The organism is Pedobacter aquatilis, assembly GCF_032678425.1.
Classification (GTDB): Bacteria; Bacteroidota; Bacteroidia; order Sphingobacteriales; family Sphingobacteriaceae; genus Pedobacter; species Pedobacter aquatilis_B.
Genome location: NZ_JAVTSG010000003.1, coordinates 692057 through 749727, shown reverse-complemented (window position 1 = coordinate 749727; position 57671 = coordinate 692057). Strand labels below are relative to the sequence as shown.

General features: G+C 34.5%; 57 protein-coding genes. 32 read left to right on the top strand and 25 right to left on the bottom strand.

Annotation, left to right across the window (positions count from 1 at the left end; genetic code table 11):
• Positions 1 to 42: 42 nt before the first annotated feature.
• Positions 43 to 432 (top strand): large-conductance mechanosensitive channel protein MscL, encoded by a 390-nt coding sequence (gene mscL, locus R2Q16_RS13290; RefSeq protein WP_316737647.1) that lies wholly within the window; start codon positions 43 to 45, stop codon positions 430 to 432.
• 39 nt (positions 433 to 471) lie between these two features.
• Here the strand turns inward: mscL and R2Q16_RS13285 are convergent, their stop codons facing one another.
• A complete protein-coding gene (locus tag R2Q16_RS13285; RefSeq protein WP_316737646.1) occupies positions 472 to 1344 on the bottom strand; it encodes a ChaN family lipoprotein in 873 nt (290 codons plus the stop codon).
• A gap of 130 nt (positions 1345 to 1474) precedes the next feature.
• Here R2Q16_RS13285 and R2Q16_RS13280 point away from each other — a divergent pair, with 130 nt between their 5' ends.
• The 7 genes from R2Q16_RS13280 (at position 1475) to tsaB (ending at position 6354) form a co-directional block, all read left to right on the top strand.
• Positions 1475 to 2221, top strand: a complete 747-nt coding sequence (locus tag R2Q16_RS13280) for a LiaF transmembrane domain-containing protein (RefSeq protein WP_316737645.1) — start codon at positions 1475 to 1477, stop codon at positions 2219 to 2221.
• Positions 2222 to 2307: 86 nt separating this feature from the next.
• Positions 2308 to 3369 (top strand): sensor histidine kinase, encoded by a 1062-nt coding sequence (locus tag R2Q16_RS13275; protein WP_316737644.1) that lies wholly within the window; start codon positions 2308 to 2310, stop codon positions 3367 to 3369.
• Positions 3347 to 4081 (top strand): LytR/AlgR family response regulator transcription factor, encoded by a 735-nt coding sequence (locus R2Q16_RS13270; protein ID WP_316737643.1) that lies wholly within the window; start codon positions 3347 to 3349, stop codon positions 4079 to 4081. Before R2Q16_RS13275 ends, R2Q16_RS13270 begins: the two co-directional genes overlap by 23 nt.
• Before the next feature lie 673 nt (positions 4082 to 4754).
• Entirely contained in the window at positions 4755 to 4913 is a 159-nt protein-coding gene (gene rpmH / locus R2Q16_RS13265; RefSeq protein ID WP_090883778.1) for a 50S ribosomal protein L34, read from the top strand.
• A gap of 64 nt (positions 4914 to 4977) precedes the next feature.
• Positions 4978 to 5376, top strand: coding sequence for a ribonuclease P protein component (locus R2Q16_RS13260; RefSeq protein ID WP_316737641.1), 399 nt, complete (start codon positions 4978 to 4980; stop codon positions 5374 to 5376).
• Complete coding sequence (gene yidD, locus R2Q16_RS13255) at positions 5360 to 5590, top strand: membrane protein insertion efficiency factor YidD (RefSeq protein WP_316737640.1); 231 nt, start codon at positions 5360 to 5362, stop codon at positions 5588 to 5590. The genes R2Q16_RS13260 and yidD overlap by 17 nt, the downstream gene beginning before the upstream one ends.
• A 77-nt stretch (positions 5591 to 5667) precedes the next feature.
• Positions 5668 to 6354: a tRNA (adenosine(37)-N6)-threonylcarbamoyltransferase complex dimerization subunit type 1 TsaB gene (gene tsaB, locus R2Q16_RS13250; RefSeq protein WP_316737638.1), complete on the top strand. Its 687-nt coding sequence runs from the start codon at positions 5668 to 5670 to the stop codon at positions 6352 to 6354.
• A gap of 5 nt (positions 6355 to 6359) precedes the next feature.
• Here tsaB and R2Q16_RS13245 read toward each other — a convergent pair whose 3' ends face one another.
• A complete protein-coding gene (locus R2Q16_RS13245) occupies positions 6360 to 7766 on the bottom strand; it encodes a DUF5723 family protein (protein WP_316737637.1) in 1407 nt (468 codons plus the stop codon).
• Positions 7767 to 7792: 26 nt separating this feature from the next.
• Entirely contained in the window at positions 7793 to 9361 is a 1569-nt protein-coding gene (locus R2Q16_RS13240) for a DUF3352 domain-containing protein (RefSeq protein WP_316737635.1), read from the bottom strand.
• Positions 9362 to 9454: 93 nt separating this feature from the next.
• Between R2Q16_RS13240 and R2Q16_RS13235 the strand changes: the two genes are divergently transcribed.
• Together R2Q16_RS13235 and priA are read left to right on the top strand one after the other, a co-directional pair.
• The gene (locus tag R2Q16_RS13235; protein WP_316737634.1) at positions 9455 to 9841 is read left to right on the top strand and encodes a DUF423 domain-containing protein; all 387 of its coding nucleotides are present in this window, start codon (positions 9455 to 9457) and stop codon (positions 9839 to 9841) included.
• On the top strand, positions 9841 to 12321 hold the full coding sequence (gene priA, locus R2Q16_RS13230; protein ID WP_316737633.1) for a primosomal protein N': 2481 nt from the start codon (positions 9841 to 9843) through the stop codon (positions 12319 to 12321). Before R2Q16_RS13235 ends, priA begins: the two co-directional genes overlap by 1 nt.
• Here the strand turns inward: priA and R2Q16_RS13225 are convergent.
• Positions 12318 to 12998, bottom strand: coding sequence for a hypothetical protein (locus R2Q16_RS13225; protein WP_316737631.1), 681 nt, complete (start codon positions 12996 to 12998; stop codon positions 12318 to 12320). The genes priA and R2Q16_RS13225 overlap by 4 nt on opposite strands.
• Before the next feature lie 213 nt (positions 12999 to 13211).
• On the opposite strand from R2Q16_RS13225, the gene R2Q16_RS13220 reads away from it, so the two are divergent.
• A complete protein-coding gene (locus R2Q16_RS13220) occupies positions 13212 to 13868 on the top strand; it encodes a protein-L-isoaspartate(D-aspartate) O-methyltransferase (protein ID WP_316737630.1) in 657 nt (218 codons plus the stop codon).
• 101 nt (positions 13869 to 13969) lie between these two features.
• On the opposite strand, the gene smpB is transcribed toward R2Q16_RS13220, so the two are convergent.
• A complete protein-coding gene (smpB, locus tag R2Q16_RS13215) occupies positions 13970 to 14419 on the bottom strand; it encodes an SsrA-binding protein (protein WP_316737629.1) in 450 nt (149 codons plus the stop codon).
• Positions 14420 to 14600: 181 nt separating this feature from the next.
• Between smpB and R2Q16_RS13210 the strand changes: the two genes are divergently transcribed.
• Positions 14601 to 15077, top strand: a complete 477-nt coding sequence (locus tag R2Q16_RS13210) for a TlpA family protein disulfide reductase (protein WP_316737628.1) — start codon at positions 14601 to 14603, stop codon at positions 15075 to 15077.
• Here R2Q16_RS13210 and R2Q16_RS13205 read toward each other — a convergent pair.
• Both R2Q16_RS13205 and R2Q16_RS13200 read right to left on the bottom strand, forming a co-directional pair.
• The gene (locus tag R2Q16_RS13205; protein WP_316737627.1) at positions 15067 to 16929 is read right to left on the bottom strand and encodes an Nramp family divalent metal transporter; all 1863 of its coding nucleotides are present in this window, start codon (positions 16927 to 16929) and stop codon (positions 15067 to 15069) included. The genes R2Q16_RS13210 and R2Q16_RS13205 overlap by 11 nt on opposite strands.
• Positions 16916 to 17578, bottom strand: a complete 663-nt coding sequence (locus tag R2Q16_RS13200; RefSeq protein WP_316737626.1) for a metal-dependent transcriptional regulator — start codon at positions 17576 to 17578, stop codon at positions 16916 to 16918. Before R2Q16_RS13200 ends, R2Q16_RS13205 begins: the two co-directional genes overlap by 14 nt.
• A 124-nt stretch (positions 17579 to 17702) precedes the next feature.
• Here R2Q16_RS13200 and R2Q16_RS13195 point away from each other — a divergent pair, with 124 nt between their 5' ends.
• Positions 17703 to 18173: an Lrp/AsnC family transcriptional regulator gene (locus R2Q16_RS13195; protein ID WP_090883791.1), complete on the top strand. Its 471-nt coding sequence runs from the start codon at positions 17703 to 17705 to the stop codon at positions 18171 to 18173.
• Between the two features lie 72 nt (positions 18174 to 18245).
• Here the strand turns inward: R2Q16_RS13195 and R2Q16_RS13190 are convergent, their stop codons facing one another.
• From R2Q16_RS13190 to R2Q16_RS13180, 3 genes are read right to left on the bottom strand one after another with little or no spacing between them, the layout of a single operon-like run.
• A complete protein-coding gene (locus R2Q16_RS13190; protein ID WP_316737624.1) occupies positions 18246 to 18923 on the bottom strand; it encodes an alpha/beta hydrolase in 678 nt (225 codons plus the stop codon).
• Positions 18905 to 19585 carry a uracil-DNA glycosylase gene (gene ung, locus R2Q16_RS13185; RefSeq protein WP_316737623.1) on the bottom strand — a complete coding sequence of 227 codons (681 nt, stop codon included), beginning with the start codon at positions 19583 to 19585 and terminating at the stop codon, positions 18905 to 18907. Before ung ends, R2Q16_RS13190 begins: the two co-directional genes overlap by 19 nt.
• Before the next feature lie 22 nt (positions 19586 to 19607).
• Entirely contained in the window at positions 19608 to 20126 is a 519-nt protein-coding gene (locus tag R2Q16_RS13180; RefSeq protein ID WP_316737622.1) for a thioredoxin family protein, read from the bottom strand.
• A gap of 115 nt (positions 20127 to 20241) precedes the next feature.
• Here R2Q16_RS13180 and R2Q16_RS13175 point away from each other — a divergent pair, with 115 nt between their 5' ends.
• Both R2Q16_RS13175 and R2Q16_RS13170 read left to right on the top strand, forming a co-directional pair.
• Positions 20242 to 20781: a DUF2892 domain-containing protein gene (locus tag R2Q16_RS13175; RefSeq protein ID WP_316737621.1), complete on the top strand. Its 540-nt coding sequence runs from the start codon at positions 20242 to 20244 to the stop codon at positions 20779 to 20781.
• Between the two features lie 325 nt (positions 20782 to 21106).
• Positions 21107 to 21661, top strand: a complete 555-nt coding sequence (locus R2Q16_RS13170; RefSeq protein WP_316737620.1) for a pyridoxamine 5'-phosphate oxidase family protein — start codon at positions 21107 to 21109, stop codon at positions 21659 to 21661.
• 38 nt (positions 21662 to 21699) lie between these two features.
• Here the strand turns inward: R2Q16_RS13170 and R2Q16_RS13165 are convergent, their stop codons facing one another.
• The 6 genes from R2Q16_RS13165 to R2Q16_RS13140 all read right to left on the bottom strand — a co-directional run bounded on the left by R2Q16_RS13165 (position 21700) and on the right by R2Q16_RS13140 (position 28237).
• The gene (locus R2Q16_RS13165) at positions 21700 to 21912 is read right to left on the bottom strand and encodes a hypothetical protein (RefSeq protein WP_290244378.1); all 213 of its coding nucleotides are present in this window, start codon (positions 21910 to 21912) and stop codon (positions 21700 to 21702) included.
• Between the two features lie 110 nt (positions 21913 to 22022).
• A complete protein-coding gene (gene lysS / locus R2Q16_RS13160) occupies positions 22023 to 23732 on the bottom strand; it encodes a lysine--tRNA ligase (protein WP_316737619.1) in 1710 nt (569 codons plus the stop codon).
• Positions 23733 to 23850: 118 nt separating this feature from the next.
• A complete protein-coding gene (locus tag R2Q16_RS13155) occupies positions 23851 to 25767 on the bottom strand; it encodes a long-chain fatty acid--CoA ligase (protein ID WP_316737618.1) in 1917 nt (638 codons plus the stop codon).
• Positions 25768 to 26063: 296 nt separating this feature from the next.
• Positions 26064 to 26390, bottom strand: coding sequence for an iron-sulfur cluster assembly accessory protein (locus R2Q16_RS13150; RefSeq protein WP_316737617.1), 327 nt, complete (start codon positions 26388 to 26390; stop codon positions 26064 to 26066).
• A 100-nt stretch (positions 26391 to 26490) separates the two neighbouring features.
• The gene (gene iscU / locus R2Q16_RS13145) at positions 26491 to 26904 is read right to left on the bottom strand and encodes a Fe-S cluster assembly scaffold IscU (RefSeq protein WP_010602054.1); all 414 of its coding nucleotides are present in this window, start codon (positions 26902 to 26904) and stop codon (positions 26491 to 26493) included.
• A gap of 121 nt (positions 26905 to 27025) precedes the next feature.
• Positions 27026 to 28237, bottom strand: a complete 1212-nt coding sequence (locus R2Q16_RS13140) for an IscS subfamily cysteine desulfurase (RefSeq protein ID WP_316737616.1) — start codon at positions 28235 to 28237, stop codon at positions 27026 to 27028.
• A 119-nt stretch (positions 28238 to 28356) separates the two neighbouring features.
• On the opposite strand from R2Q16_RS13140, the gene mce reads away from it, so the two are divergent.
• Complete coding sequence (gene mce / locus R2Q16_RS13135) at positions 28357 to 28764, top strand: methylmalonyl-CoA epimerase (RefSeq protein ID WP_316737615.1); 408 nt, start codon at positions 28357 to 28359, stop codon at positions 28762 to 28764.
• Positions 28765 to 29008: 244 nt separating this feature from the next.
• Positions 29009 to 29287: a hypothetical protein gene (locus tag R2Q16_RS13130; RefSeq protein WP_316737613.1), complete on the top strand. Its 279-nt coding sequence runs from the start codon at positions 29009 to 29011 to the stop codon at positions 29285 to 29287.
• 294 nt (positions 29288 to 29581) lie between these two features.
• Here R2Q16_RS13130 and R2Q16_RS13125 read toward each other — a convergent pair whose 3' ends face one another.
• On the bottom strand, positions 29582 to 31213 hold the full coding sequence (locus R2Q16_RS13125; protein ID WP_316737612.1) for an ABC-F family ATP-binding cassette domain-containing protein: 1632 nt from the start codon (positions 31211 to 31213) through the stop codon (positions 29582 to 29584).
• A gap of 139 nt (positions 31214 to 31352) precedes the next feature.
• On the opposite strand from R2Q16_RS13125, the gene R2Q16_RS13120 reads away from it, so the two are divergent.
• The 9 genes from R2Q16_RS13120 to R2Q16_RS13080 all read left to right on the top strand — a co-directional run bounded on the left by R2Q16_RS13120 (position 31353) and on the right by R2Q16_RS13080 (position 39759).
• The gene (locus R2Q16_RS13120; RefSeq protein ID WP_316737610.1) at positions 31353 to 33107 is read left to right on the top strand and encodes a histidine kinase; all 1755 of its coding nucleotides are present in this window, start codon (positions 31353 to 31355) and stop codon (positions 33105 to 33107) included.
• Between the two features lie 52 nt (positions 33108 to 33159).
• A complete protein-coding gene (locus tag R2Q16_RS13115) occupies positions 33160 to 33807 on the top strand; it encodes a response regulator transcription factor (protein ID WP_316737608.1) in 648 nt (215 codons plus the stop codon).
• Between the two features lie 182 nt (positions 33808 to 33989).
• Positions 33990 to 34691: a hypothetical protein gene (locus R2Q16_RS13110; RefSeq protein WP_316737607.1), complete on the top strand. Its 702-nt coding sequence runs from the start codon at positions 33990 to 33992 to the stop codon at positions 34689 to 34691.
• A 176-nt stretch (positions 34692 to 34867) separates the two neighbouring features.
• Positions 34868 to 35116: a type B 50S ribosomal protein L31 gene (locus R2Q16_RS13105; RefSeq protein ID WP_025142617.1), complete on the top strand. Its 249-nt coding sequence runs from the start codon at positions 34868 to 34870 to the stop codon at positions 35114 to 35116.
• A gap of 72 nt (positions 35117 to 35188) precedes the next feature.
• Positions 35189 to 36361: a putative sugar nucleotidyl transferase gene (locus R2Q16_RS13100; RefSeq protein ID WP_316737601.1), complete on the top strand. Its 1173-nt coding sequence runs from the start codon at positions 35189 to 35191 to the stop codon at positions 36359 to 36361.
• A gap of 33 nt (positions 36362 to 36394) precedes the next feature.
• Positions 36395 to 37156, top strand: coding sequence for a triose-phosphate isomerase (gene tpiA / locus R2Q16_RS13095; RefSeq protein WP_316737600.1), 762 nt, complete (start codon positions 36395 to 36397; stop codon positions 37154 to 37156).
• Positions 37157 to 37996, top strand: a complete 840-nt coding sequence (prmA, locus tag R2Q16_RS13090; RefSeq protein WP_316737599.1) for a 50S ribosomal protein L11 methyltransferase — start codon at positions 37157 to 37159, stop codon at positions 37994 to 37996.
• A gap of 90 nt (positions 37997 to 38086) precedes the next feature.
• Complete coding sequence (locus R2Q16_RS13085; protein ID WP_316737597.1) at positions 38087 to 39439, top strand: UDP-N-acetylmuramate--L-alanine ligase; 1353 nt, start codon at positions 38087 to 38089, stop codon at positions 39437 to 39439.
• On the top strand, positions 39439 to 39759 hold the full coding sequence (locus R2Q16_RS13080) for a helix-turn-helix transcriptional regulator (RefSeq protein WP_316737595.1): 321 nt from the start codon (positions 39439 to 39441) through the stop codon (positions 39757 to 39759). Before R2Q16_RS13085 ends, R2Q16_RS13080 begins: the two co-directional genes overlap by 1 nt.
• A gap of 73 nt (positions 39760 to 39832) precedes the next feature.
• Here the strand turns inward: R2Q16_RS13080 and R2Q16_RS13075 are convergent, their stop codons facing one another.
• The 5 genes from R2Q16_RS13075 to R2Q16_RS13055 form a co-directional block, all read right to left on the bottom strand.
• Complete coding sequence (locus tag R2Q16_RS13075; RefSeq protein ID WP_316737594.1) at positions 39833 to 40951, bottom strand: GNAT family N-acetyltransferase; 1119 nt, start codon at positions 40949 to 40951, stop codon at positions 39833 to 39835.
• 73 nt (positions 40952 to 41024) lie between these two features.
• Entirely contained in the window at positions 41025 to 41216 is a 192-nt protein-coding gene (locus tag R2Q16_RS13070) for a hypothetical protein (protein ID WP_316737593.1), read from the bottom strand.
• Positions 41217 to 41304: 88 nt separating this feature from the next.
• The gene (scpB, locus tag R2Q16_RS13065) at positions 41305 to 41871 is read right to left on the bottom strand and encodes an SMC-Scp complex subunit ScpB (RefSeq protein WP_316737592.1); all 567 of its coding nucleotides are present in this window, start codon (positions 41869 to 41871) and stop codon (positions 41305 to 41307) included.
• A 250-nt stretch (positions 41872 to 42121) separates the two neighbouring features.
• A complete protein-coding gene (locus R2Q16_RS13060; protein ID WP_316737591.1) occupies positions 42122 to 45100 on the bottom strand; it encodes a two-component regulator propeller domain-containing protein in 2979 nt (992 codons plus the stop codon).
• Entirely contained in the window at positions 45087 to 45872 is a 786-nt protein-coding gene (locus R2Q16_RS13055) for a LytTR family DNA-binding domain-containing protein (RefSeq protein WP_316737589.1), read from the bottom strand. The genes R2Q16_RS13060 and R2Q16_RS13055 overlap by 14 nt, the downstream gene beginning before the upstream one ends.
• Positions 45873 to 45998: 126 nt before the next feature.
• On the opposite strand from R2Q16_RS13055, the gene R2Q16_RS13050 reads away from it, so the two are divergent.
• Together R2Q16_RS13050 and R2Q16_RS13045 are read left to right on the top strand one after the other, a co-directional pair.
• On the top strand, positions 45999 to 46715 hold the full coding sequence (locus R2Q16_RS13050) for a ferritin-like domain-containing protein (RefSeq protein WP_316737588.1): 717 nt from the start codon (positions 45999 to 46001) through the stop codon (positions 46713 to 46715).
• An 18-nt stretch (positions 46716 to 46733) separates the two neighbouring features.
• Entirely contained in the window at positions 46734 to 47591 is an 858-nt protein-coding gene (locus R2Q16_RS13045; protein WP_316737587.1) for a ferritin-like domain-containing protein, read from the top strand.
• 93 nt (positions 47592 to 47684) lie between these two features.
• Here the strand turns inward: R2Q16_RS13045 and R2Q16_RS13040 are convergent, their stop codons facing one another.
• Complete coding sequence (locus tag R2Q16_RS13040; RefSeq protein WP_316737586.1) at positions 47685 to 48191, bottom strand: hypothetical protein; 507 nt, start codon at positions 48189 to 48191, stop codon at positions 47685 to 47687.
• A gap of 1 nt (position 48192) precedes the next feature.
• The gene (locus tag R2Q16_RS13035; protein ID WP_316737585.1) at positions 48193 to 49317 is read right to left on the bottom strand and encodes a CofH family radical SAM protein; all 1125 of its coding nucleotides are present in this window, start codon (positions 49315 to 49317) and stop codon (positions 48193 to 48195) included.
• 183 nt (positions 49318 to 49500) lie between these two features.
• Here R2Q16_RS13035 and R2Q16_RS13030 point away from each other — a divergent pair, with 183 nt between their 5' ends.
• Positions 49501 to 50745: a pitrilysin family protein gene (locus R2Q16_RS13030; protein ID WP_316737584.1), complete on the top strand. Its 1245-nt coding sequence runs from the start codon at positions 49501 to 49503 to the stop codon at positions 50743 to 50745.
• Positions 50738 to 52009 carry a pitrilysin family protein gene (locus tag R2Q16_RS13025; RefSeq protein ID WP_316737583.1) on the top strand — a complete coding sequence of 424 codons (1272 nt, stop codon included), beginning with the start codon at positions 50738 to 50740 and terminating at the stop codon, positions 52007 to 52009. The genes R2Q16_RS13030 and R2Q16_RS13025 overlap by 8 nt, the downstream gene beginning before the upstream one ends.
• Positions 52010 to 52096: 87 nt before the next feature.
• Here the strand turns inward: R2Q16_RS13025 and R2Q16_RS13020 are convergent, their stop codons facing one another.
• A complete protein-coding gene (locus R2Q16_RS13020; RefSeq protein ID WP_316737582.1) occupies positions 52097 to 52378 on the bottom strand; it encodes a pyrimidine/purine nucleoside phosphorylase in 282 nt (93 codons plus the stop codon).
• A gap of 174 nt (positions 52379 to 52552) precedes the next feature.
• On the opposite strand from R2Q16_RS13020, the gene guaB reads away from it, so the two are divergent.
• Together guaB and R2Q16_RS13010 are read left to right on the top strand one after the other, a co-directional pair.
• On the top strand, positions 52553 to 54022 hold the full coding sequence (gene guaB, locus R2Q16_RS13015; RefSeq protein ID WP_316737581.1) for an IMP dehydrogenase: 1470 nt from the start codon (positions 52553 to 52555) through the stop codon (positions 54020 to 54022).
• A gap of 785 nt (positions 54023 to 54807) precedes the next feature.
• Entirely contained in the window at positions 54808 to 57384 is a 2577-nt protein-coding gene (locus R2Q16_RS13010) for a TonB-dependent receptor (RefSeq protein WP_316737580.1), read from the top strand.
• The last annotated feature ends 287 nt before the right edge of the window (positions 57385 to 57671 follow it).

Here is a 57671-nt window from a genome sequence, read left to right as displayed (position 1 = left end):
TAATTGTTACTTTCGTTTAAAAAACAAACTAAAACTAAAATTATGGGAATTGTTAAAGAATTCAAGGATTTTGCAGTTAAGGGAAATGTTCTTGATTTAGCTGTCGGTGTGATTATCGGAGCAGCATTTGGGAAAATCGTAAGCTCACTTGTTGAAGATATTATTACACCAGCTGTTTTAGGTCCAGCTTTAAAAGCAGCCGGATTAGAAGATTTAAGTAAACTAGTAATTCCTGGTACTGCTATTAAGTATGGTAATTTCTTATCGCAAGTTATTGCATTTATAATTGTAGCTTTTGTTTTATTCTTAATTATTAAAGCAGCCAATAACCTTAAAAAGAAAGAAGTTGCTGCTCCAGCTGCTCCGCCGGCACCAACAAAAGAAGAAATTCTTTTAACTGAAATCAGAGACGTTTTAAAAGCAAAAGCATAAAATAGAAAAGGTTCGCAAATTATTGCGAACCTTTTTGCTTTAATAGCTTCTTTTAACCTTTGGATTAGTGATGATTATATAATCACCTAAATTTTTATGCTTGTCCCAATTCGGGTTATCAAAACTTTCATCAGAGAAAGCCGAGATGTTAAGTATTTGAAGTTTTGGCGTATAAGCTTGTAGTTTTGCCAATGTTCCGAGTTTTTCATCACTGTGAAAACGACCATTCAGCTGCAGTACTTTAAAACCTTTGTGTGTTTTTAAATATTTGGAGATAGACCATGCCATAGTTGCATCCCAAAGGTTTTGAGTTTGATAGATCTTCATTGGCCCCATGCTGTGTCCGCCAAGTGTTTCGGTAAACTTATCATTATATCTGCCAGTCGCGGTATCAATGGGCAATGGTGGTAGAAAATCAATGGATGTTTTTGGGAAATTTTTCAGAACATCAAGACCGCCTTTTGTAACGGCATTACTGTATCTTGTTGCTGCATTTCCGGCTACAACATCAATTTTGTTAATTTTGGCATATTCTATTAAAGGTTTGTAGTCCTTATAATTATTCCAGGCTCTTCCTTCTTTGATGAAGTTTTTTTCGGTAATTAAATCAGCAAGGTATTCATTAACGATAGGTTGTACATCAGTATGGAACATTTCTAAACTTAAAGCTGACTTTTTAGGGTACTTTTCGCTTAACTTTTTAAAGATTGTAGCTTCTAAGTAATGCCCGATAGAATCATTATGTTCTTCCCCAAAAAATAAAACATCGGCTTTATCCATATCGCTGATAATATCATCAACAGAAATTATCTTTTGCTTTTTAACATCGTAGATTTTATAATTTGATTCAATTTGCTGGCTGTAGCATGCAAATGAGCACAGTATTGAGAAAGTAATCAGTTGAAATTTCATGCCGTCAAAATACTAAAATATTTTTCACCGATAAAATCAGGTTATTTACCGCCATTTCTTAGTTTTTTACGGCAATGGGTTAGCGGAGTTAATAACTTCTAAATACATTTGGTTATTAATAATTACACAAATGGAAAATTCAAATAACATAAATAATAATTATTCGGGCAGAATGCTAAGCGGCTTAATCATCATTTTGGTTGGTTTAGGCTTTTTAGTTAGAACAATGGATTTGGATATCCCAAGATGGATATTTAGCGGCTCGAACCTTTTAATTCTTTTAGGCGTATTTATCGGCCTTCGAAATAATTTTAAGGGAATAGGCTGGTTAGTGCTAGTTTTGATTGGCGCTTATAGCACTATTGATAATATGCATCTTGGTTTTGATGCTTCTAAATATGCTTTGGGGGTTGGTTTGGTTATCGTTGGTTCCTATCTAATCTTTAAGCCTAAAAATGGCAAAACAACATTTGGTTTCGGAAATCGTCAAATTGAAAGTTTAGAACCAAGAGATAAATCTTACGACAAAAAAATGGATAACGATTTTATTGAGGCCACTGCGGTATTTGGAGGAAGTCATCAAACCGTATTTTCGAAAAACTTTAAAGGTGGAGATGTTAGCGCAGTTTTTGGCGGGGCAGATATAAACCTTACCCAAGCCGATTTTAATGAAACTGTAAAACTAGATGTAACAGCAGTTTTTGGTGGGATTAAGCTTATCGTGCCTCAAAACTGGGCAGTTCGTTCAAACGTAACTGCACTTTTTGGTAGCGTAGAAGATAAAAGAGGAAGTTTAATGCCCAATTCGGAAATACAGAAAACTTTAATATTAGACGGAACGGCAATGTTTGGAGGGATTGAAATTAAGAGTTTTTAAACTTTGCAAATGTGTGGCGAAAGATACATTCGCCATGCATTTATAAAAAAAAACATTACATCTAACTAAAATAAACCTAAACCATTTTGACAACTAGACCGCTTTCAGTTCCACAAATACAGAAAATAGCCTTGGGTATTGCACTTTGCTGGACTATTTTGTGTGCCATTGGGATACATTACGTTGTAAACTTTTCATGGATAATTGCAATAACCGATAGTGTTATCAATAATTTTTTGCTTGCTATTGCCTGCATCAGCATCAGTAATATGTTAGGTTATTATCAGCCAAAAAATGAAAGGATAATGTACGTGCTTATTATAACACTTGCCCTAACTTTCGTAATTATTTACCTGGCAAAATATTCACTCTTTTATATTTATACCGACTTTAAGGATTACAAAGATTTCTATAATTTTTCTTTTGCTTTTAGAGGTTTGATTTCCTTTATGTGTTTAGGTTGGTGCGCATTGGCTAACATTTTATGGTACAGGTTGGAAGAGCAATCTGAAACACAATCCCGATTATTGGCTGCTCAAAATTTAGCAAAGGAGGCGGAACTGAATAAGTTAAGGCATCAATTACAGCCGCACTTTTTATTTAATAGTTTAAACTCTGTTTTTGCCTTAACGATGGTTAACCCAAAAGAGGCAGGTGTTATGATTACCAAACTCGCATCTTTCTTGCGTGGCACACTCAAACGAGATGATGAGTTATGGGTTTCTGTAGAAGAAGAAATGGAGTATATTCAGCTTTATCTTGATATTGAAAAAGTGAGATTTAGCCATCGTTTAAATATTGAAGTTAATGTTGATGAAAATACGCATAGGCTATGTTTGCCTGGAACATTGCTGCAGCCAATTGTAGAAAACGCGATTAAATTCGGTCTTTATAATACCTCAACTGCCATAACTATTAAGGTTGATGTTACTGTTAGCGATAATATTTTACAACTTCGTGTACAAAATCCATTTGACCCTGAAATGAAGGCAACAGGCGGAACCGGATTTGGTTTAACTGCAATCAAGCGAAGATTATACTTACTGTTTGCAAATCCTGAACTTTTAAGAACCGAAATTGAGGCAAATAATTTATATATTACCACCTTAAAAATTCCTCAAAAAAATGATCAGGACCATATTAATTGATGATGAGCCTTTAGCCAGAGATATTGTAAAATTCTACCTTTCGGAACATAAAGAAATTGAGATAGTTGCAGAATGCTGCGATGGTTTTGAAGGCTTGAAGGCAATTACACAGCATAAACCCGATTTGATTTTCTTAGACATTCAAATGCCGAAAATTAGCGGTTTTGAAATGTTAGAACTTGTGGAGGATAAACCAGCAGTAATTTTTACAACTGCTTTTGATGAATATGCGATTAAGGCTTTTGAGGTTAATGCTGTAGATTATTTACTAAAACCGATTGATAAAGCAAGGTTTGATGCGGCGATTAAAAAACTGCCATCAAGATTAAGTCAACCAGGAAATACTGAGGCTGTTTTGGATGCTGCAGCACTTAGTCCGAACCAAAATAATAGGGTAGTAGTTAAGAAGGATGGAGTAATTAAAATTATTCCGGTTGCTGAAATTAATTACCTCGAAGCTGATGATGATTATGTTAAACTAAGTACATCTGAAGGTTCGTTTTACAAGAACAAAACGATGGCATATTTTGAAAAAACACTCGATGCCGAAGTATTTATCCGTATCCACCGTTCGTACATTATAAATTTAGCTCAGGTTACTAAAATAGAATTAAAAGAAAAAGATAGCTATGTGGTTTTGCTTAAATCGGATATCTGGTTGCCGGTAAGCAAAACCGGTTACGTAAAACTGAAAGCCGCTTTGGGTTTGTAATAGCATGGATTTTCTGATTTTTAAAAAGTTTAAGGCCGAAGAACTAATTTTTCTGTCAATTGTTTTTTCTACCCTTTTTGTTAAAAATGAATCTTATGTACCAATACTAATATCATCTTGGCTCATGGCGATTTATTATTTAATATTTGGATGGTATATGATTCCTGTTGGACAGGAGAGATATTTGTTTTTCTCTATTTTTTCTGGAATCATTTATTCTGTTTGCTTTATAAGTATTGGTATATGCGCAACTAAAAATTGGGATGGTCATCTATTTTATTCTTTACAGCTAATAGTTCTTACTCCGATGTCACTATTCCTTTATTTTAAATCTAACTGGTATACCTACAAAGTATTACACTATTTGAGGATTTTATTCATTATTTTGATTAATACTTTTTGTCTGGCTATTTAAGATTAAAAGCCGCTTTGGGTTTGTAGGCATTATACAACTTTAAATAGGAGCAGAGACCATTTTAATTTAAACCCGACTCTAGCGAGAAAGCCCCGATTTTCTCGGGCTTGAAGCGTAGGCGGGACTAAATTTTAAAAAGAATTACTACATTTGCTTTTCAAATAGAAAAATAATAATTAAACAGACTTGCAATTGTAGAGAAATCGCTTTATATTTGCACCTCTTAATTTTTAAAATTACAACAGATAAAATACAGTCATGAAAAGAACATTCCAACCTTCGCAAAGAAAGAGAAGAAACAAACACGGCTTCCGCGAAAGAATGGCTACAGCTAACGGCAGACGAGTATTAGCATCACGTCGTGCTAAAGGAAGAAAAAGATTAACAGTTTCAGACGAGCGTAAGCATAAAGCATAATTTTTGATTGCTTTTCTGTAATGCAGAGGAGGCAGATCAAATCTGCAAATTCAATCAAAAAAATATGTACACATTCAGAAAAGAAGAACGGTTATGCAGCAGGAAACATTTAGAACTGCTGTTTAAAAACGGTTCTTCTTTTTTATTATACCCATTTCGGGTTTCTTATATCTTTATTGAGGATAAAATTGATGTTCCCGTTCAGGTGGTTATCAATGTTCCGAAAAAGAGATATAAAAGGGCAGTAGACCGCAATCTTCTAAAACGCCGCATTCGCGAAGCTTATCGATTAAATAAATTAGAAAAGTTTTATGTTCTTTTACCAGAGGATAAAGGTTTGCTATTATTTTCTATTCAATTTGTTGGTAAGGATAAGTATGAATTTGCTTTTATTGAGAAAAAATTAATTTCGACATTTAAGCGGTTTCAAAATTTAATTAATCCGGATGAAGCTGGTAAATAAAATATTTGGCTGGTTTTTTTTAGGTTTGATAAGGGTTTATCAATATGCGATTTCGCCCATGCTTGGTGCAAATTGTAGGTTTACACCAACTTGCTCTCAATATGGAATAGAAGCCATAAAAAAACATGGGCCTTTTAAAGGTGGCTGGCTTGCTTTAAAACGTATCGGTCGATGCCATCCCTGGGGTGCTCATGGTCATGATCCGGTTCCTTAAGACATTTAACAATCTATTTGTTGTTGTATTAACCATTTTTCATCTCACATTTTCCATTTCTTTAATACCTTTGCGCAATGGCTACAATACTTCAAATCGAAACGGCTACCTCAGTTTGCTCTGTTGCATTATCAGTTAATGGTATAACCACTTTTACAAAAGAAGAAATTGGTCAAAACTTACATGCAAGTAAATTGACGTTGTTTATTGAGGAGGTTATCAAATTAGCAGGATTAAGTTATAAGGATTTAGATGCCATCGCGATTAGTAAAGGGCCAGGTTCTTATACAGGTTTAAGAATCGGGGTTTCTACTGCTAAAGGCTTGTGCTATGCTTTAGGAAAGCCACTTATAGCTGTTGAAACGCTCAAAATGATGGCTGCCGGTTTTATAGCTCAAAACCCTGAATATGTTGGTCTAATTTGTCCAATGATTGATGCCAGAAGGATGGAAGTTTACACCTCTGTTTTCGATACTAACTTAAATGTGCTTGAGGAAACTTGGGCTAAAATTATTGATGAAAATAGTTTTGGTGACTTTTTAGCAAACCAAACCCTAACATTTATTGGCGATGGTTCTGCTAAATGTGCTGAAGTTTTAAATCAACAAACTGCAAAATTTAATAACAATAATTTTAACTCATCCGCGAATATTTCGGAATTGGCTCACAATAGTTTCCAAGCTGGCAATTTTGAAGATGTTGCTTACTTTGAGCCATTTTATCTTAAAGATTTTGTTTTAACTCAACCCAAGAAAAAAGTTTAAATCAATTATTTCTTCTTGAAAATAGAAAACAGATTTCTGAAGAAACTACCGTCTTCATCATCATTTATTCCGGGCATAACATCGCTAAATTGCGGGTGATTAACTACGTTGCCAAATTTTATGCCTAATCCCATATAGAACGACGCACCGTTTGAGCCGCTTCCAATTGTTCCATCGCGTTTAATTAAACCCGAAGCCGTACTTGCCGTTGATAATAAGTTATCAGTACCCATAAAGAATTCAAAGTTTGGGGTTTGATATTTGCCTTGAATCCCCATCATGAAAACATTATTCAAATTATATAGCGGAATAACACTTCCTGATAAGTTATTATAATTAAAGGTGTTTATGAAAGCGATATCGCCACCACGATAAAAAAGGTTTTTAGAAACCGCGATTCCGGGTTTGTAGAAACCATAAGATTTAGTAAGATAAACATCGGCTTTGGCGTTTGTTAATGCTGCAAATTTATCCGGTTGTTCGTTAAGCTGGAAAATATCTCTAATCTCTTCATTTGTATTACTTTGACCTTCTTCTATATTAATATCTTTTCTTGTACTTACAGTTGTTTTATGGGTATTATGTCGCCACCAAATAAAACCTAAATCTTTAATGTTAGCCATCAAAAATAAGCCTTTTTTTGTTGTGTAATTTGTACTAAAACCTACTGAAACACCAGGATTTTTAAAGGTTGGAATAAAAGTGTTTTTATTGATTTTATGCTCGTCATTAAAATTAGCAGAATATGTTCCTCCAAGACCAAGTACTAAATTTTCTGTTTCTGGATTAATAAGCAGTGAGGATTGAAAGATATCTAGATCATTATAGATAATACCGCTTAATAAACTGGCTTTAACACCAAAGGCTAATCTTTTGTTGTAGTTTTCGCGATAGGTGAAACTGAACTGGTGGTACGATTGCTGATAACCGTTTGTGTTAAAAATATCGTTTAGCAATTGTAGCTGAGGGAATCTTCGGTATGAATCGAAAATTGCCAAAGTTTCATTGGTGTAATTTATTTGGGCATCATTACGGATTTGCCATGCAAAACCCATTTCCTTCTGGTATTTGTATGATTGAAATATACGAAGCGTAAGCACATACATATTCGCATTGGTGTAGAAACGATTAATTTCACCCGTTCCAAGTGGTAAGGATCTTGTATCGTTTATACCTTCATTAATTAATCTTCTAACAACTGTTTCTGAACTTCCAGTATTTGCACCATTAATACCAAAATAAGGCAAGAAAAAGTTTGATGAGAATCTTCTGGATGAATCTAAAACAAAAGATTTTTGAGATGGATTTTCAAAGGCATCGAACATAGTTTTAGTTCCAAATAATCCATATTGCTGACCAAACCCCATTTGATAAAATGAGATAAATATTAGGGCAAGTAAAAGTTTCTTCATGTAAATATTTCTTATCTGTGCAAGTATTAACGGTTGCTGGTTGTATCTGGTATTTCTGGTTTTAAATATTTGTTTAATAGCATGTTAGTGATAAATTTATTTCCATCGGCACTCATTTGGTAATAAAATGTATCAAAGCTTTTTAAGCCGCTGTCTGCCCTTAAATGTTTGTAGTACGGCGCAAGAATATTTGAGCGAAATATATCTTTTGAATTGTCGGTATTAATATAGAAACTCACATTTGAAGTGGTGGAAAGTAAATTCAACGCTTCAAAATACGATGGTTGGTTGATAAGTAGTCTATCGTTTCTGTAGCTGTTTAAAAAAGATTCAACTGTGCTTGCATTGTTGGCGAAAACCAAATAGTTATCAACTATAGTGTAATACGGCCTGCCAAATTTTTTGAAAGGCTCGCCGAAGAATGCATATAAAATGTCCGATTGCTTAAATATTCGGATATCTTCGTTGTAATCTGCACTTACATCAAGCAGCAATTGCTTGCTTTTTTCTCCGTTCGATAAAGATATTGCGCCTAATTTCTCAGTGGTGCTTAATTGAAAGCAAATAAATTGATTTTGCGTGTAAGTATTGAAAATCGAATTCAAATCAACTCTGTATTCATTTTTAACAGTATTAATGGCAGTTTCAATTTTTTTATTGTCGCTTACAGCTGTTTGCCAAACCTTTAATTTTTTTCGCCAGTTTTCGTAATTGTCGAAAGCATACAAACTGTAATTAGCAGTATTATTAGGAAGTATATTGGTTATTGAAATACTTTGATTAGGTGTTTGTTCAAATAATTTTAAATAATTATCTGCCGATTTAAGCTCTGTAGTGCCATTAAATAAAATTTTCTCTTTACTAAAATTGTAATTTAATGATGCATAACTATTCTGTTTATCAAATATTGAGATTTCTCCATTTAATTTGCCAGCAATTATATTTTGCAACAATAATGGCGATTGATTAAAGTTGATATAGATTTGGGCTAAAACGTTTTTATTTTGAGTATTATTCTGTTTGATGTAATCTGTAAAAGGATTTTCGGCTAAACGAACAGCAGCATCAGAAATCAATTTTTTTGAGGTTGATGCTGTGATAACCTGATTCTTTGTTCCGATGAAGATGGCTAGACTATCTTTTAGTTTAACCTTGTAGATATCGTTTCCGTCATTATTAATTGAATACTTTGTTTTTAAAAGATTGTAGAACTTTTGAAAAGTTTTATCAGCCTGAAGCTGAACTGTAATTAAGAAATTAAGTTCTTTTTTTTCGTCTGGAAGTATACTTAGATAAATTTCCTGATCTGAAATGGAGTTATTGAGCAGGGCATCCTGTATAAAATATGATTTTAGTTTTTTGAGTAAATTATTTTTCTCCTCACCTAAAGCCTGCTGAATCAGGTTTTGACCTTCGATTATTTGATAGAAGCTTTTGTCATTTTGAAAGGCAAATATCAGCGCTGCATTGTTCGTAGCTGATTGAAGTGCAAGGTCTTTAGCATTATTGTCATTGTCTAATTTTGAAAAATACAGGTAAGTCATAACTATAACTCCTGTAATTAATACAATTAAAATAACTAAAATTTTTTTCATGTGTTTGTGCAACAAATTTAAATTATTACATCCAATTGTGCTAAGTTCTTACTCATTTTATTAATTTAGCATTTGCTTTAAGCAAAATTCTATATGAACAAACGTATCATCCTTACTGCATCTTTTTTTGGCGCAATTGCTGTTTTACTTGGTGCTTTTGGCGCCCATGGTTTAAAAGCTACAATTGATACATCATCTTTAGATATCTGGCAAAAAGGTGTAGAATATCAATTTTACCACACGTTTGCACTTTTGTATTTATCAACCTTTGCAAGATATAGAAACAAGCTTATTAATATCGCATATTTTTGTTTCACTTTTGGAATAATCCTTTTTTCCGGCTCATTATATTTACTTGCAACGAGAACACTATTAAATATTCCATTTGTTGATGTTATCGGACCGATTACACCAATAGGAGGTTTGCTTTTTGTGTTGGGCTGGATAATGTTATTCTTCGCCGCTTTAAAAGATAAATAATGACTGCTTTTGAACCTGATATTTTTGCAGAAAGGGAAACGCTTTTTGTAGAGGTAATCTTGCCTTTATCTTTAGCGAAAAATTATACTTATCGTATTCCTTTCGATTTGAATAATCAGGTTGAAATTGGTAAGAGAGTTGTTGTTCAGTTCGGCAAACACAGAATTTACACAGCTTTAATCAGTAATATTACAACTACTCCTCCAACGGTTTACGAAGCAAAATATATAATTGATATTGTTGATGCCGATCCTGTTGTTACACCTTTCCAGCTGAAATTTTGGAAGTGGATGACCGATTATTACATGTGTAATGAAGGCGATGTAATGGCAGCAGCATTACCTGCAAGTTTAAAATTGGCAAGTGAAACCATTTTAATCTTGCGTGATGATTATGACGAAGCCACATCCATTACTGATAAAGAATATATCATCATTTCAGCTTTAAAAAAGCAACAGAAATTAACGGTTAACGATGTTTCTAAATTACTCGGACAAAAAAGCATTTATCCGATAATTAACCAGCTTTTAGCGAAAGAGCTAATTCTTGTTGCTGAAGAAGTTATCCAAAAGTATAAGCCATTACTTAAATCATTTATTATTCTTAATCATTTTTATGATGAAGAAGAAAATCTAAAGCAGCTTTTCACTTTGCTTGAAAGAGCTCCAAAACAATTAGATGCTTTATTAGCCTACATAAAACTAAATAAAGCTGGCTTACCAATATCAAAAGAGCAATTAATAGAGGAAAGTAATTGCGGTCCTGCTGCTTTAAAAGCACTTACGGATAAAGAGGTTTTTACGGTTTTAAAACGACCTGTAAGTCGGTTAAGTTCAAATGATGATGATTTTAGCATTAATTTTAACTTAAATGAGAGCCAGGAAACTGCTTTAAATAAAATCAACGAATTCTTTATAGAAAAAGATGTTTTGCTTTTACATGGTGTTACGGCATCAGGAAAAACCCAGGTTTACATTAAACTAATCGAAAGTATAATAAATAATAATGATGAACAGGTTTTATTTCTTTTGCCTGAAATTGCCTTAACCACGCAAATTGTCGAGCGGATTAAGCAATATTTTGGTAATTCGATTGGTGTTTATCATTCTAAATTTAACAATAACGAAAGGGTTGAAATTTGGAATAAAGTTAAGCAAGGTGCTTATAAAGTTGTTCTAGGTGCACGTTCAGCAGTATTTTTGCCCTTTCAAAACTTAAAGCTTATTGTTGTTGATGAAGAACACGAACCATCATACAAACAGTACGATCCTGCGCCCCGTTATCAAGCCAGAGATTCGGCAATATATTTAGCGCACTTACATAAAGCCAAGGTTGTATTGGGTTCTGCAACACCATCATTAGAAAGTTATTATAACGCTTTAAATGGCAAGTATGGTTTGGTAGAAATGAATGAGCGTTTTGGTGGTGTTAAACTTCCAAATCAGCAAGTGGTTAGCATCTCTGAAGAAACCAAACGAAAAACGATGGTTTCTTACTTCTCAAGTGTGCTTATCAAGGATATTGATTTAGCATTGAGTAAGAAAGAGCAGATTGTGCTTTTTCAAAACAGAAGGGGCTATGCTACGATTTTAATTTGTGCAACCTGCGGTTACACACCTAAATGTGTTAACTGCGATGTAAGTTTAACTTACCATAAAAGTAGTGGCAAGTTGCATTGCCATTATTGCGGTTATCAACAAAGTAGCGTAAATATTTGTCCGGCTTGTGGTTCTGTTCATGTGGAGCAGAAAGGCTTTGGTACCGAACGTATTGAAGAAGAATTACGGTTGTTGTATCCGGAGATTACAATTGCCCGTTTGGATATGGATACAACCCGAACTAAAAATGGTTTGCAGCAAATCTTATCAGATTTTCAGAATAAAAAAACAGATATTTTAATCGGAACACAAATGGTTGCCAAAGGTTTAGATTTTGACAATTTGAGCCTTATTGGGGTCATAAATGCGGATACCTTACTTGGCTACCCTGATTTTAGGGCATACGAAAGAAGTTATCAATTATTAGCCCAAGTAGCTGGTAGGGCAGGAAGACGAGCCGAACAAGGTAACGTTTGTATACAAACTTATGATGCCGATAACCGAATAATTAAGCAGGTTGTTGAGAATGATTATCAAGGCATGTACAATGATGAGATTGTAGAAAGAGAGAAATTTCTATATCCACCATTTTCTAGGATGATTTTTCTTTACATTAAACATAAAGATTCAAATGTTTTGGATAAGGCTGCATTTACGCTTGCACATACACTAAAAGCTAAATTTGGTCCGCGTGTTTTGGGCCCTGAACAGCCATTGGTAAGCCGGGTAAGAAATCTCTATATAAAGCAAATTATTATTAAAGCGGATAAACACACTGCAATTAATAAAGTGAAAGCCGTTTTAAGAGAAACCCTTACCCAGTTTAATGCTACAAAAGATTTTAAGAGTGTAATCACTCAAATAGATGTAGATCCTTATTAGTTTTTACTGTTGAAATTAAATTGTATTCCAGCAGAAACGGGATTTAATAAAAATTCCCATTTATTGTAAGTGTTGATTGTCCTTCCGGCTAAGTTCGCCTGCGTAATATCTTGTTTTTCGTAAGAATAGTTAAAGTCTAAGCTGCTCTCTGCAAAAATTGAAAGGTTTGGTATAATATTGAACTTAATTCCCAAAGATGGGCTCATCACTAAGCCATTTTTAGTTGCATCAGCAGATTGATTATTTGTTGCTACGTTAGAATTCGCTGGGCTTAGCATACCTGTAAAACGATTTGAGCGATAACCAATATCAAATGCAAAATATGGTTGGATGCGTGAGTAGTTAAAATTCTTTTCAAAACCGATTTTAAATGAATAATCAGTTACTTTACCTTTTGCAATTTCGCAGGTTTCGCAGGTGTTTTGGAATCTAACATCTTTATCTCTGAAATAATTTGCACTAATTCTATAACTAATCTGGTTATCGTTAAATTTTAACATTAAACCATTTCCCGCCATTTTTGTGTAATCCTGGGCATTAGTTTGATTTAAAATTTTTGGCAATTGCATTAAGCTATAACCTCTTACAGCAAGTGAATAATTAAAATCAGCGCTAGTTTGTGCGTAAGTGGTAGCGGCTGCAAATAGGATGGAAATGCTTAAAAGTATTTTTTTCATTTAAGAGAGGATAGATATTTTTATTACGTTTTGTAAATTCAAAAGTAGAAATAATTATTAATTAACAACGAATATTATCATTTAACATATCTTATAACATAATTTAACATTGATTATTATCAGTAAAATTTAATATTTGATTTACTGCAACTTATAAAATGTTAAAAAATACTAGAACGTTTCCCAACATAAAAACGCTACTTTTGAAACTTCATGGCCTATAAATTTGTTGATAACTACCGGGAAAGAGGTGCGAGAAAAAAATTAGTAGAACTATTAAAATCTCGCGGAATTGAGGATGAAAACGTACTTAAAGCAATAGGTAAAGTTCCTCGTCATTTTTTCTTCGATGAAACATTCTGGAACCAATCATACAAGGATATCGCCTTTCCAATAGGAGATGGTCAAACCATTTCACAGCCTTACACGGTAGCTTACCAAAGTGAATTGCTTCACATTAGAAAAGGAGATAAAGTACTTGAAATTGGTACAGGCTCTGGCTATCAAACTTGCATTTTATTAGAACTTGGTGCAAATGTGGTTACAATAGAGCGTCAGGAAAATATTTATAACCGTACCATTCAAATTTTACCAGGTATGGGCTACCGACCAAAGTTTTATTGTGGTGATGGCTCAAAAGGTATTACGGAAGAGGCACCTTACGATAAAATAATTGTTACCGCTGGTGCGCCTTTAGTTCCTGAAATTTTATTAAAGCAATTAAAAGTAGGTGGTATATTAGTCATTCCAGTCGGTGATGAACATACTCAAAAAATGGTAACTGTTTTAAGGATTAGCGAAACGGATTACGAAAAGATTGTACTTGATACCTTTAGGTTTGTACCATTAGTAGGCGACCAAGCTTGGTAAATTAGTTCATTAGTCATTAGTTTATTGGTGGTATTGGGATTTAGAAATCAACGATTAAATTCCTTGAAATACTAAACTTATACTAATTACTAATGAACTAACTAAATTTTCATTGCTCTATCCAATTCCCTTTTCGAATCGCGTTCTTTAATGCTATCTCGTTTATCGAATTCTTTTTTACCCTGAGATAAAGCAATTTCCATTTTAGCAAAGCCTCTTTCAGTAATGAAGATTCTTAGCGGAACAATTGTATAACCTTTTTCTTCGCCCTTAGCTTTTAATTTTCTGATTTCTTTCTTTTGTAATAATAAAACTCTGTCCCTTTTAATATCATGGTGATAAAAAGAACTGTGGCTATATTCAGAAATGTGAAGATTTCGTACGTATAAGTTCCCGCCAATGAACATGCAGAAAGCGTCTGTCATGTTTGCTTTCCCTTGTCTAATTGCTTTAATTTCGGTTCCTAAAAGTGCTATTCCAGCAACATACTTATCAATTATATTGTAATCAAAATATGCTCTTTTATTTTTTATGTTGATGTCGTTTTTCAAAATTGTATTGTATTAAAACCATTGCTAAAGCTTCTGCTTTGAAAACAGTGGGATGCAAATATCCTAAAAATTGCGTTATTATTCTGTTTAAAATTATCTGTAATGTTCTGTTAGTGTAAAACTCAAATTATAATTGTATTGTTCGCAAATAAAAAATTATGTTTGGGTTTATTTATTTCATATGAAGTTTAGAAACCTTTTTTTTGCAAGTCTTATTTTATTCGCTTTTAGTGCAAACGCACAGCAGCCTGCATATTTGCCACAATTTAAATTTTTTAAGCTCGATGGAAAACCATTCTCCAATGTAAATGTAAATCAGGCAAAGAAAACTCTATTTATTCTTTTTGATGCTACTTGCGAACATTGCCAAAGAGAAGCATCAGAACTAAATAAATCATACAGTAAATTCAAAAATGTAAATATTTACATGGTTACTTTAGATGAATCGATTTCTATTCAGAAGTTTTTTGGAACTTATGCGCCTGGTTTAAATTTAAAACCTAATGTAGTTGTGCTGCAAGATAAAAACCGCACTTTTATTCCAACCTTTTTACCAACTAAATATCCTGCAATGTACCTTTATTCTACCAGTGGTAAATTATTGGTATTTGGCGATGGTGATGGTGGCATCAAAAAGATTTTGAAATCTATCGGATAATCAATACCGGTATGTTTACACGGTGTCTTACGGCATCAACGGTTGTCCCGAAAATCAAATCTTTCAATCCTTTATGTCCGTGAGCACCCATTACTAAAAGTTCTAATTCATTCTTATTGCTGATGTCTGCGATAGCTTTGGCAGTGCCTCCAAATCCGATAAAAGTTGTAGAATCGTAGCCTAAATCTGCCAGGTTGATTTTGTATTTCTCCAGATTCTCAGCATCACTTTTGGTTTCATGATCCATAACTTTATCTCCATGATAACGGGCCGCGGCAGTTTCAACAACGTGGATAAGATAATATTGAGCATCTTTTCCTCCTTGTATTAAAGCATGTCTTATTGTATTTCTATCGTTTTTTGAGAAATCAACAGCAATTCCAATCCTCTGGTAACTGATTTTATCAATTTTCCCAATATCTAAAGCTTCACCATGCGGAACCATTTGTTTATGGTGATTTTTCTTATCTAACAAAGGATGAAAGAAAACGTAAAGAAGCAACAATACGGTTAACGTTATTGCCGGAATAATTAGCGCATAAACCCACCATTCGTTATTATCCTTGGTCCAACCGCTAATTTCTTCAATTACCAATTTAACGTTTAAGGCAATAATAACTGCTGCGCTTGTCCATGCTAAAACTTTTACCCAGGTTTTAATGGCAAAATCTTTCATCAGCTTTTTGTCTGATGTAAAATGAATTAGTGGAATAATAGCAAAGCCTAATTGTAAACTCAATACTACTTGACTTAAAACTAATAAGCCACCTAAAGCGTCATCGCCATAATGTAAAATGGTAAAGAAAGCAGGTACGATAGCTAAAAGTCTGGTAATTAATCTTCGTAACCAAGGTTGAATACGCAGATTAATATGACCTTCCATTACAATTTGACCAGCCAAGGTTCCGGTTACAGTTGAGCTTTGTCCGGCTGCAATTAAAGCAATTGCAAATAAAGTAGGCGCAATGTTTCCGAAAATATTAGATAGTAACTTATGCGCATCCTGAATTTCGGCCACTTCGTGTAAACCATTTTTGTAAAAAGCCGCTGCTGCCAAAATTAATATGGCTGCGTTTACAAAGAAGGCAAGATTTAATGCAACCGTTGTATCAATCAGATTAAATTTAAGCGCTTCTTTTATGCCTTTATTTGTACGCTCAATTTTTCTGGTTTGTACCAGTGACGAGTGAAGATAAAGGTTGTGCGGCATTACAGTTGCACCAATAATTCCGATTGCGATGTAAAGTGCATCTCCACCTAAAACTGAAGGTTCAAAGCCACGAGCTATCTCTTTAAGTGATGGTTCAACAATAAACATTTCAACCAAAAAGGAGATACCCACTATAAAAACCATAGAAACGATGAACCCTTCCATTGCCCTCATACCTCTATTTAGGAGGAAAAGCAGAAGTATCGTATCGAAAATTGTAATCGAAATCCCCCAGATTAATGGTAGGTCGAAAAGTAGCTGCAAACCAATTGCCATGCCGATAATTTCAGCTAAATCACAAGCCACGATTGCAGTTTGTGCCAGCATAAATAATGGAATGTTAGCCCATTTTGGGTAAGCATGTTTAGATGCTTGTGCCAAATCTAAACCTCTAACAATTCCTAACCTAGCACTGAGTGATTGCAGGAGTAAGGCAATTAAATTTGACATTAACAGCACCCAGATAAGCTGATAACCAAATTTACTTCCGCCAGCTAAATCGGTAGCCCAGTTTCCTGGGTCCATGTAACCTACACTAATTAAATACGCTGGGCCAATAAAAGATAATATTCTCCTCCAACCTTTTCTTTTATTTGTATCTACACTTTGGTGTACCTCGCTAAGCGATTCAGATTTTGCCATTATTGCTAATTAGGATGTGTTTAGCCACTTCTCTGCTAATATTAATTTGTTTGTTGTTTGCCAATATTTCTACAGAACCATCGAAATCCGTTACATCAGTAATTTGTATTTCCTTGCCTAAGGTTAAACCTAATTTTTCTAAATGTTTTAAAAATGGAGAGGTGTGTTGACTAACGCCTGTTATCGTTCCAGATTCGCCAATTTTTAGTTCTATTAACTTAATAAATTGAGTTTTAGCAAATGTTCCGTTTTTATCAGGAATTGGGTCTCCATGTGGGTCAGATTTCGGAAAACCTAAAAACTCGTCTAATCTTTCAATCAAATCAACCGATTTTATATGCTCAAGTTCTTCAGCAACATCATGCACCTCATCCCATTTGAAATTTAATTTATCAACCAAAAAAACTTCCCAAAGTCTATGCTTTCTAACAATGCTGATGGCCGCTCGTTTTCCCTTTTCGGTTAAGGTTACACCCTGATATTTTACGTAATCTACAAGCTCTTTTTCTGCAAGTTTCTTTATCATGTCCGTTACCGATGCAGGCTTGGTTTGAATTTGCTCTGCAATTGCGTTGGTTTGAACGTTTGTTGTTTTTTGAGCCAAATGATAAATTACTTTCAAATAATTTTCTTCAGTAAAACTTTGCATTTATGTGTATCTAATTAAATTTTTAGGTAAATCTAAAAAAAATAATTTAAAATATATATGATAAATTATGTTAAAATTTAGAATATAATTTGGTTATGTTTGTGTTCTATTTACCTTAACACATATGGCATCAGAATTAGACAAAATTGATTTTAGAATTTTAAAGATTTTACAAGAAAACGGTAGAATTACAAATCTCCTACTATCTCAAGAAATCGGACTTTCTCCTGCACCAACTTTAGAAAGGGTGCGTAAACTGGAAATGGCCGGCTATATAAAAAGCTATCATGCTTTGGTTGATGAGGAAAAACTAGGTTTAGGCATTAAAACTTTTATCCAGATTCAGCTGGATTTTCATAAAAACAATACCATTCAAATCTTTTTGGATGAAGTTAACCAGATAAAGGAAATTACGGAGTGCCACCACGTTACGGGTCAGGCGGATTTCTTATTAAAGGTTTATGTTAAAGATATTAAAGCTTACGAACGTTTAATAATGGATAAGATCAGTAAAATATCGGTTGTGAAAACCTTCCAAACGATGATGATTATGTCTACGACTAAAAAGGAGCCAATAGTGCCTTTGGAGTATTAACCCAAACCCGTTAAGAGGCTTTGAAACAAAATCGTCATTGTGAATTTCAATTTTTTATTGAAATGTTGCAATCTATTTTTTGGATGTCAAGATTATATTGTTCATTATCGTAGAAATCTCCGTTGCATTTTGGTAAACCATAAAATGGGTGCCATTATTTATTAAGTAATCTGGCTTAGAATTTTTTGAGTATAAGATTTTATCATTCGTACCATGAATGTGATAAAGGTTTTTCGGCTTGATGCTATTTTTCCAAGTAATAATACTACCAATGGCCCACTTTAAAAACTTTGGGTCAGTATCATTTACGATATTCTTTAGAAGAAGTTTCTCCTCTTCACCATGCACCCCAAAGAAATAATTCTGAGTTAGTTTGTTTGATGATTTTAAGAGCTTGGAAGGTATAAATCTCAATATATTTAATCTACCAGCCAATTGATACATCTGTGGTAAATGATGGCTTGATATTGTTGTGGAGATGGCGATTGTTGCTAATGGAGTAGTTATTTTTGCGATTTCTGTAGCCAACATACCGCCAAATGAAACGCCTACCAAGATGAATGGTTTAGAATTATCAATAATTTTGCTTAGTCGATTTGCGTAATCCGGTAAAGTTTCATTTTTAAAAGGTTCTATCCAATTAACATGAATAATGTTTACATTTTTATTAATGTTAATTTTATTGAAGATTCTTTTATCAGCACCTAAACCACTGATGAAATACGCATTAATTAGGCCTGAAGTTTCCAATCTATTGGCTTAAAATTATTCTGCACTAACAATTGATTTGCTTTAGAGAAATGTTTGGAGCCAAAGAAGCCATTATAAGCCGAGAAAGGCGAGGGGTGAGCTGCTGTTAAAACATAATGTCTTTTTTGGTCGATTAACACTGCTTTTTGTTGAGCATATTTGCCCCAAAGTAAAAACACAATATGTTCTTTTTTATCAGATAAGGATTTAATAATCTCATCGGTAAATATCTCCCAACCTCGGTTTTGATGCGAACCAGCTTCTGAAGCTCGAACTGTAAGAGTAGCATTTAGCAACAAAACCCCCTGTGCTGCCCAATCTGTTAAATGACCATGCGATGGAGTTTTAAATCCATCAATATCTGTTTCTAATTCTTTATAAATGTTTTTAAGGGATGGTGGAATGGCAACTCCTTTTTGTACTGAAAATGATAATCCGTGAGCCTGACCAATTCCATGATATGGATCTTGCCCCAAGATAACAACCTTAACCTTTTCGAAAGGAGTAGTATTCAACGCATTAAAAATATCTACTCCTTTAGGATAAACATTATGGCCTTTTTCCTTTTCTTCCAACAGAAAGACTTTAAGGTTTTTCATGTAATCCTTTTCAAACTCATCATTTAACACAGCTAACCAACCTGGTTCTAAAGCAGCAGACATATATTTAGTATTGGGATTTGAATTATTTGTTCTTTTTAAGGATAGCTAACAAATCTCCTTCTAAAGTTGTTTTAGGATGCTCAACAATTCTACCCAATTCATTGCCTTTTTTATCTAAGATGATAAAGGTTGGAACATTTTGAATATTTAAGCCATCAATAATTCCATTTTCAGCTTTCTTGTAGCCATCAACGGCGATAATTTCGGTGTTTTTCTCTTTGAATTGCAATGCATCCAACACCTTAAAAAAGTTAGGTACATTCACTTTACTATCTCCGCACCAGGTTCCCAAAACAATTTTGATATACTCTTTACCTGCAATTTTTTTTAATTCAATCATGGTGGCTGCATCCGGAACATAAGCTTCGTATAACGGATCGTACATTTCTTTAAATTCAGGAAAGGAAACCAAGCCTTCGCGAGTGCAGGCGTTTAATAAAATATCTTTATTGTGAACTTTATCGTGAATCTTTTTATTTACTTCTTGAGCAGAAACATTCATTGCGGTGGTTATTAGGATAATGTATAAGAAAATTTTCATGTTAATTCGATGCTTTTAGGTAGTTGTAAAATTTTACTGAAATTATTGTTTTAATATCTAAATTCTGCCATTTAAAAACGATATTTGCAAAAAAAAAATATTTAGAATAAATTTTATGCCAAATTTTATAAGATTGATTGCAGGGTTTGCATTATTAGGCGGCGCAGTTGCTTTATTCATTTTCGGGTTTTGGCCTTGGGGGATTATAGCAATATTGCTTGGAATAATCGTTTTAGTAACTTATTTCTTTAATGAAAATATGCTTTTAGCACAATGGTTTTTACGTAAAGATAATATGCCAAAAGCTGAACAGTTTTTAAATCGTATTACTAATTACGAAAGCCAGTTGATTAAGGTTCAACATGGTTACTATAATCTGCTTGTTGGTTTAATTGAAAGCAGAACTGCTCCAATGAAATCGGAAAAGTATTTTAAGGCTGCTTTAAGTCTAGGTATGCAAATGGATCATAATATTGCTTTAGCAAAGTTAAGCTTAGCAGGAATTGCGATGGCTAAGCGTAATAAACGCGAAGCAACAATGTATTTAGCTGATGCTAAAAAAGCAGATAAAAATAAATTGCTTGCCGACCAGATTAAACAAATGAAAGACCAGATGGCTATGATGGATAAACAGCAGCAGGTTAGATATAGATAAAAAATATGCGGAAGCCGTTTCTTAAAAGAAGCGGCTTTTTTATTTGAACTGATTTGTAACGGGAAGCTTTTTTAATTTTTAGATGGAAAGCAGTTTTTTAAACCTGATTGGTGCGGAAATACTTTTTGTTGGTTTTAAGAAAAAGATTGGCACCTAGATCCTACTCGCAATGACGGAAATTGTACAGATGAACAATGACAAAAAGATTGTAGCGAAAGCAGGACTAACATTAATCTGGTAACTGAAATTGCTTTTCAAAAATATCTGTTTAAGAAATTCTAAAACTTATTGATTTGCTAAATGTAGTATAGTAAAACATTTACTTATGGCAACATCACAAGAAGGAAGTACTAATAATACTCAGGAAGAAGACAATATTAAAGATTTGGGTGCCAAAGATGCTATCGAAAAATTACGCGATTTAGCTGATAAGGCGGAAAGTTGTTTCTTTTGCACAAATATTAAAACCGGTGTACCGTTATCTATTAGGCCAATGGCGATTCAGCAGGTGGATGATGAAGGTAATATTTGGTTTATGAGTATGGCAGATAGTCATAAAAATGATGAAATTTCTGCCGACCCATTTACACATTTACTCTTTCAAGCAGGAGCGCATTCTGGTTTTGTGAATATTTATGGTATTTCGGAAATAAGCAGAGACCAAGCGAAGATTGATGAACTTTGGAGTCCATTTATTAAAACCTGGTTTCAAGGAGGAAAAGACGACCCGAATATTACCTTAATAAAAGTAATTCCATCTGAAGGCTACTATTGGGATACTAAACACGGAACAGCTGTTGCATTTTTGAAAATGGCTGCTTCGGTTGTTACCGGAAAAACAATGGATGATTCGGTTGAAGGAAGTTTAGATATTGACTAAACTTGTTTAAAATTTAGAGTTGAAAGTAGGAAGATTGATTATTTATCTCCTAAATAATCAAAACCTTCTAATTCTTCTCTTTGATTTCTTTTACTCAAAATATCATCCTCCTCAGCTTCGGCTCTTTTAAAGAAAAATGCCTCTGCCTGGATTCTTTTTATAAGCTGGTGCACAAGTGATAAATCGAAAGCATCTTTACTTAATTTGATGCAATATTCTCTTTCTGTAATTTCTAGGCTTGAAGTATTCATACGGCAATTTTTTTAATGTCGATTGCTGTAAATATAGAAAAGGCTTGCTAAACAATTGTTAGCAAGCCTTTTAAGTTTATGTTATCTTTGTGTTAACCTCAGATTTTGAATTACTTATGAGATAGAAACAAACCGTTGTCGGTTTTAGCAACCTTAAGGATATTCTTAGCAGTAAGTGCTTTTAAAGTGGTATCCCATTTTTTATTGCTCCAATCAGAAAGTTTCGCTTTTACATCGGTTAGTAGTAAATTTTCACCTTCTGTAACTAATGAAAACAATTCTGTTTCTTCAGCGGTTAATTCAATTTTCTTTTTCTCAGGGCGCATTTGAGGGAAAAACAACACCTCTTGTATAGTCGATTGATCAGTCATTAACATCACTAATCTATCGATACCGATACCTAAACCAGAAGTCGGAGGCATACCATACTCCAAAGCACGAACGAAATCATCATCCATAGCCATAGCCTCATCATCACCTCTAGCAGCTAATTTCAATTGCTCTTCGAAACGCTCTTTTTGGTCAATTGGGTCGTTCAATTCAGAATAAGCATTTCCGATTTCTTTACCCATTACAAAAAGTTCGAAACGCTCTACCAAACCTTCTTTGCTACGGTGTTTCTTCGCCAAAGGTGTCATTTCAATAGGGTAGTCAGTGATATAAGTAGGCTGAATTAGGTTAGCTTCCACTTTCTCGCTAAACAATTCATCCACCAATTTGCCACGACCCATGCTATCATCAATTTCAATACCTTGTTCTTTACAAGTTTGAGCCAACTGCTCTTCGCTCATTTCAGAAACATCAATACCAGTATATTTTTGGATAGATTCGTACATCGTTAATTTCTCGTACGGACCAGCAAAGTCAATATTATGTCCGCCAACTTTAACCACCGGCGAACCGTGGATAGCCACAGCAATTTTCTCCAAACACTCTTCCACCATACCCATCATCCAAACGTAGTCTTTGTAAGCTACGTAGATTTCCATCGAGGTAAACTCAGGGTTGTGCGTTCTGTCCATTCCTTCATTACGGAACATTTTACCGAACTCATAAACGCCATCAAAACCAGCAACAATAAGCCTTTTTAGATAAAGCTCATTTGCAATACGCAAGAACAAGGGCATATCTAAAGTGTTGTGGTGTGTTGCAAACGGACGAGCCGCCGCACCACCATGCACCGCTTGTAAAATCGGCGTTTCTACTTCCATCCAGCCTTGGCTGTCGAAGTAATTACGCATCGTATTGATTACTTTAGAACGATTGATGAAGATTTGTTTGTAATCAGGGTTTACCGTTAAATCTACGTAACGCATTCTGTAACGCAATTCCGGATTAGTAAAACCATCATACACGTTCCCTTCATCATCACGTTTTACAATTGGCAACGGACGTAAAGATTTAGAAAGTACTGTTAGTTTATTTACATGTACCGAAATCTCGCCAGTTTGAGTAGTAAAAACATAGCCCTCTACACCAACAAAATCGCCAATATCTAATAATTTTTTGAAAACTGTATTGTACAAAGTCTTATCATCACCAGGGCAAAGCTCATCACGCTTCAAATAAATTTGGATACGACCAGTAGCGTCCTGAAGTTCGGCAAAAGAAGCCGCTCCCATAATATTACGGCCCATAATTCTGCCCGCAATGCTAATTGTCTTGTATGCTGTTTTATCTTTTTCGTAGTTAGCTAAAATGTCTGCTGCATTAGCATTTATTTCGTACGCCTCTGCAGGATATGGGTTAATACCCAGTTCGCGAAGCTGTTTTAACGAATCGCGACGCAATAATTCCTGTTCTGATAATCCTATACTCATTAATTGATTTTTTTGCAAAAGTAATGAATTATTCCGTCATTGTGAGGCACGAAGCAATCTTAAAAGACTAGAATTTGAATTTTTTAAGAGATTGCTTTTTATGTCATATAATGTATTGCTAAGATTCTGCCTCTACACCTTCCTCATACATTTCATCAATTACATCCGAATATTTCTTTTCGACAACTCGGCGCTTAACCTTCATTGTAGGTGTAATTTCTCCCTCATCAATATTAAAAGGGTTACGCTTTATTTTGAAGTTTTTGATGCGTTCGAATTTGGCTAATTCATTAGAGATTTTTTTAATGTCTTGCTCTATCCAGTCTATTATTTCTATGTTTTGAATAAATGGATCTGCCTCTTCAAAAAAGGATGGTTTAAGATTAAATGTTTCTTCCAATGTTTCTCTATTTGGAATGATAATGGCCGTAATAAATTCACGCTTATCACCAATTAGAAATAACTGGTCAATTTTTGGGCTTTTTAGATAAATATTTTCTACCGGAGTAGGATAGACGTTTTTACCATAAGCGTTAACGATCATGTTTTTTAAACGATCGGTGATTTGGAGGTTTCCTTTGTAAAAGCGACCAATATCTCCTGTATGAAACCACATATCTCTGTCAATGGCTTCGGCAGTTTCCGCAGGTTTATTAAAGTAACCTTTCATAACACAATGGCCACGTACAATCACTTCACCTTCTTCGCATTCAAACTCTTCGTCAAAAGTATCATGCGTTTGGATATTGGTGATTTGCTTGGTATCTACATCCTGAATACCAACTTCAATTCCAGGAATTACTCGTCCAACTGTACCGTAAACTTGTCTATGGTATTCTGTAACCGACATTACTGGAGAAGTTTCGGTTAGGCCAAAGCCTTCAAGTATCTTAATACCCAAATCGCCAAAAAATTCACCAACATTTTTAGGCAATGCCGCACCTCCAGAAATCATGAATTTTAACCTTCCACCAGTTTTCTCTTTGATTTTACTAAAAACTAATTTTTCGGCGATGGCTTTTTTTGTTGATAAAATTAATCCAGGATTTTTTCCTGCTTCTTTTGCAACGCGATAGTTTTTGCCAGTTTCCAATGCCCAGGTAAAGATTTTGGCTTTTGTTCCGCCGGCTGCAGTTCCCGATTTTATCGCTTTATCGTGAATTCGCTCTAATAATCTCGGTACACAACTCATCACAGTAGGACGAACTTCGCCCATGTTTTTGGCTAACAGCTCCAAACTTTGAGCAAAAGCAATTTTACAACCTTGAGCACAACATACATGATAAGTTGCTGTCCGTTCAAAAACGTGCGACAGTGGTAAAAAAGAAAGGAAAGTTTCAGTTTGGTCGATAACAGGAATTTGCTGCAAGCAAACTTCAACATTTTTAACAAAGTTGTAATGCGTTAGCATAACGCCTTTAGGTGTTCCGGTAGTTCCTGATGTATAAATTAATGAAGAAACATCCTCTGGCAACACTAAACTTCTACATTGTTCTATTTCGGCTTTTTCAGCAGCAGTAACTTGATGTTTTAAAGAAAGTATATCAGAAAATGCGATTACTTCCACATTAACACCATCAGGGATGTTTACTTTCTCAAAATCTTTAAAGGCAGGAATGATATATTTTAATTCCTTACAATTTGCGGCAACTTTTAAAACCTTCCTGTAGAGAAAATTATTACCAACCAATATAGATTTTATCCCAGAATCATTTATGATATAAGCAACTTCTTGCTCTGAAAGCGTTGGATATATGGAGACATTTATTGCCCCGATTTGTTGTATCCCCTGATCGTAATAAACATATTCCGGAGAATTTTCGATCATCAAACCAAGTCTGTCGCCTTTTTTAATGCCCTTTTCTAAAAAATAAGCTGAAACTGCATCAGCTCTTTTTAGGGTATCTTCAAAAGAGATTTCTACCCATTCAGAGCCTTGTTTATGAATTAAAAAAGTTTCTTGAGGTTTGTGAATGTTTTTTACAACATTTCTTAACAGGGTAGGTACAGTTGAAAATTCGTTAATTAATGGCATTGCTCTTTATTTGGTGTTCATTATAATTAACAATAATAATGCTTTTTGGTTTAAAACTATAATTTGATGTTTGCGGCCGATTTAATTGTAATACTATTTCCCGCGGATGAAAGAGATATACGCAGATTTATATTTATAATATTACGGTCATTAGAATTATACGCAAGCTGTCTAATCTTTTGAGCCAAGAAATCGTTTTAAATCTGCGAGATCAGCTTTAATCTGCGTGAACCCAGAAACAGCATAATGCAAAAAGGCCCCGAAATTTCGGAGCCTTTAAAATAATTTATTGAGATTTAAACAGAGAAACTTTCGCCACAACCACAACTTCTACTTGCATTTGGGTTAATAAAATTGAATCCTTTTCCATTTAATCCATCGGTAAAATCTAATTCTGTTCCAGCCAAATAAAGGAAAGATTTCATATCTAAAGCGATTTTAATTCCTCTATCTTCAAAAAATTGATCACCTTTTTGCTCCTCGTTATCAAAATCTAAATTATATGATAAACCCGAACAGCCACCACCTTTAACTGATACGCGTAAAAAGTAATCAGAACCCATTTTTGAATCCTGCATTAAGTGAACGATTTTCTCTTGTGCTTTATCTGTTATTGTAATCATAGTATCGAGTATTTAGTATCAAGTATCAAGACTGAATATCAAAAATCAAAGTATAAAAATCTAAACTTGATACTTGATACTTTTGTCTTGCTACTAATTCCTAGTGGTGCGATTTCTCTAATACAATTGCCTCTAAGCCATTTTTAACGCGATAATCGTTAATAGCTGATTTAATTGCATCTTCTGCTAACACAGAGCAGTGAATTTTTACTGGAGGTAAAGCTAATTCTTCAACAATATCCATGTTATCGATAGATAATGCCTCATCAATTGTTTTTCCTTTTAACCATTCTGTAGCCAAAGAAGAAGAAGCAATAGCCGAACCACAACCAAATGTTTTGAATTTAGCATCAGTGATTACGTTATCTTCGCTCACCTCGATTTGTAAACGCATTACGTCGCCACACTCAGGTGCGCCAACTAAGCCTGTGCCTACAAATTTACTGTCTTTATTTAAAGTACCTACGTTACGTGGGTTATTGTAATGGTCAATTACTTTTTCTGAATATGCCATGATATTTTTGATTTTTGATTTACGATTTTAGATTTCCCCTCAACCGTAAATTATTAAATTTATATTTTATTTTTTGATGATTTTAGAATCTTAACTCGTAAATCAACAATCTTAAATCAATCTAGTGTTCTGCCCACTCGATTTTACTCAAGTCAATTCCTTCTTTAAACATTTCCCAAAGTGGAGAAAGTTCTCTTAAGTGATTAACCGCTTTTTCAGTAATCGCGATAGCGTGGTCAATATCTTCTTCTGTAGTAAATCTTCCTAAACCGTAACGGATAGAAGAGTGTGCTAAATCATCAGATAAACCTAAGCTTTTTAATACATAAGATGGTTCTAGTGAAGCAGAAGTACAAGCCGAACCTGAAGATACTGCTAAATCGCTCATGGCCATCATTAAACCTTCACCTTCAACATATTTGAAAGAGATATTTGCTACGTGTGGTAAACGGTGTTCTACGTTTCCATTAACATAGCTTTCCTCCATTTTATTTAAAGTAGATTCTAAACGATCGCGTAAACCTGATAAACGAATCGCTTCGCTTTCCATTTCTAAGCGACAAAGCTCACAAGCTTTACCTAAGCCAACAATACCTGGAACGTTTAACGTACCAGAACGCATTCCACGCTCGTGGCCACCGCCATCCATTTGTGAGGTTACTTTAACTCTTGGGTTTTTTCTACGTACATAAAGTGCACCAACGCCTTTCGGACCATACATTTTGTGTGCCGAGAAAGCCATTAAGTCGATTCCATCAGTATTTACATCAACCGGAATTTTACCAACTGCCTGTGTAGCATCAGTCATAAATAAAGCACCGTGCTTGTGCGCAATTGCCGAAATTTCTTTAACGGGTTGTATAACACCAATTTCGTTATTTCCATACATGATAGAAACTAATATCGTTTCAGGAGTCATTGCTGCTTCTAATTCAGCAAGGTCAATCAAACCATCTTCTTTAACGCCTAAATAAGTTACCCTTGCACCATTTTTTTCAAGGTGTTTACAAGTATCCAAAATGGCTTTATGTTCAGTAACCGCAGTAATAATATGGTTACCTTTATCTCTGTACATCTCAAACACACCTTTAATCGCTAGGTTATCAGCCTCAGTTGCGCCAGATGTAAAAATGATTTCTTTCTCAGTACAGCCGATTAGTTTGGCTACCTGCTCACGAGCATAATCTACTCCTTCTTCAGCCACCCATCCAAAAGCGTGATTACGGCTTGCGGCATTTCCAAATTTCTCAGTAAAGTAAGGTAGCATCGCCTCTAACACTCTAGGGTCTAAAGGTGTTGTTGCGTTATTATCTAAATATATCGGCTGTTTCATCTCTATTCTGTTAATTATGATTACAAAGATACAAAAAAAGTTTCCTAACAATTATAATTAATAGCTATGAGGTTATAGAGAAAAGCCGCATTTTTACATTTAACCAACCTTTTAAAACGATGAACAAGATAGAGCATATTGGTATAGCAGTAAATAACCTTAGTAAATCCGTACCGCTTTACGAACTTTTGTTAAATACTTCGTGTTACAAAACTGAGATTGTGGATTCAGAGCATGTAAATACTGCGTTTTTTAAAACTGGCGATAATAAAGTGGAGTTGCTCGAACCAACTTCTGATGATAGTGCAATTGCTAAATTTCTGGAGAAAAAAGGAGAGGGCATTCACCATATTGCCTTTGCTGTAGATAATATTCTCGAAGAAATGGAACGACTTAAAGATAACGGGTTTGTTTTGTTAAACGATGCGCCGAAAAAAGGTGCTGATAATAAAATGGTTTGTTTCCTGCATCCAAAAAGTACAAATGGTGTATTAATTGAGCTTTGTCAGGAAATTAAGTGGGTTTAGAGGATGGAAAATGTAAGATGGAAAATGGAAATGGATGATATGCTATTTAGTTTTTTATTTGAAAATGATCGGTTCTTTCTTTCATCGGATTATTCAGTCCTGCCATCCGCTTTACTTGCCTCATAAAAACTCGGCTACGTGTTCGCTTTTGTCAGGTTTATTTAACTTAATCTTGTGTTTCATCGCTTTGCGCTAAATAGTAAACTATAATCTTAAAATCCATTAATCCTAAAAAAACTGTTCCGTGTCACTTATTAAAATTATTTTAAAAGATTTCGATATTCCTGAACAGCTTTCGGAAAATCAACTGCGAGAAACATTAATCAATGCTTTTGGATATTTGGTTGATAATGATTTTCCGAAGCTTATTCAAATTCTATACAAAGCCGATGTTGACCAATATAAACTAAAGGAATTGCTAGAAAATACAAAAGGCTCAAGTTCAGCAGAGGTAATTGCAGATGCTTACATCGCCAGGCAAAAAGCAAAAGTAGAAACCTGGAAAAAATATAGTAATCAATAAGTTCTCCAGGTATTAAATACCAGTTTGTGGTTAGGTAAATGGCGACTAAAAACCATGACGAAGTATCTTCGGATTCAGTTTCGATATTTTTAGTTCTTTGCAGAACATTTGCCAAATAAACAGGATTGAAGTGGTATCCTTTTTAGTTGAATACATTTTTATTTAGCACAAAATTTCCGCTAAAAAGATTTAACGGAAAGCCTGACTAACATTAATTCGAAGCACAAAATTAGCTTTCCAAATCTCAAAGATGCTGAAATAAATTCAACATGATTGGGGGGGCGAATTGAAAAACTATTTTTCTATCTCTTTTAAACTGTCCATTTTCTTGTAAGCTAAGAAACCTTTAATATCTTCAAAATGCTCACGAACGCGTTTATTTCCGAATTCGAAAACTTTTTCGGCTAAACCATCCAAGAAATCCCTATCGTGAGATACCAGAATTAAAGTGCCATCAAAATCCTTTAAGGCATCTTTGATAATGTCTTTGGTTTTCATATCCAGGTGGTTAGTTGGCTCATCGAGAATTAACATGTTTACCGGCTCTAACAAAAGTTTAATCATGGCTAAACGGGTTTTTTCGCCACCCGAAAGCACTTTTACTTTTTTAGTAGTATCGTCGCCGCTAAACATAAAAGCGCCTAGTAAATCTTTTGTTTTAAACCTCGTTTCCGTTGTCGGAATTTGGTCGATTGTGTCGAAAACCGTTAGTTCTCCATCTAATAAAGAAGCCTGATTTTGAGCAAAGTATCCGATTTTTGTGTTGTGACCAACTTTTACATCGCCATCAAAATCAATTTCGCTCATGAGTGCCTTAATCATGGTCGACTTTCCTTCTCCATTTTTACCAACAAATGCAACTTTTTGGCCACGCTCTATAACCATGTTCGCTTTTTGAAAAACGATATGGTCGCCATAAGTTTTGGTTAAATCCTCTACCATAAACGGATAATTACCAGAACGTGGCGAAGGCGGGAATTTCAAACGCAAAGCTGAGGTGTCAACCTCATCAATTTCAATAACCTCTAGTTTTTCGAGCATTTTTACCCTTGATTGCACTTGTAAAGTTTTTGAATATGTGCCTTTAAAACGGTCGATAAATTCCTGATTATCTGCAATAAAACGTTGTTGCTCTTCGTAAGCCTTTAATTGGTGTTCTCTACGCTCTTTTCGAAGTTGCAAATAGTGGGTGTATTTGGCTTTATAATCATAAATGCGACCCATTGTAACTTCAATCGTTCGGTTTGTAATGTTATCTACAAAAGCCCTGTCGTGAGAAATTACAATTACCGCTTTTGCCGAGTTGATTAAGAAATCTTCAAGCCACTGAATACTTTCGATATCCATGTGGTTGGTTGGCTCATCGAGTAAAATTAGATCTGGTTTTTTTAACAGAATCTTCGCCAATTCGATACGCATGCGCCATCCGCCAGAAAATTCAGAAGTTTGTCGGGTAAAATCACTGCGTAAAAATCCAAGTCCTTTTAAAACTTTCTCAACCTCAGCATCATAATTTACTTCTTCCATTGAGTAGAATTTCTCACTTAACTCTGAAACCCGCTCAATTAATTTCATGTAATCGTCGGTTTCATAATCAGTACGGATGTTCAACTGCTCATTCAAATGTTCTAATTCATCACGCATTTGGTAAGCCTCTTCAAATGCTTTTGAGGTTTCTTCGAAAACAGTAACATTATCTTGGGTAAGTAAATGTTGCGGTAAATAGGCAATAACTGCATCCTTAGGACCAGAAACATTCCCAGTAGTCGGCTGACCAGCACCAGCAATAATTTTTAACAGTGTAGATTTACCAGCGCCATTTTTGCCCATTAAGGCAATTTTGTCGTTATCGTTTATAGAAAATGATACACCGCTAAAAAGTGTGGTGCCACCAAAGGATACAGAAATGTTATTTACGTCGATCAATGTTTTACGCTTTAAAATTGAGCGGCAAAGATAGAAAGCAGAACTTGTATATTCAAGTTATCAAAATATTAACCGTAACATGCTGCAAGCCTTGCTGTTTGACTGATTTCGACTTAATTTAATTTTATATCTTTAAGCGATGAGTTATCGGTTCCTATTATTTCTGTTTTTCACTTTTTGCCTGTTTGCACAAGAAAGTACTGTGGCCGATTTAAGTAAAGCTGATAAGGATTTTATTTTGAAGGCGTTTAATCATGCAGATGGCTACATGAATTCAGATCATTATGATTCTGCTCAACTTTGGCTTAATAAAATCTACAATAAAGTAAGCTATCGAAAGCCCTCTCTGTTCTCGTATTTTTTAACCTCCAGACAAGCAGAGGTGTACTATTACAATAATCTCCATGAATTGGGTTTGCAAGAAGCTTTTAAAGCTGAAAATATTGCGCTCGTTTTAAAAGATAGTTTGCTCATTGCAGATGCCTATAATTTTATCGGGTTGTTTTATATGAATAATCATAAAACAACTGAAGCCATCAAGTATTTTAAAAAGGGTTTACTTTTTTGCAAGCAACCCCCTTATAACATTAAGTACATTGAACTTTCAAAACCACATCATATCTACGGAAACTTATCAGAGGCTTTTGAAAAACTTAATAGATTGGATAGTGCCATTTTTTACAGCCGGGCATCACTAGAAAAGGCTAAAGAAATCCAATCCGGTCGAGGTACTGCAACAGCAAATTTAAATCTAGGAAGTGCATTTATACGGGAAAAGCAGATAGATAGCGCCAAGAAATATTTTGAGCTTACAAATTCAGCCTCTGTTAAAAGTAATGATTTTGATGTAGAACTGAATAGTTACAGTGGTTTGGCCGATTGTGCTTCAGAAATTGGAGATAAATCAACTGCATTTAATCGATTATCAGTAGGTTTTAAATTGCTTAAAAAATATCCGCAACTGAATGATTTTTATAGTTTAATGTTTCTGGAAACTGCATTAAAGGTTTATCGCAAGTATAAAAATGATGCAGAACTAATCAAAACCTTGGAGCTGAAAACCCAGATTCAAACTGCTACTTACGAACGCAATAACACACAAATTCAAACGCTTTTATTAACGGGTTTAAAAAACGAAAAGCTCATTTTTAACCTCGAGCTGGCAGAATCTCAGCATAAACAAAGCCTGGCTACAACCCGAACTTATATTTTATTGTTGGTTTTACTGGTTTTTGTAATTGCGTTTATCGCTTATCGTTATTATAGTTTACAGCGTTTAAAATTGGCAAATGTAAGGATGAAAATCAGTCAGGATTTACATGATGAAGTTGGCGCAACTTTAAGTGGTATTGCAATGTACAGCTATATTACCCAAGAACAAATAAAAAATAGACAACATGATGAGGTTACTAAGTCGCTCGATTTAATAAAGGATAATGCGGGTGAAATGGCTTCAAAACTAAATGATATTGTTTGGGCAGTAAATCCGATGCAAGATAATTTGTATGAGCTTTTAGAACGCTTGAAAGATTTTGCCTTACAAATTGCTGCCACAAAAGAAATAAAAGTAGCTTTTGAAATCCCTGAAATGCTTGCAGAATCAAAACTTGCTATGGAATTGAGGAAAAACATTTACTTAATCTGTAAAGAAGCAATAAATAATGCGGTAAAATATAGTGGATGTTCTTTGCTTAAAATAGATGTAAATGTTATTCAGCGAAATTTAAGTATTTCAATTGGAGATGATGGAAAAGGTTTTTCGCTTGAAAAGTCAAATAAAGGAAACGGACTGATCAATATGGAAAGCAGGGCAAAAGAGATTAGCGCCAAATTAGTTATAAGAAGTGTAGAGCAAGAGGGGACTAAAATTGAACTTATTTGTAAAATCACCTAACGGGTGATGGATTAATACATTCTAAACAAGCAAATTTATCGAATAAAATAACATGGAAATTAAAGTTGCCATTTTTGAAGATAACAAACTGATCCGTGAAGGATTAAAAACCATTATCAATGGTACTCCAGGTTTTGCTTGTACGGGTGCTTTTGTTAATGTTAATCAAATTGAGGCCGATGTAATTTTCAGCAGACCCGATGTTGTTTTAATGGATATTGAAATGCCTGGACGAAATGGTATTGAGGCAACAAAAATCATCCGTTCTAAATTTCCAGAGATAAAAGTGCTTATTCAAACGGTTTTCAATGATAATGATAAGATCTTTAATGCTTTATGCGCCGGTGCATCTGGTTATATTTTAAAGACTGATTCGCCTTTAAAACAGCTACAAGCATTAGAAGAAGTCTACAATGGTGGCGCATCCATGTCATCGGCAATTGCCCATAAAGTAATGCAGTTTTTTGTTCGACAAAATGTAATACTGGTGCAACCAAATAGTTCGGATTTTGATTTAAGCAATCGCGAAAAGGAAATATTAAGTTTGATGATTGAGGGCGATAATTACCGAAAAATTGCTGAAAAGGCTTTTATTAGTTATGAAACCGTTCGCACGCATATCAAACACATTTACAAAAAATTACATGTAGCCTGCCGCTCAGAAGCCATTCTAAAAGCGAAGCAGCAAGGTCTACTATAATCGCATGGCTCTCGTATATATTTAAGCATCATGGCATTTCGCTGTGGTGCTTTTTTGTTTGATTTCAAACATAAATTTCCCCCATTGAGGTATTTATTCGAAAGATGATAGCCTTTAGTTTTGGTTTAAATTATTAGAAATCAAATTAACGCTCTTATTAAATCTAAATTAAAAATCACGACATGAAAACACGTATCATTTATATGCTCATCGTTAGCATTGTATTATTTATTTCGGCCTGTAAAAAAGAAGGCGCATTGGTAGATGAAATCAACAAAACAGAAATTCAAAAGAAACAAATCCAACAGATTATTCCGGATAGATATTTGGACTCTTTGAAAAAATTAGGTTTAACCGTTAACGTGGGCATTACACCACCAAATGTTGAAGGTAATTATGCTATCAATCCGTTAATTTTGCAATCCACTAATATCCCTAATGATTTTAAAATTGGTTATAGGTTTGCTGACGCTCGGGTAAATCTTACAAAACAAGATGCTGATTTTAATATAAATTTATTAGGGAAAAGCTTTCTTTCCGATAGGGATACAAGTATTACCACAGCTATTTCAGGTTCTGGAAATGATTTTACCATATATGGTAAAGTAAAATCAAATAAAGCTGGTAAGGTAGCGGAGTTCGCAATTATTTTTTCCGGGAAATTTGAAAACAAAACAATCAGTAACTTTAAATATGGCTTAATTTGCATCTCAAATAAAAATGTAGCACCTGATAATACATTTATTAAGGAAGGGCAAGGCAGATTCATTATAGAAAGTGATGGGCTATCTACTGTAATAACTGAAAGGGAATTTTTAGCTACAACGCCACAGTTGCAACTGATTCAAAATTCTGGTGCATCGAAGTTTCAATTGATAAACTGAAAACATTATTAAAATATTTGTTTTATCCTCTTGTTTATCAGAAATAAAATTTGGATATTTGCAACCTCTAAAATAGAGATAAAAAAGAGTAATAGAAATTGACATAAGCGTTTTTGCCAGCAAATTGCAAAAAGTGTTCTTGGAAGTTTCACACAGATAACTAAAATAATATTCAAATGAAAAAAGATTTGCACCCTACAAGCTACAGACCAGTTGTTTTCAAAGATATGTCTAACGAATATGCTTTCTTAACAAAATCTTGTGTAGATACTAAAGAAACTATTAAATGGGAAGATGGTAACGAATATCCTCTTTATAAATTAGAGATTTCTCATACCTCACACCCTTTTTATACTGGTAAAATGAAATTGGTTGATACTGCAGGACGTATTGATAAATTTAAAAACCGTTACGCTAAGAAATAATTTTAGCTTAAAAAAGCATTTTTTAGAGTCCCTTTGCCAAAAGCATCGGGACTTTTTTTATTTTTGTGGCTTATGATAATCAATCTTTTTGATGATTCCAGTTGGGATTCATTACGTCCTTTAACATTTACCAGGCCCGTTGCTGATTTACGCGTAGGAATTTTAACTATTGCAGAAAAATGGGCAAAATATCTAAAAGCAGATTTCGGTTTTAATACTCAAGATTATCTATCTATAAAATATCCTGCAAAGCAAAGTGCTACTTTATCAATTAATGGTTCAATTTGCCCGGATTATGATTTGCTAAATGCGATCACAGGTCTTAAAGTAGGAGAGTTTCTTCAAGCTGCAGATTACGTTCTAGCCTTCAACTGTGAGGATAGACTAACATTTGAACAAGCTAGGCAACAATTAAAACCTGTTAGCTATTCTTCAAAGGTGGTTAAGATAAATTATCCTGAAGAAATTTTCGCAAATAACCCTGCTGAAATCAGAAAGGATTTCGAACTTTTAACTAAAGGTCGTACATCAGCTAAAATAAGCAGTACAAACCAATTATTAGGTAACGATATCTTCTTTGAAGAAGGCGCAAAAGCCGAATGTAGTGTTTTAAACAGCGGATATGGACCCATTTATGTAGGTAAAAATGCCGAGATTTGGGAGGGAAGTTTAATTAGAGGTTCTTTTGCACTTTGTGAAAATTCGTCCGTTAAAATGGGCGCTAAAATTTATTCGGGCACCACCATTGGCCCGAATAGCCGTGCAGGAGGAGAAATAAATAATTCGGTAATTTGGGGTAATTCTGCTAAAGGGCACGATGGCTACTTAGGCAATTCGGTTTTAGGCGAGTGGTGTAATATTGGGGCAGATACCAATAATTCAAATCTTAAAAACAATTACGCTGAAGTGAAGCTTTATGATTACGAAAACCGAAAGATGCGAAATACCAATTTGCAATTTTGCGGTTTGATTATGGCCGATCATGCTAAATCTGGTATCAATACCATGTTTAATACCGGTACAATTGTTGGCGTAAGTGCAAATATTTTTGGTGGAGGGCTACCTCCAAATCATATCGCTGATTTTAGCTGGGGTGGTGCTGAAGGCTTTGAAAGTTATAAACTAAATAAAATGTTCGAAACTACAGAGAAAGTATTTGGAAGGAAGAATGTTGTTTTTGGCGATACAGAAAAGAAAATTTTAACCAAAGTTTATGAGTTGACAGCGGCTCATAGAAATTTTTAATATAATCATCTTTAAAATCAAAACTAAAATATAATGAGAAAACAAATAGTAGCAGGAAACTGGAAAATGAATTTAGACTATAACGAAGGTGTTTCGTTGTTTAGCGAGATTGTAAATATGGTTAAAGATGAGCGCAAAGGCGATCAGATTGCTATTATTTGCTCACCATTTATTCATTTAAACTCTTTGGTAAAGTTAGGTGGTAGTGATGTTAAGATCGGTGCTCAAAACATCAGTGATAAAGAAAGTGGTGCTTTTACAGGAGAAACTTCTGCTAAAATGGTAAAATCTGTTGGCGCCGAATATGTTATTTTAGGTCACTCAGAACGCAGACAATATTTTGCAGAAAGCAACGAACTACTTGCTGAAAAAACTAAGGTTGCTTTGGCAAATGGTTTAACGCCAATTTTTTGTATTGGTGAAACCTTAGACGAACGTAATAACGGAAGCTATTACGAGGTTTTGAAAAAACAATTAGTTGAAGCTGTTTTTAGCTTGAGCGATGCGGATTTTTCTAAAATTATAATTGCTTACGAGCCAGTTTGGGCTATTGGTACAGGTTTAACGGCATCTCCGGAGCAAGCTCAGGATATTCATGCATTTATCCGTTCAGAAATTGAAGCAAATTATGGATTTAATATCGCTGATGATACTACAATTTTATATGGTGGTAGCTGTAATCCGGGTAATGCTGCAAGTTTATTCTCTCAAAAAGATATTGATGGTGGTTTAATTGGTGGCGCATCATTAAAATCACGCGATTTTACAGATATTATTAAAGCATTAAACAGCTAAATGCAATACATAAAGGCAATTTTTGAATTCAAAAGCATTGAAGATTATCAACAGGATTTGCTAATAAGTGATTTGGCAGATTTAGGTTTTGATACTTTTGAAGATAGTGAGGCAGGATTTACTGCTTTTGTAATTAAAGAAAATTTTATCGAGCAGGAACTAAAAAACCTGCTCGATAATTACAGCAGCGATTTCGAAACTGAATATCGTTTGGAAGATGTTGCTGATGAAAACTGGAATGCCGAATGGGAAAAGAATTTTAGTCCGCTCATTATTGACGATGTGTGTTATGTAAGGGCAACCTTTCACGAGCCTCAACCTTCTTATCCATACGAAATCATCATCGACCCGAAAATGTCATTCGGAACTGGTCATCATCAAACCACAACGATGATGATGCAATATATTTTGGCGACTGATGTTAAAGATAAAAATGTACTGGATATGGGTTGTGGAACTGCAATTTTAGCAATTCTTGCAGCTAAACTAGGTGCCGAAAAGCTAACTGCAATTGATTATGACGATATTTGCTATCAAAGTACAATCGAAAATGCAAGCTTGAATAAGGTTACAAATTTACTTGCGCTTTGTGGAAGTAAAGAGGTAATTCCTGACGATAACTACGATATTATTTTAGCAAATATTAACCGAAACATTCTCTTAGATCAGATTGGGAGATATGCTGAAGTTTTAAAACCTCAAGGTAAAATATTTTTTAGTGGTTTCTACTTAGATCCGGATTTAAGTATGATTACTGCAGAGTGTGCTAAATACGGCATAAAATATATCGACCATAAGCAAAATGGCGAATGGATTGCTGCTCAGTTTGAGAAGAAATAATAAGATTAAAGAGTAAGGAACAGCGAACAATGATATGAGTATAGATAAAATCTTTGATCCTTAGTCATTGTTCTTTCATCAAAAAATAATATGCGCATACATTTTATCGCAATTGGCGGAAGTGCCATGCACAATTTAGCAATTGCCTTACACAAAAAAGGTTATCAAATTACAGGTTCTGACGATGTGATTTTCGAGCCTGCAAAATCAAGATTAGACAAATATGGTTTGCTTCCCGCAGAAATGGGCTGGATTGCAGATAAAATATCGAATAATTTGGATGCAGTTATTTTAGGTATGCATGCCAGAATTGATAATCCAGAATTATTAAGAGCACAAGAACTTGGCGTAAAAATATATTCATACCCAGAATATATTTACGAGCAAAGTAAAGATAAATTAAGAGTTGTAATTGGCGGCAGTCATGGTAAAACAACCATTACAAGCATGATTTTACATGTTCTGAATTATTACAATCGCGATTTTGATTATCTGGTCGGTGCACAACTTGCGGGTTTTGAAACCATGGTTAAGGTAACTGATAATGCACCGGTTATGATTATTGAAGGCGATGAATATTTATCATCTCCAATTGATAGAAGACCAAAATTTCATTTGTACAAAGCGAATGTGGCAGTAATAAGTGGTATTGCCTGGGATCATATCAATGTTTTTCCTACTTACGCTGATTACACCTCACAATTCGACAAGTTTATCAATACAATTGAAGCTGGTGGTTCTTTAATTTATTGCAAAGCTGATAAAGATTTAAATGATATTGTCGAACAGTCAACTGCTAACGTTAAAAAGATAAGCTATGCAATTCCTGAGCATGAAATTGTTAATGGTGTTACCCATCTGTTACCGGAACAAACAGCTTTAAAGGTTTTCGGCGACCATAATTTGATGAACTTAAATGCTGCAAAATTAGTTTGTAAGGAGTTAAATATCAATGAAAATGATTTTAATAAGGCTATTTCATCATTCACTGGTGCTGCTAAGCGTTTAGAGATAATTTCGGCTGATGATTTAACCAATGTTTACAAAGACTTTGCGCATTCTCCATCAAAATTAAAAGCCACAATTGAGGCTGTGAAGTCTCAATTTACAAATAGAAAACTTGTCGCTTGTATTGAACTGCACACATTTAGTAGCTTGAATAAAGATTTTCTTAAAGAATATGCCGGTTCAATGGATAAAGCTGATGATGCAATTGTATTCATTGATTTAAAAAGCTTTGAACAAAAAAGAATGGAGCCATTTTCTGAAAATGATGTTCAGGAAGCTTTTGTAAATCCAAACTTGAAATTCTTTAACGATGCATCAAAATTAAAAGCTTATTTGTTAGGTTTAAATTATAAAAATGCCAACTTATTGATGATGAGTTCTGGCAATTATGCAGGTTTTGATTTACCAGAACTTTCAGCATCCTTAAAAAGATAATGAAAAGTGTAGGCGAAAATATCAAGAAGTGCAGAATAAAGCTAGGTTTAAGTCAAGCTGATGCAGCAAAGCTTCTTGAAATTTCTACGCCTGCATTTTGTAAAATTGAGACCGGGCGAACCGACCTAAACATTTCGAGATTACTACAAATTTCGAAATTATTTAAAATATCGATTTCAGAATTAATTACTGGAATTGCCAATGAATCTGAATCAACAGCAGATGTGATTGATTTAAAACAACAACTTTTAGATAAAGATGGAGAGCTCAATAAACTTCGAAAAAAGGTTATTGAGCTTTATGATAAGTTGGGGATATAGTTAGGACTAAGGATGAAGGAACAAAGAATAAAGATTTAATTATTAATCCTTGCTCCTTCATCCTTGTTCTTACTTAAAAAATCTTCCGCATCGTTAAATGCTTTTTACCGAATGTTGCTCCAGTAGCTTTGTGTATAGCAATCATTTGGTCGTTAAAATCACCAACCCAGCTTAATTCTAATTCTTTGTATTGATTTTTAGGTAAAACATATTCGCCTAATCTGATAAAAAGAACAGATTCCAGGCCATGTTTCTGAAACTTTGGTTTTGTACCCATAACAATTGCCCTCATTCTGGTTACGCCAACCCAACGGCGATAAGCAAACTTTAATTTTTCGATTAAACCCAATTTACCATCAAAACCTTTAATCATTTGATTAGCATCAGGAATTAAAACTACAAAAGATGCAGGTTCACCATTGAAATAAGCAAACTGAATTAAGTTTTCATCCATAATCGGTTCCATGCTTTTAAAGCTTTCTTCTAAAGTTTCTTTCTTTATTGGAACAAAGTTTTCAAAATCCTGCCAACCGTCATTATAAATTTCCATCAGGTCGTTTATGTATTTTTCGGAATTTTTCTTACTGAAATATTCAAAGGTATAGCCTGGCTTATTACGCACCCAATTTGCAATTTTGGTAAAGCGCTCTGGGAAAGGAATCGTTAAATTAATATGATTTGTTAATTGTTCATATTCGGTTTTAAAACCATATGCATCAAAAAAATTTTGGTAATAAGGAAAGTTATAATTCATTCCAAAAGAAGGAGGAGTGAAGCCCTCAACAAGCAAGCCCCAAAATGAATCATTTTCGCCAAAGTTAATTGGGCCATCCATTGCCTTCATACCATTTTCGGTAAGCCAGTTTTTAGTAGTGTCAAATAACAGAAATGCAGCTTCTTGATTATCAATAGATTCGAAAAAACCTATTCCGCCTGTTGGCTGTTCTAAATTGTATGCTTTTTTCTCATTAATAAAAGCAGCAATTCTACCAATAAGATTTCCTGAACCATCTTTTAAAATCCACCTGGTGCATTTACCATGATTAAAAAAGTTATTCTTATTGGGATTGAAAACATTTTCTACTTCAGTATCCAGTGGGCAAATCCAATTTTTATCTTCTTTATATAAGATTTTAGGAACTTTTAAAAAATCTTGTTCGAGCGATGAATTATTTACAGGTATTACTTGCATGGAGTGGGTTTAAAAATAAAAAGCATCCAACCAAGCGGTAGGATGCTTTTCCAAATATATAATTTTTTAAATATTAATAATCGTCATCATCATCATCAAAACTGTCGAAATTATCAATGTCATCAAGTGGCATATCAAAATCGTCTTCATCTTCGTCTTGAGATTTCTTTTTCGTAGTTTGAATGTCGTCATCTTCAAGATCATCATCTTCATCTACCTGTTTTTTGGTAGTTGGCTTAGTAGGGAGTTTCTTCGGCGCTTTCATAACTCAAAAATAAAAAATGCTTTTATAGTTTAAAAATACGAAAAAACTTTTTTTTATAACAAGCTGTTTTTAAACAAAATAAAATTATTTATTCAATAGGCGCTCCAATGGCATTTTCTTCCTTGCTAATATCTTTTAATTGCGGTAGTTGAGATAAATTGTTTAAACCGAAATAATCCATAAATAATCCGCTTGTGCGGTACAATATTGGTCTACCTGGTGTATCGGCTTTGCCTTCAATACTTATCAGTTCTTTTTCTAAAAGTCGTTGTACTGAATAATCAGAATTTACACCACGAATTTGCTCTATTTCTAGTTTTGTAATCGGTTGACGGTACGCAATTATTGCAAGAGTTTCCATCGCAGCCTGACTCAGTTTCTTTTTAGAACGATGAAGCTGTAATTGGTTTACGGTTTCGTGGTAAGTCTTTTTGGTGAGAAACTGATAGCCATTGTTTAAGCCAACCAACTCCATTACCATATCTTTTTTATTGTATTTTTCTTGAATGCTTTTAATTTCCTGTTCAATCAGCTTCTCAGGAAATTCTTCATTGAAAACACTATTGAGTGCGAAAACTATTTCTTGTATGCTGATACTTTGTACGGATGAGAAAATAAGTGCTTCTATGTGATAAGCAATATCATTTTGGGCCATAAACAAAAATAGAATTTTTGGACAAAAAAAAGCGGTCTCGCTTTTAAAAAACAAGACCGCTCTTAACACACAAATGAAACCTGAATTAAGATATAGTTTTAGGTTAGGTTATTAAATATCTATATCAATTCTATAAGAACGTCTTTGATAAACACTATCGTTTATTTCTAATACAAGTTTAAGGCTAAACCAGATGTAACGTTGCTCTTATTTAGTAAGTGGTATTAATAATTGAGTAAACGGTAAATATTTATTTAAGAGGTATAGAAATGAATACAGAAGTACCACTAGTAGCGTTTTGAGAAACGTTTAATTGTATAGGTTTTGCTTCAATTTGTCCTAAAAGGTTTAAGCGCTCTTTAGTTAGTTGCATTCCCTTACTTATATGTTTATCCTTTTTATCCTTTAAAGAATTTTCTATGCCAACACCATCATCAACAATTTCAATGTTTAAATTATTTTCGTTTTCTAATTTAATGTTGATTTGAATTTCTCCGCCAGTTTCTTTAGGCATTATACCATGCCATATTGCATTTTCTACATAAGGTTGCAATAACATCGATGGGATTAATGTTTCATCTTTATCAATATTTTCATCAACATAAATTACATACTTCAACTTATCGCCAAATCTATTTTTTTCGAGTTTTAAATAAAGATTTAGATATTCCAATTCTTCTTCAATAGTAATATAACTCTTCGTACAAATTTCGAGGTTTTTACGGATTAGCCTCGCAAAACCTGTCAGCACCTTATTAGCTGAAGTTGTATTTTGTGTGTTAATGTAATGCTGAATCGAATTCATCACATTAAAAACAAAATGAGGGTTCATCATTGCTTGCAAAGCTTGTTGCTCCAACATCAGAATTCTGTTTTTTAACAGCAGTTGTTCCTGCTCTTTGTCTTTTTGCCTGCGGGTAATGTAAACGGCTAAACGATAAAATATATAACCAACAAGCAAAATTACCAAAGATAAAAACCAGAAGCTTTGCCAAAAATGTGCTTTTATGATAAATGATATTTTAGCCGATGGGCCCCATGCGTTATTTTGACTTTTAGCACTAACTTCAAATTTATAATCGCCTGGCTGTAAAGCCGAAAAATCAAGTCGGCGGGTACGGGTTTCTACCCAGTTTGAATTTTCACTTAAGCGATAACGGAAAGTAATATCGCTTGTAGTAAAATCTACCGCACCAAAAGTGAAAAGAATGGTGTTATTTCCGCTTTCAAATATGAAATTATCCTTATCGATTGACAATCGTTCCTTATCTTTTATAATAGATGTGATGTAAACTTTAGGCTGAGTACGTGGTAAGTTTTTATTATTATACTTAAATAATATTAAGCCCTTATTTGTAGCAAAATAAGCTGTACTATCATCTATATAAAGGTTATTTACATCCTCAGTTAATAAATCCTTGCCATAATCAAAATTAATAACATCAGATTGCTGATAATTAGAAACCTTGTTTACGCCCTTATTGGTTAATACCCAAATTTCCTTGTTTTTGATAAAAAGTTTGGTGCAGATATCATTAGTTAAGCCATCTTTTTGAGTTAATTGCTTAACTATTTTATTATTTCTGTAGAAGAGTATTCCGTAGCCATCCGTTGCTAAAACCAAAGTTCCATCAGGCAATTGTTGTATATCATTAATCCTTTTTGTTAAAAGCGGATTGTTTTTATAATGTTGGATAAGATTGCCGTTATTAAATTCGAATAAGCCATTAATATTCGAAAACCACAAGTTTCCAGATTTATCATAGAAAACATGGTACGAACGGTTTTTAAAAAAATCTTCCTTTTCTTTATATTTTAAGGAGTTAAATTCGAGTTGATTTATTCTGTCGGATAAAAAAACAACACCAGATGATAACGCTAAAGCCAAATGATTATCTTGATTGCACATACTAAAATGTTTAATCACGAACATTGAATTGTTACTTTCTTTAAGGTATTTTACATCATCCTTGGTTTTGTAAATATTTTTGAAGACCCCTAATCCATAATCAGATGCAAAATATATGGACTGATTTTTATCATCGTAAGTAATCTGTTTTATGGTTTTATACTTTTTGTAATCATCCATGCCAACTTCATCAATTTCGAAGTTGCTGATGTTTAAAATATCAATAACAGCATCATCAGTTCCGAGCCATAGTCTGTTTTTAGAATCTTTTGCAATGCTTTTAATTACGTTACTACTTAAGCCAGATTCAGCATCGATAATTGATAACCTGGAGTTAACGTTTGGCAACATATAAATACCCTGGTTTGTAGCAAACCACATATTGTTGCTGTTATCTTTAATAGATTGATTAACGACAATACCTTGCAAATACATTACTGTTTTACCGCTTTTGTTTAAAACCAATGCACCATTGTTGCTGGCCAACCAAACTTCCTTTTCCTTTACATCATAATAAAAATAACCCGACATATTTTTAAGTAAATTATCGGGAATTCTGATAATCGAGCTTACTTTACCGTGCTGATATTGGTTTAACCCTGTTCCATCCAAATAATATAAAGAGCGATTGGCAGCATTAAAAGCTGTCATGTACGACAACGGATTTACATTGTTATTGATTAGCGAAAAAGAATTTCCGCTAAATTTCTGTGTACTTTCATCACTGTAAGAATAGATATCGCCAACCTCATCCTCGTGCAAAAAAGCATTGGTAAATTGTTGATTTACATTAGGTGAAACAAACTTTCTAATTGATTTTCCATCCCATAAAACAATTAAATTAGAGTTGGTTCCAAGCCAGATTCTACCTTTTTTATCCTCCAAAAAAGAAACAATTACCGTATTGAAATTTAATTCTTTTAAAAGTGCGCTATTGTTCCGATTGTAAAATTTGCCATCTTTTAAGTAACTGAGTTGACCATTTAGCGCTAAAAACCAAAGCTTACCTTTGCTATCTTCTTTAATTTGTAATATCTGTGTATCGGGCAAACCATCTTCAATCGTAAAATTTTGAAAGTTGGTTCCGTCAAATCTGCTTAAACCTGCATCTGTAGCTATCCAAATAAAGCCTTTTTTATCTTGATGGATGTAATAACAATTGTTGCTTGCCAATCCATTTTTTGAGGTATAATGCGGTAAATATGTAGTTTGAGCTTTGGTGTTTACAGTATTTAAAAATATCACACAGAGTGATATAAATACTGTTTTAAGAATATTTTGTGCTAGTGAAATCGATATGTGGTTTCTAATGTTCTCCATTAGATTTTGTAAAATGCTTTATTTTTTCAAAAAAATCACTCGCCCTGCGTCGAGATACATTTATACTTTCCCCATTTTTAAGAAAGGCTTGCAATCCATTTTTTGAATTATATTCTTTTAGGTGATTAAGATTGATGATGCTCGATTTATGAATTCTTACAAATTGTTCGGATGGTAACAATTCTTCGAATTCTCTCAAAACCTTCGAAACAGTGATTTTATCATGATTATTTAAATGAAAAACAGAGTAATTGCTATCTGCTTCGATGTATATAATATCATCAACATCTATCATTTTAAAACCTTGACCATAGGGTAGAGTAAGCTTTCTAATTTCAGAACGGATTGATAAGCTTGAAGCTAAATTCGTAACGCGTTCATCTTTATAATTGTTTGCCTGATGAAGTTTGATATGCGATGTAACCTTCTCTACTGCAACTTTAAGTTCATCAATATCAATGGGTTTTAACAGATAATCTAAAGCATTTGCTTTAATCGCTTTTAGAGCATATTGATCGTAAGCTGTGGTAAAAATTACCGCTGCATTGTGTAATTGGGCATCGGGTATTAATTCAAAACCATTTCCGCCAGGCATTGCAATATCTAAAAAAATTAGATTGATCGAATGATGGGCAAGAATTTCTTTTGCTTCAGCTACAGAACGTGCAATTCCGGTTATTTCTACTTCCGGACAATTCTGTTGCAGCAGAAAAAATAGAGATGAACGTGCAAACTCCTCATCATCAACGATAATGGCTTTTAGTGTGGTCATAGTTATAGGTTTGTGAATGTATTAAAATCGCTTAATAAAAAAAAATGTAAAATCAAAAAACCAGAGTAAGTATTGTCACGTATGTATCATCAAACTGGAACATTATATCCCTAAAATTAAAAAGATATGAAAAACAATGAACTACAAACAAAAGACGAACTACTAGATGAAAGTTTGTTACAAAGTAGAGTAGGCCGTAGGTCGTTTCTACAGTATGCTGGTGCAAGTGCTGCTGGTATAGCATTAGTAGCTGCTGGTTGCAAAAAGGACAGAAACTTTGTTATCGATGGCGCAACTCTAGATTTTAAAGATGATTTTGGTGTGTTAAATTATGCTTATGCTTTAGAGCAGTTAGAAGCAGCATTTTACATTCAGGTTGCTAATTCAAATCCATCAGGTTTTACTGCAACACAGAAAGCATACTTTCAAGATGTTCAGTTTCATGAAATTGCGCACAGGGAATTTTTCAAAAAAGCACTAGGTACTGCTGCTATCGGTAGTCTAGATGTTAACTTCTCAGCTGTTGATTTTACAAGTGGCGCAAGTGTTTTAGCCACAGCAAAAACTTTTGAAGATTTAGGGGTAGCTGCTTATAACGGCGCTGGTAAAAGATTAACTAATACTACTTATTTAGTTTTGGCCGGTCAAATCGTTTCAGTTGAAGCTCGTCACGCAGCGTATGTAAGAGATCAGATTTCTAACGGTACATTTGCTGATTTAGCAAGTTTAACCGCTTTTGGTGCAGTTGATGCAAATGGTTTGGATGGAGCATTAAGTCCAGATAAAGTTTTGGCTTTGGCTGGTCCATTTATCAAAACCAAAATTAATGTTATTAACCTTTAATCTTTAAACTCAGAAATCATGAATATCTTAAATATATTAGACGAAATTGAAAAAGTTGATGGAGAGATCTATGAAAGATTAAATCCTCGCAGAGCTGCAATGAAAAGTTTTTTCAATGCTAGTAAGAAAATTTCTTTAGCGGCTTTACCATTGGCATTAGGTTCAATGTTCCAAAAAGCATATGGTCAATCTAACCCATCAAGTGTTGTAGAAGTTTTAAACTTCGCATTAGCATTAGAGCATTTAGAATACAATTTTTACAACCGTGCATTATTATCTTCAGGTTTAATCCCTGCAGGAGCTGCTACTGGTGCAATCACAACCATTCGTACACATGAATTAGCACACGTTAATTTATTAAAAGGTGCTGTAACTAGTCTTGGTGGTACACCTATAAATTTAATGGAAGCAAATTTCGATTTTACAGCTGGTGGCGGTTTTGCTGATGTTTTCACAAACTATCAAACATTTTTGAAAGTAGCTACAGCTTTTGAAGATACGGGTGTAAGAGCATATAAAGGTCAGGCGCCTGTGTTAAAAGGACTTGATGTATTAACAGTTGCATTGCAAATTCACTCTGTAGAAGCTCGTCATGCTGCGCACTTACGTCAAATGACGGCTGCAGCTTTAGGTGTTGCTTTAAAACCTTGGATTAGCTTAGGTGCAGGTGGTGTTTCTAACGATACAGGAATTGCAGCAGTTGATGCAGTTTATGCAGGTGAAAACAACACAACTCAAGCTAACATTCAAATTAGTGGTATTGCAACCGGTGTTACACCAGCAGCGGCAGCAGAATCTTTTGATGAGTTCTTAACTGGAGCAGCTGTAAAAAATATTGCAAACTTATTTATCAGAACAGGCTTCAAATTAACGTAAGCAAAAAATCTACATTATTGAATTAGGTAATGTTTAGTTTAAGGTAGGGAGGCAGAACTGGGTTCTGTTTCCCTTTATTTTTATAAAATGATTTTATTTGCTGATGGAAATCCCTTTAAAGAATAAATTTTTATCTCTTACACTTTTACCATCAGGAAGTATGCAGGTGAAATTATAGGCTTTGCCATCAATAAAGATGGCCAAGAAATAAATGTTACTCTTTTTGGCCTCGCTTCTTCCTTCAAATTGATAGGTGACTTTTCCGGTTAAGGTAGATATCGTAATCGGCTTTAAAACATAATCGGGGATTGAAGGTTTAAAGCCTTCCTGAAAATCATTTGCAAATTCTCTCTCTACAACTACGCTGTCAAAATCTGATTTATTAATATTGATTGCCTTTGCGATATCCGAAACACTTGCTGCAAAAACCATCCCTGTACTATCTGTACAGCCATATGAAATACCCGCACTTTTGCCCGGTGCTTTAGGGAAATTAACCGTTACTTTTTCGCTTAAGCGAAGTGTATGCCAAAAAGTTTGAGCGCTAACATTTACTATCGAAAATAACAATAGTAAAATATAGCTAAGTCTTTTAAACATTTTAGTAAGTAATTACCTGTTCTTCTAAATGTTCAGGCAAATCGCGGTAATTATATTTTTGTCCGCGTAATTGAGGTTCAAAACCTGCAGCTTTAATAGATTGTTGAATTCCATTAGCCGTAAAACGATGCGGCGCACCAGCAGCCGAAACCACATTTTCTTCAATCATAATCGAACCAAAATCATTTGCCCCCGCATGTAAGCAAAGCTGAGCTGTTGTTTTTCCAACGGTTAACCAACTCGCCTGAATATTTTTGATATTTGGCAACATAATACGGCTTAATGCAATCATACGGATGTATTCATCGGCAGTTACATTATTGCTGATGCCTCTTAAACGCTTAAGTAACGTACCATCATCCTGAAATGGCCAAGGGATAAAGGCTAAAAATCCATTTGCATCAGCAGGTTTTTCACTTTGAACCTGACGAATCCAAACTAAATGTTCAAAACGTTCCTCTATGGTTTCAACGTGCCCAAACATCATCGTGGCTGATGTGGTAATATCTAACTGATGGCAAGCCCGCATTACATCAAGCCATTCTTGTCCGCCGCATTTACCTTTTGATATTAATCTTCTAACCCTGTCGTTCAAAATTTCTGCTCCGGCGCCTGGTAAAGAGTCCATTCCCGCTTCTTTTAAAGTTTTTAAAACTTCAGTATGCGAAATGCCTTCCAATTTTGCAACGTGCGCAATTTCTGGCGGGCCTAAAGCGTGTAATTTTAAATCAGGGTATAATTCTTTTAGTTTCTTGAATAAATCAGCATAAAATGCTAAACCTAAATCTGGGTGATGGCCACCTTGTAATAAAAGTTGGTCGCCTCCTAATCGAAAAGTTTCTTCAATTTTTACCTTATAGGTTTCAATATCAGTAATGTAACTTTCATCGTGCCCCGGGCGACGGAAAAAGTTGCAAAACTTGCAGTTTGCGATACAAACATTGGTTGTGTTTACATTTCTGTCAATCTGCCAGGTTACTTTACCGCTCGGAACCTGAATTTTTCGAAGTTCATTTGCCACAAACATCAACGATGCGGTATCGGCATGGTGGTATAAATGAACGCCTTCTTCAAGACTTAAAAAATCAAAATGTAATGCCCTCTGCAGTAAATCGGCTGTATTCATATCGCAAAGATAAATAAATGGTTTGTTGGTTTGCTGGTTATTTAGTTTTTTGGATGTCAAATTGGTTGCAAGAAATAGAAATTTTAACTTTTTTGGTTTCTTAAAAGCAATAATCTATAAAACTCTTCAGCCAAAACGATAAAACAATTTAGCAATTCAACAATTCAATTATCTTTGTTGATTATGGTAGATTTTAATCGTTTTACACTAGCCAACGGATTAAAAGTATTGGTACATGAAGATCCAACAACTCCAATGGCAGTACTAAATATTTTATATGATGTGGGTGCTCGTGATGAGAACCCCGAACAAACCGGTTTTGCACATTTATTTGAGCATTTAATGTTTGGTGGCTCAGTTAACATTCCGGTTTACGATGAGCCTTTACAAAGAGTTGGTGGAGAAAATAATGCTTTTACAAGCAATGATATTACCAACTATTACATTACACTACCTGCAGAAAATATCGAAACTGCATTTTGGTTGGAGAGTGATAGAATGCTAAGCTTGGCTTTCTCTGAAAAGAGCTTGGAAACACAAATCAACGTGGTTAGCGAGGAATTTAAACAACGTTATTTAAATCAGCCTTATGGCGATGTTTGGTTAAAATTGCGTCCGCTGGCTTATAAAAAACATTCTTACCGTTGGGCTACAATTGGTAAAGAACTGGCGCACATTGAAAATGCTAAAATGGATGATGTTAAGGCATTTTTCAATAAACATTATAATCCATCGAATGCAATTCTTGTAGTTGGTGGTAATGTTAAAACCGAAGATGTAAAAAAGTTAGCCGAAAAATGGTTTGAGCCAATTCCATCAGGCACAAAGTACGAGCGTAATTTAATTCAGGAAGATAAACAAGCAGCGGCAAGAACTGAAACAGTTAAAGCTGCCGTTCCATTAAATGCAGTTTACGTAGCTTTCAAGATGCCAGGAAGGCTGGATAAAGATTATTATGCTTTTGATTTACTATCCGATGTACTTTCAGGTGGAAAATCTTCTCGCCTACATAATAGTTTGCTAAAAGAACAACAATTATTCAGCGATATTAACGCCTATATTTCAAGTAGTTTAGACCCAGGTTTGTTCATCGTAGAAGGAAAATTGGTCGAAGGTGTTTCGGTGGAAAGGGCAGAAGCTGCTATTTGGGAAGAACTGGAAAAAATTAAAACAGAACTTGTTGCCAGTGATGAATTAACAAAAGTAAAAAACAAGGTAGAATCTGTTTTGGTATTTTCTGAAATGAGCTTGCTAGATAAAGCCATGAATCTTGCATATTACGAATTGCTTGGCGATGCTGATATTTTAAATCAGGAAGCATCAAAATATTTGAAAGTTCAGGCAGAAGATATTCAAAGGATTTCAAACGAAACTTTTAACAGAGATTTATCATCAACATTATATTATTTAACAGAAGAACATGCTTAATCGTACTCAAGCGCCTGATTTTAAACAGGTCAATCAAATTGAATTTATTCAACCGGTAAAGCGTGTTTTAAATAATGATGTACCCGTTTTTACCATTTTTTCTGGCGAGCAAGATTTAGTTCGTATCGAATTTATTTTCAGCAATGTAAACTGGAACGCAGAAAAACCTTTGCAAGCCATCGCGGTGAGTGCAATGCTTAACAATGGAACAAATAAACTTACTGCTAAAGAAATTGCGGAGCAGATAGATTTCTATGGAGCATTTTTTCAGACAGAATATAATCAAGACCAATCAACGGTAACGCTTTACACCTTAAATAAACACCTGAAATCGGTTTTACCAATTGTTAAAGATGTAATTTCTGAGAGTCAATTCCCACAAAAGGAATTGGATATTTACATCCAGAATCAAAAGCAAAAACTTCAGGTAAATCTTCAAAAAAATGATGTGTTGGCCAGAAAAGAGTTTTCTAATGCTCTGTTCGGCGATACTGCTTATGGAGTGGATATTCAGCTAAAACATTATGATGCGCTGAAACGTGATGATTTGGTTGAGTATTTTAAAAATTCTTATGCGCCAAATAATTGCACTATTGTTGTTGCTGGTAAGTTTGATGAGCAAGGTTTTGAATTGTTAAACACTGAATTTGGACGAAATTGGAATACTGGAAATGCTGTAAAAAACACTTTCAGTTTTCAATCACCAGAAAAAAAGGTGCTGTACAAAGAGAAATCAGAATCCTTACAATCGGCAATCAGAATCGGTCAGTTATCTATTAACAGAAAACACGAAGATTTTGCCGGACTTCAAATTTTAAATACTGTCTTGGGCGGATATTTTGGGTCTCGATTAATGGCTAATATCAGAGAAGATAAAGGTTACACTTATGGAATCGGTTCGGGAATTGTCTCGCTGCATAACTCTGGCTATTTCTTTATCGGTACTGAAGTTGGCGCCGATGTTTGTGCCGATGCATTGAGGGAAATCTACAAGGAAATTGATATTTTAAAAACTGAAGAAGTTACTGAAGAGGAATTAAGCTTGGTTAAAAATTACATGCTCGGTTCTATGCTTGGTAGTTTAGAAAACGTTTTTTCTCATGCTGATAAATTCAAAAATATCTATTTCTCAGGTTTGGATTATAGTTATTACGAAAATTACATCGCTAAAGTGAAATCAATTACTGCCGCTGAATTATTGGCGTTGGCAAATAAATATTTAACTACAGAAAACTTTACCGAAATTGTGGTAGGGAAGAAGTAAAAAATAATAATCAATCTATTGTGAAACTGTCACGTTGAGCTTGTCGAAACGCCTATTAATTTTTCGACAAGATCAAGGTGATATTTTTTATTTATACTCACAAAGATAAGCCGTCTGAATATCAGTTTTAACTTTAAATGAAGCATTTGCTTCAACTTCAAAACTGCTTCCTGCCGTGTAAGTTTTCCAGTCATTTTCATTTGGTAGCAAAGCTGATAATTCTCCGCTAACAATATTCATAATTTCTTTTTGAGCAGTTCCAAATTCGTACTCGCCAGGATTTATAACACCAACAGTTACTTTTCCATCAGAAGTTTGGAAGCCTAAAGATTTTACATTACCATCAAAGTATTGATTTTCTGTTATCATAATTCGTTTTTAGATTAAGCAATTATACTCAAGCTTTGCGAAAAAGAAAAATCAAACAGATTAAAATCATTTGTCAGGCAAGCTTAATATTTAAGCAATTTTATATTCTAACTTTTATTTTGATTGAATTTTTGTATCTTTGCCCCGCATATAATAAATCCTAATTTATTTTCTATGCAACTCGATTCCACAAAATTTATTGCTACAGGTTTAACTTATGACGACGTACTTTTAGTACCTGCATATTCTGAAATTCTGCCTCGCGATGTAAATACAGCCACTTTCTTAACAAAAAAAATTAAGCTTAATGTTCCATTAATATCCGCTGCTATGGATACAGTAACTGAAGCTGAACTTGCTATCGCAATTGCACAAAATGGTGGAATTGGCATGTTACATAAAAACATGACCATCGAAAGACAAGCAAACGAGGTACGTAAGGTTAAGCGTTCTGAAAGTGGAATGATTCAAGACCCAGTAACTTTATTAGAAACTGCTGTTGTTGCTGATGCTTTCAAAATAATGAAAGAACATAAAATTGGTGGCATTCCGGTGGTTAGCAGCGATAATAAGCTAGTTGGTATCATTACAAATCGCGATTTACGTTTCCAGAAAAATATGGCTAGACCAATTGCTGAGGTAATGACTAAAGAAAATTTAATCACTGCTCCAGAAGGTACAAATCTTGTTCAAGCCGAAGAAATTCTTCAAAATCATAAAATTGAAAAACTTCCTGTAGTTACTAAAGATGGATATTTAAGTGGATTAATTACTTTCAAAGATATTTCGAAAGTTAAAAACTATCCGGTTGCTTGTAAAGATGAACGTGGTCGTTTACGTGTGGGTGCTGCTGTAGGTGTAACTGCCGATACCATTCAACGTGTTGATGCTTTGGTAAACGCCGGAGTTGATGTAATTACGATTGATACTGCTCATGGACATTCAAAAGGTGTTGTAGATAAATTAAAAGAAGTTAAAGCAAAATATCCTGATTTACAGGTTATCGTTGGAAATATTGCAACTGGTGCTGCTGCTAAATTTTTAGCTGATGCCGGTGCTGATGCCGTTAAAGTTGGTATTGGTCCGGGTTCAATTTGTACAACCAGAATTATTGCTGGTGTTGGTGTTCCGCAATTATATGCCGTTTATGAATGTGCAAAAGCATTAAAAGGAACTGGTGTTCCAGTTATTGCAGATGGTGGAATTAAGCATACAGGTGATATTGCAAAAGCAATCGCATCTGGCGCAAGTACTGTAATGGCCGGTTCATTATTCGCAGGAGTAGAAGAATCTCCAGGTGAAACGATTATATACGAAGGACGTAAGTTTAAATCTTACCGCGGAATGGGTTCAATCGAGGCTATGGAGCAAGGCTCAAAAGACCGTTATTTCCAGGATGTGGAAGACGATATTAAAAAACTTGTTCCTGAAGGAATTGTTGGTCGTGTACCATTTAAGGGAACTTTAGCTGAAGTGATGTACCAATATATTGGCGGTTTACGTGCAAGTATGGGCTATTGCGGTGCTGCAAGTATCGAAGCGTTACAAGAAGCACAATTTGTTCAAATTACGGCTGCAGGTATGCGTGAAAGTCATCCACACGATATTACAATCACTAAAGAAGCACCAAATTATACAAGATAAGCTTAAAGGTAAAAGCGAAGATTAAGCTTCTTTTACTATCGTCATTTCGACCGTAGTGGAGAAATCTCTTAAAATAACTTTTACAATATGATGAACGAGGCGTCAGTCACGATAGCCTCGTTTTTTATTTTGTTGGCAAAATTTTAATTTTTGTAAATGATCGCCCTACATTATCGGTTATTACAGTCCTGCCATTAGCTGTAGCCCTCGTAGAAAAACTCGGGGCTGCCGCTGCTGTCAGGTTTAAAATTAAGGGTTGTTTAAGAGGTTTCTACAACTGCAAATAGTTGTAACTGCCGAGCCAATTAAACGGGATTGAAGCGATATCCTTTTTGGCGCCGTTGGCTAAACTTACGAAGTTTCATAACAATCGTTCCAGCTGACTTCGTAAGTTTCTTTTCAAACCAAAAAGATTTAGCGAAAGCCCGATTACCATAAAAATTAATTGTATCGGTGCTTTTCCAAATTTTGAAAAAATCTAATTTTTTTTATAACCTCAAAATTCAGGTCTTTATCTCCAGGTTTGTAATTCGATGTCGATCTGTGTTTAATTGGAAAATTAAATTCAGTTTGCCACAACCAATAATATTTTCTGCAAAATAAAATTTGGCAGTTCCTTTTTTTTAATATATTTGTCGACTAAATCTATAGATTTAATATAATAACTATGAAAATGTACTCAAATCAGGCCTTAAATTGCTGTTGTTGCACTTTAAACAAACTTAATAAAGCGTTTCGAACGCAGCAGTAATCCACAATATCTAACCCAACACAATAAACCAATCATGAAAAAAAGTTTTTTAATGTTCTTTTCCATAATATTTTATGCGAGTTATTCCTTTGCTCAAAATCCGATAACTGGCAAAATCAAAGGCGCAAATGGCTCAATTATCCCAAATGCAACAATTAAAGTAAGAGGCACAAACTTAACATCAAAAGCAAACGAACAAGGTATTTTTACCATCGATGCCAAACAAGAACCACCATTTTATATCCAGGTAAGTTCTGTAGGATATAAACCACAAGATTTTCAAATCTTAAAAGTTCAAGACACGGTTGAATTGGTTTTAGTTGAGGATACACAACTCGATGAAATTGTAGTAACATCAAGAAGAAGATCAGAAGTTTTGCAAGATGTGCCAATTCCAATTACAGTAATCGGCGGACAAGCAGCTGAAAATGCAGGAGCATTCAATGTTAATCGCTTGAAAGAACTCGTTCCTTCGGTTCAGTTATATGCTTCAAATGCCCGGAATACAACGTTAAACATTCGTGGCTTAGGTTCTACATTTGGCTTAACTAATGATGGTATCGACCCAGGTGTAGGTTTTTATGTTGATGGAGTTTACCACGCCCGTCCGGCGGCAACCTCGACAGATTTTTTAGATATCGAAAGGATTGAAGTTATCCGCGGTCCGCAGGGAACTTTATTTGGGAAAAATACAACGGCAGGTGCGTTTAACATCACTACTACAAAACCAACGCAAACGCCATCAGCAAAAGTAGAGCTTAGCGTAGGTAATTATAATTTTATGCAAGCGAAAACCTCCATTACGGGTGGAGTTGCAAAAAATCTAGCTGCCAAATTATCAATTTCCGGAACGCAAAGAGATGGAACAATTTGGAATACAAGAGAGGAACGTAAATATAGCGGTCAGAACAACTTAGGTTTTAAAGGGCAACTATATTTCACACCATCAGACAAATTGCAGGTATTATTAAGTGGCGATGTTAGCGTTCAGCATCCGGCAGGTTATCCATTAGTTATAGCCGGAGTTACACAAACCGAAAGAAGTGCATATCGCCAGTACGCCAGAATTGTTTCTGATTTAGGTTATCAGCAGCCAAAAATTGATCCTTTTTCAAGAGAAATTAACACCAACACACCTTGGAGACACAATCAATCTATCGGTGGCTTATCGGTAAATGTAGATTATAAAATTGGAAGTGGAACTTTAACATCAACAACAGCGTGGAGATTCTGGAACTGGGACCCAACTAATGATAGAGATTTCTCAGAATTATCAGCACTTACAAAATCTCAGGGTAACTCTCGTCACGATCAGTATTCGCAAGAAATCAGATACGCAGGAAATATTACAGAAAAGTTAAGTGGTGTGATTGGAGTTTTCGCATTAGCTCAAAATTTACAAGGACTAGGCCAAACTGAAGAAGTTGGTAAAGACCAATGGAGATTTGTTCAAACTGCAAATACCAGCGCTCAAGCACTATATTCTACACCAGGTTTATTAGATGGTTTCGGAATCAGAACCAACTCCACAATCAAATCTTTAAGTACAGCAGTTTTTGGTCAGGTAGATTGGGAAGTTTTTGAACATCTACACGTTTTACCAGGCTTAAGATTTACCTATGATAAGAAAGATGTAGATTACGATAGAAACACTTATGGTGGTTTGCAAACAACAGACGCTGCTTTACTGGCTTTAAAGGCGGCAGTTTACAGCAACCAACAATTCAATACCAGTACCCAAAATAATAATCTATCGGGAAATATTACGGTCTCATACCGACCAACTACCAGATTAAACATTTATGGAACTTTTTCAACCGCTTACAAACCCGTTGGTGTGAATGTAGGTGGGTTGCCAACTACAGCAAATGGTCAGGCAGATTTAACTTTGGCTGTAGTAAAACCCGAATACGTAGAACATTACGAATTAGGTGTTAAAACTAAACCATTCAAAGGCGCAATTTTAAATATTACCGCTTTTAATACCGATATTAAAGATTACCAAACTAATGTTCAATCGCCACAATTGGGCGTAAATAGGGGATATCTTGCAAATGCCGAAAAGGTAAACGTTAAAGGATTAGAAATTGATGGAACTTATCAACTGGAAAGATTTTTATCAATTAATGCAGCTTTATCATATCTAGATGGTAAATATGTAACCTTTACAAATGCTCCTCTGCCTTTGGAAGAAACTGGTCATACCGAAATTATTAACGGTGTATCAACCCAAGTAGCTTTTAAAGATGCTTCTGGTGGCAGATTACCAGGTATTTCGAAATGGAATGTTTCTGGTGGTGCAGAATTAAGTACGGCTGGAAACCTAACAACACAAGCCGGAAGATATTTTATTGGAGGTGATGTGAGTTACCGTTCTCAATATTCTTCCAATGCAACACCTTCAAGTGTTTTAAATGTTGAAGGTTATACTTTGTTAAACGGTCGTTTAGGCTTTAGATCGGATAAGTTTTCGATTTTTGTTTGGAGTAGGAATATCGCTAACAAAAATTATTATGAGCAATTACAAGCTGCTGCGGGTAATTCGGGTTTATATGCTGGTGTACTTGGCGATCCAAGAACTTTTGGCGCAACTTTCATGTATAATTTTTAACAATCTTTTCTCTTTTATATTTGGTTAAAACGTAGAGCGACTTAATTGTCGCTCTTTTTTTTGAAGCGCAATTTACTGTGCTTTTGGTTTGCTTTAGTCCTGCTGTATGTTCAATCTTTTTTATAATCTATTGTGCTGTTAAACTAAGAAATCATTTCATCGCCAATATCATTGCATATTTTTCGTTTCTGCAAATCAAAAAGTATTTCACTTCCATCAGGGCTATTTTACGCAGGCCAATGTTTCTATTTTCGGCTAAACGCCAAAACCCGATAAAATAATTAGGA

Coding starts and splice junctions, on each gene's coding strand:
- mscL (WP_316737647.1), top strand. CDS start 43: ATGGGAATTGTTAAAGAATTCAAGGATTTTGCAGTTAAGGGAAATGTT.
- R2Q16_RS13285 (WP_316737646.1), bottom strand. CDS start 1,344: ATGAAATTTCAACTGATTACTTTCTCAATACTGTGCTCATTTGCATGC.
- R2Q16_RS13280 (WP_316737645.1), top strand. CDS start 1,475: ATGGAAAATTCAAATAACATAAATAATAATTATTCGGGCAGAATGCTA.
- R2Q16_RS13270 (WP_316737643.1), top strand. CDS start 3,347: ATGATCAGGACCATATTAATTGATGATGAGCCTTTAGCCAGAGATATT.
- rpmH (WP_090883778.1), top strand. CDS start 4,755: ATGAAAAGAACATTCCAACCTTCGCAAAGAAAGAGAAGAAACAAACAC.
- R2Q16_RS13260 (WP_316737641.1), top strand. CDS start 4,978: ATGTACACATTCAGAAAAGAAGAACGGTTATGCAGCAGGAAACATTTA.
- yidD (WP_316737640.1), top strand. CDS start 5,360: ATGAAGCTGGTAAATAAAATATTTGGCTGGTTTTTTTTAGGTTTGATA.
- tsaB (WP_316737638.1), top strand. CDS start 5,668: ATGGCTACAATACTTCAAATCGAAACGGCTACCTCAGTTTGCTCTGTT.
- R2Q16_RS13245 (WP_316737637.1), bottom strand. CDS start 7,766: ATGAAGAAACTTTTACTTGCCCTAATATTTATCTCATTTTATCAAATG.
- R2Q16_RS13240 (WP_316737635.1), bottom strand. CDS start 9,361: ATGAAAAAAATTTTAGTTATTTTAATTGTATTAATTACAGGAGTTATA.
- R2Q16_RS13235 (WP_316737634.1), top strand. CDS start 9,455: ATGAACAAACGTATCATCCTTACTGCATCTTTTTTTGGCGCAATTGCT.
- priA (WP_316737633.1), top strand. CDS start 9,841: ATGACTGCTTTTGAACCTGATATTTTTGCAGAAAGGGAAACGCTTTTT.
- R2Q16_RS13225 (WP_316737631.1), bottom strand. CDS start 12,998: ATGAAAAAAATACTTTTAAGCATTTCCATCCTATTTGCAGCCGCTACC.
- R2Q16_RS13220 (WP_316737630.1), top strand. CDS start 13,212: ATGGCCTATAAATTTGTTGATAACTACCGGGAAAGAGGTGCGAGAAAA.
- R2Q16_RS13210 (WP_316737628.1), top strand. CDS start 14,601: ATGAAGTTTAGAAACCTTTTTTTTGCAAGTCTTATTTTATTCGCTTTT.
- R2Q16_RS13205 (WP_316737627.1), bottom strand. CDS start 16,929: ATGGCAAAATCTGAATCGCTTAGCGAGGTACACCAAAGTGTAGATACA.
- R2Q16_RS13200 (WP_316737626.1), bottom strand. CDS start 17,578: ATGCAAAGTTTTACTGAAGAAAATTATTTGAAAGTAATTTATCATTTG.
- R2Q16_RS13195 (WP_090883791.1), top strand. CDS start 17,703: ATGGCATCAGAATTAGACAAAATTGATTTTAGAATTTTAAAGATTTTA.
- ung (WP_316737623.1), bottom strand. CDS start 19,585: ATGTCTGCTGCTTTAGAACCAGGTTGGTTAGCTGTGTTAAATGATGAG.
- R2Q16_RS13180 (WP_316737622.1), bottom strand. CDS start 20,126: ATGAAAATTTTCTTATACATTATCCTAATAACCACCGCAATGAATGTT.
- R2Q16_RS13175 (WP_316737621.1), top strand. CDS start 20,242: ATGCCAAATTTTATAAGATTGATTGCAGGGTTTGCATTATTAGGCGGC.
- R2Q16_RS13170 (WP_316737620.1), top strand. CDS start 21,107: ATGGCAACATCACAAGAAGGAAGTACTAATAATACTCAGGAAGAAGAC.
- R2Q16_RS13165 (WP_290244378.1), bottom strand. CDS start 21,912: ATGAATACTTCAAGCCTAGAAATTACAGAAAGAGAATATTGCATCAAA.
- lysS (WP_316737619.1), bottom strand. CDS start 23,732: ATGAGTATAGGATTATCAGAACAGGAATTATTGCGTCGCGATTCGTTA.
- R2Q16_RS13155 (WP_316737618.1), bottom strand. CDS start 25,767: ATGCCATTAATTAACGAATTTTCAACTGTACCTACCCTGTTAAGAAAT.
- R2Q16_RS13150 (WP_316737617.1), bottom strand. CDS start 26,390: ATGATTACAATAACAGATAAAGCACAAGAGAAAATCGTTCACTTAATG.
- iscU (WP_010602054.1), bottom strand. CDS start 26,904: ATGGCATATTCAGAAAAAGTAATTGACCATTACAATAACCCACGTAAC.
- R2Q16_RS13140 (WP_316737616.1), bottom strand. CDS start 28,237: ATGAAACAGCCGATATATTTAGATAATAACGCAACAACACCTTTAGAC.
- mce (WP_316737615.1), top strand. CDS start 28,357: ATGAACAAGATAGAGCATATTGGTATAGCAGTAAATAACCTTAGTAAA.
- R2Q16_RS13120 (WP_316737610.1), top strand. CDS start 31,353: ATGAGTTATCGGTTCCTATTATTTCTGTTTTTCACTTTTTGCCTGTTT.
- R2Q16_RS13115 (WP_316737608.1), top strand. CDS start 33,160: ATGGAAATTAAAGTTGCCATTTTTGAAGATAACAAACTGATCCGTGAA.
- R2Q16_RS13110 (WP_316737607.1), top strand. CDS start 33,990: ATGAAAACACGTATCATTTATATGCTCATCGTTAGCATTGTATTATTT.
- R2Q16_RS13105 (WP_025142617.1), top strand. CDS start 34,868: ATGAAAAAAGATTTGCACCCTACAAGCTACAGACCAGTTGTTTTCAAA.
- R2Q16_RS13100 (WP_316737601.1), top strand. CDS start 35,189: ATGATAATCAATCTTTTTGATGATTCCAGTTGGGATTCATTACGTCCT.
- tpiA (WP_316737600.1), top strand. CDS start 36,395: ATGAGAAAACAAATAGTAGCAGGAAACTGGAAAATGAATTTAGACTAT.
- prmA (WP_316737599.1), top strand. CDS start 37,157: ATGCAATACATAAAGGCAATTTTTGAATTCAAAAGCATTGAAGATTAT.
- R2Q16_RS13085 (WP_316737597.1), top strand. CDS start 38,087: ATGCGCATACATTTTATCGCAATTGGCGGAAGTGCCATGCACAATTTA.
- R2Q16_RS13080 (WP_316737595.1), top strand. CDS start 39,439: ATGAAAAGTGTAGGCGAAAATATCAAGAAGTGCAGAATAAAGCTAGGT.
- R2Q16_RS13075 (WP_316737594.1), bottom strand. CDS start 40,951: ATGCAAGTAATACCTGTAAATAATTCATCGCTCGAACAAGATTTTTTA.
- R2Q16_RS13070 (WP_316737593.1), bottom strand. CDS start 41,216: ATGAAAGCGCCGAAGAAACTCCCTACTAAGCCAACTACCAAAAAACAG.
- scpB (WP_316737592.1), bottom strand. CDS start 41,871: ATGGCCCAAAATGATATTGCTTATCACATAGAAGCACTTATTTTCTCA.
- R2Q16_RS13060 (WP_316737591.1), bottom strand. CDS start 45,100: ATGGAGAACATTAGAAACCACATATCGATTTCACTAGCACAAAATATT.
- R2Q16_RS13055 (WP_316737589.1), bottom strand. CDS start 45,872: ATGACCACACTAAAAGCCATTATCGTTGATGATGAGGAGTTTGCACGT.
- R2Q16_RS13050 (WP_316737588.1), top strand. CDS start 45,999: ATGAAAAACAATGAACTACAAACAAAAGACGAACTACTAGATGAAAGT.
- R2Q16_RS13045 (WP_316737587.1), top strand. CDS start 46,734: ATGAATATCTTAAATATATTAGACGAAATTGAAAAAGTTGATGGAGAG.
- R2Q16_RS13040 (WP_316737586.1), bottom strand. CDS start 48,191: ATGTTTAAAAGACTTAGCTATATTTTACTATTGTTATTTTCGATAGTA.
- R2Q16_RS13035 (WP_316737585.1), bottom strand. CDS start 49,317: ATGAATACAGCCGATTTACTGCAGAGGGCATTACATTTTGATTTTTTA.
- R2Q16_RS13030 (WP_316737584.1), top strand. CDS start 49,501: ATGGTAGATTTTAATCGTTTTACACTAGCCAACGGATTAAAAGTATTG.
- R2Q16_RS13025 (WP_316737583.1), top strand. CDS start 50,738: ATGCTTAATCGTACTCAAGCGCCTGATTTTAAACAGGTCAATCAAATT.
- R2Q16_RS13020 (WP_316737582.1), bottom strand. CDS start 52,378: ATGATAACAGAAAATCAATACTTTGATGGTAATGTAAAATCTTTAGGC.
- guaB (WP_316737581.1), top strand. CDS start 52,553: ATGCAACTCGATTCCACAAAATTTATTGCTACAGGTTTAACTTATGAC.
- R2Q16_RS13010 (WP_316737580.1), top strand. CDS start 54,808: ATGAAAAAAAGTTTTTTAATGTTCTTTTCCATAATATTTTATGCGAGT.